The 57,671-nt window shown below is 50.4% G+C and carries 39 protein-coding genes and 1 tRNA gene (1 of these 40 running past the window's edge); 29 read left to right on the forward strand and 11 right to left on the reverse strand.

The window, feature by feature from the left end:
• A partial coding sequence (locus KOI40_RS16335; protein ID WP_216098619.1) for a type I secretion C-terminal target domain-containing protein occupies positions 1–3,251 on the forward strand: 3,251 nt, incomplete at its 5' end.
• Between the two features lie 63 nt (positions 3,252–3,314).
• On the opposite strand, the gene KOI40_RS16340 is transcribed toward KOI40_RS16335, so the two are convergent.
• Positions 3,315–4,307: a YheT family hydrolase gene (locus KOI40_RS16340; protein ID WP_216098620.1), complete on the reverse strand. Its 993-nt coding sequence runs from the start codon at positions 4,305–4,307 to the stop codon at positions 3,315–3,317.
• A gap of 171 nt (positions 4,308–4,478) precedes the next feature.
• On the opposite strand from KOI40_RS16340, the gene KOI40_RS16345 reads away from it, so the two are divergent.
• From KOI40_RS16345 to KOI40_RS16380, 8 genes are all read left to right on the forward strand, one after another.
• Entirely contained in the window at positions 4,479–5,387 is a 909-nt protein-coding gene (locus KOI40_RS16345; RefSeq protein WP_216098621.1) for a M23 family metallopeptidase, read from the forward strand.
• A 32-nt stretch (positions 5,388–5,419) separates the two neighbouring features.
• Positions 5,420–5,629 carry a Trm112 family protein gene (locus KOI40_RS16350; RefSeq protein WP_233710345.1) on the forward strand — a complete coding sequence of 70 codons (210 nt, stop codon included), beginning with the start codon at positions 5,420–5,422 and terminating at the stop codon, positions 5,627–5,629.
• A gap of 23 nt (positions 5,630–5,652) precedes the next feature.
• A complete protein-coding gene (locus tag KOI40_RS16355) occupies positions 5,653–6,003 on the forward strand; it encodes a histidine triad nucleotide-binding protein (RefSeq protein WP_216098622.1) in 351 nt (116 codons plus the stop codon).
• 267 nt (positions 6,004–6,270) lie between these two features.
• Positions 6,271–7,287 (forward strand): SdiA-regulated domain-containing protein, encoded by a 1,017-nt coding sequence (locus tag KOI40_RS16360; RefSeq protein ID WP_216098623.1) that lies wholly within the window; start codon positions 6,271–6,273, stop codon positions 7,285–7,287.
• Positions 7,288–7,399: 112 nt separating this feature from the next.
• Positions 7,400–10,024, forward strand: a complete 2,625-nt coding sequence (gene alaS, locus KOI40_RS16365; protein ID WP_216098624.1) for an alanine--tRNA ligase — start codon at positions 7,400–7,402, stop codon at positions 10,022–10,024.
• Between the two features lie 204 nt (positions 10,025–10,228).
• Complete coding sequence (locus tag KOI40_RS16370; protein WP_216098625.1) at positions 10,229–11,458, forward strand: aspartate kinase; 1,230 nt, start codon at positions 10,229–10,231, stop codon at positions 11,456–11,458.
• Positions 11,459–11,716: 258 nt separating this feature from the next.
• Positions 11,717–11,905, forward strand: coding sequence for a carbon storage regulator CsrA (csrA, locus tag KOI40_RS16375; RefSeq protein WP_216098626.1), 189 nt, complete (start codon positions 11,717–11,719; stop codon positions 11,903–11,905).
• A gap of 225 nt (positions 11,906–12,130) precedes the next feature.
• Positions 12,131–12,220, forward strand: a tRNA-Ser gene (locus KOI40_RS16380).
• A gap of 363 nt (positions 12,221–12,583) precedes the next feature.
• On the opposite strand, the gene KOI40_RS16385 is transcribed toward KOI40_RS16380, so the two are convergent.
• The 5 genes from KOI40_RS16385 to KOI40_RS16405 all read right to left on the reverse strand — a co-directional run bounded on the left by KOI40_RS16385 (position 12,584) and on the right by KOI40_RS16405 (position 20,302).
• A complete protein-coding gene (locus KOI40_RS16385; RefSeq protein WP_216098627.1) occupies positions 12,584–13,462 on the reverse strand; it encodes an LOG family protein in 879 nt (292 codons plus the stop codon).
• A 50-nt stretch (positions 13,463–13,512) separates the two neighbouring features.
• The gene (locus KOI40_RS16390) at positions 13,513–14,916 is read right to left on the reverse strand and encodes an MBL fold metallo-hydrolase RNA specificity domain-containing protein (protein WP_216098628.1); all 1,404 of its coding nucleotides are present in this window, start codon (positions 14,914–14,916) and stop codon (positions 13,513–13,515) included.
• Positions 14,917–14,927: 11 nt separating this feature from the next.
• Positions 14,928–16,658 carry a Na/Pi cotransporter family protein gene (locus KOI40_RS16395; RefSeq protein ID WP_233710346.1) on the reverse strand — a complete coding sequence of 577 codons (1,731 nt, stop codon included), beginning with the start codon at positions 16,656–16,658 and terminating at the stop codon, positions 14,928–14,930.
• Between the two features lie 90 nt (positions 16,659–16,748).
• A complete protein-coding gene (locus KOI40_RS16400) occupies positions 16,749–19,133 on the reverse strand; it encodes a phosphoketolase family protein (protein ID WP_216098630.1) in 2,385 nt (794 codons plus the stop codon).
• Positions 19,134–19,276: 143 nt separating this feature from the next.
• Entirely contained in the window at positions 19,277–20,302 is a 1,026-nt protein-coding gene (locus tag KOI40_RS16405) for a helix-turn-helix domain-containing protein (RefSeq protein WP_216098631.1), read from the reverse strand.
• 140 nt (positions 20,303–20,442) lie between these two features.
• Between KOI40_RS16405 and KOI40_RS16410 the strand changes: the two genes are divergently transcribed.
• From KOI40_RS16410 to KOI40_RS16445, 8 genes are all read left to right on the forward strand, one after another.
• Positions 20,443–21,207 carry an SDR family NAD(P)-dependent oxidoreductase gene (locus tag KOI40_RS16410; RefSeq protein WP_216098632.1) on the forward strand — a complete coding sequence of 255 codons (765 nt, stop codon included), beginning with the start codon at positions 20,443–20,445 and terminating at the stop codon, positions 21,205–21,207.
• A gap of 85 nt (positions 21,208–21,292) precedes the next feature.
• Positions 21,293–21,802 carry a 2,4'-dihydroxyacetophenone dioxygenase family protein gene (locus KOI40_RS16415; protein WP_216098633.1) on the forward strand — a complete coding sequence of 170 codons (510 nt, stop codon included), beginning with the start codon at positions 21,293–21,295 and terminating at the stop codon, positions 21,800–21,802.
• 99 nt (positions 21,803–21,901) lie between these two features.
• Positions 21,902–22,963 carry a zinc-binding dehydrogenase gene (locus KOI40_RS16420; RefSeq protein ID WP_216098634.1) on the forward strand — a complete coding sequence of 354 codons (1,062 nt, stop codon included), beginning with the start codon at positions 21,902–21,904 and terminating at the stop codon, positions 22,961–22,963.
• Positions 22,964–23,105: 142 nt separating this feature from the next.
• Positions 23,106–25,616 (forward strand): TonB-dependent receptor, encoded by a 2,511-nt coding sequence (locus KOI40_RS16425; protein WP_216098635.1) that lies wholly within the window; start codon positions 23,106–23,108, stop codon positions 25,614–25,616.
• Between the two features lie 146 nt (positions 25,617–25,762).
• A complete protein-coding gene (locus KOI40_RS16430; RefSeq protein ID WP_216098636.1) occupies positions 25,763–26,500 on the forward strand; it encodes an SDR family NAD(P)-dependent oxidoreductase in 738 nt (245 codons plus the stop codon).
• 141 nt (positions 26,501–26,641) lie between these two features.
• Positions 26,642–29,968, forward strand: coding sequence for an efflux RND transporter permease subunit (locus KOI40_RS16435; protein ID WP_216098637.1), 3,327 nt, complete (start codon positions 26,642–26,644; stop codon positions 29,966–29,968).
• Positions 29,965–31,023: an efflux RND transporter periplasmic adaptor subunit gene (locus KOI40_RS16440; RefSeq protein WP_216098638.1), complete on the forward strand. Its 1,059-nt coding sequence runs from the start codon at positions 29,965–29,967 to the stop codon at positions 31,021–31,023. The genes KOI40_RS16435 and KOI40_RS16440 overlap by 4 nt, the downstream gene beginning before the upstream one ends.
• An 86-nt stretch (positions 31,024–31,109) precedes the next feature.
• Positions 31,110–31,751 carry a Tll0287-like domain-containing protein gene (locus KOI40_RS16445; RefSeq protein WP_216098639.1) on the forward strand — a complete coding sequence of 214 codons (642 nt, stop codon included), beginning with the start codon at positions 31,110–31,112 and terminating at the stop codon, positions 31,749–31,751.
• Positions 31,752–31,898: 147 nt separating this feature from the next.
• Here KOI40_RS16445 and KOI40_RS16450 read toward each other — a convergent pair whose 3' ends face one another.
• Positions 31,899–33,482 carry an amidohydrolase gene (locus KOI40_RS16450; RefSeq protein ID WP_216098640.1) on the reverse strand — a complete coding sequence of 528 codons (1,584 nt, stop codon included), beginning with the start codon at positions 33,480–33,482 and terminating at the stop codon, positions 31,899–31,901.
• A gap of 259 nt (positions 33,483–33,741) precedes the next feature.
• Positions 33,742–36,027 (reverse strand): TonB-dependent receptor, encoded by a 2,286-nt coding sequence (locus KOI40_RS16455; protein ID WP_216098641.1) that lies wholly within the window; start codon positions 36,025–36,027, stop codon positions 33,742–33,744.
• A 451-nt stretch (positions 36,028–36,478) separates the two neighbouring features.
• Between KOI40_RS16455 and KOI40_RS16460 the strand changes: the two genes are divergently transcribed.
• The gene (locus KOI40_RS16460) at positions 36,479–37,783 is read left to right on the forward strand and encodes an efflux RND transporter periplasmic adaptor subunit (protein WP_216098642.1); all 1,305 of its coding nucleotides are present in this window, start codon (positions 36,479–36,481) and stop codon (positions 37,781–37,783) included.
• Complete coding sequence (locus tag KOI40_RS16465) at positions 37,780–40,986, forward strand: efflux RND transporter permease subunit (protein WP_216098643.1); 3,207 nt, start codon at positions 37,780–37,782, stop codon at positions 40,984–40,986. The genes KOI40_RS16460 and KOI40_RS16465 overlap by 4 nt, the downstream gene beginning before the upstream one ends.
• On the opposite strand, the gene KOI40_RS16470 is transcribed toward KOI40_RS16465, so the two are convergent.
• Together KOI40_RS16470 and KOI40_RS16475 are read right to left on the reverse strand one after the other, a co-directional pair.
• Positions 40,978–42,027, reverse strand: coding sequence for a CobW family GTP-binding protein (locus tag KOI40_RS16470; protein WP_216098644.1), 1,050 nt, complete (start codon positions 42,025–42,027; stop codon positions 40,978–40,980). The two genes, KOI40_RS16465 and KOI40_RS16470, sit on opposite strands and share 9 nt — an antisense overlap.
• A gap of 4 nt (positions 42,028–42,031) precedes the next feature.
• Complete coding sequence (locus KOI40_RS16475) at positions 42,032–42,919, reverse strand: LysR substrate-binding domain-containing protein (protein ID WP_216098645.1); 888 nt, start codon at positions 42,917–42,919, stop codon at positions 42,032–42,034.
• A gap of 187 nt (positions 42,920–43,106) precedes the next feature.
• Between KOI40_RS16475 and KOI40_RS16480 the strand changes: the two genes are divergently transcribed.
• From KOI40_RS16480 to pgi, 4 genes are all read left to right on the forward strand, one after another.
• Positions 43,107–44,213: an S-(hydroxymethyl)glutathione dehydrogenase/class III alcohol dehydrogenase gene (locus KOI40_RS16480; protein ID WP_216098646.1), complete on the forward strand. Its 1,107-nt coding sequence runs from the start codon at positions 43,107–43,109 to the stop codon at positions 44,211–44,213.
• Between the two features lie 23 nt (positions 44,214–44,236).
• Entirely contained in the window at positions 44,237–45,079 is an 843-nt protein-coding gene (fghA, locus tag KOI40_RS16485; RefSeq protein WP_216098647.1) for an S-formylglutathione hydrolase, read from the forward strand.
• A gap of 94 nt (positions 45,080–45,173) precedes the next feature.
• The gene (panP, locus tag KOI40_RS16490) at positions 45,174–46,847 is read left to right on the forward strand and encodes a pyridoxal-dependent aspartate 1-decarboxylase PanP (protein WP_216098648.1); all 1,674 of its coding nucleotides are present in this window, start codon (positions 45,174–45,176) and stop codon (positions 46,845–46,847) included.
• A 233-nt stretch (positions 46,848–47,080) separates the two neighbouring features.
• Positions 47,081–48,721 (forward strand): glucose-6-phosphate isomerase, encoded by a 1,641-nt coding sequence (pgi, locus tag KOI40_RS16495; protein WP_216098649.1) that lies wholly within the window; start codon positions 47,081–47,083, stop codon positions 48,719–48,721.
• A 328-nt stretch (positions 48,722–49,049) separates the two neighbouring features.
• Here the strand turns inward: pgi and hexR are convergent, their stop codons facing one another.
• A complete protein-coding gene (gene hexR / locus KOI40_RS16500) occupies positions 49,050–49,895 on the reverse strand; it encodes a transcriptional regulator HexR (RefSeq protein WP_216098650.1) in 846 nt (281 codons plus the stop codon).
• 421 nt (positions 49,896–50,316) lie between these two features.
• Between hexR and zwf the strand changes: the two genes are divergently transcribed.
• The 6 genes from zwf to pyk form a co-directional block, all read left to right on the forward strand.
• Positions 50,317–51,807: a glucose-6-phosphate dehydrogenase gene (zwf, locus tag KOI40_RS16505; RefSeq protein ID WP_216098651.1), complete on the forward strand. Its 1,491-nt coding sequence runs from the start codon at positions 50,317–50,319 to the stop codon at positions 51,805–51,807.
• A 12-nt stretch (positions 51,808–51,819) separates the two neighbouring features.
• A complete protein-coding gene (gene pgl / locus KOI40_RS16510) occupies positions 51,820–52,524 on the forward strand; it encodes a 6-phosphogluconolactonase (RefSeq protein WP_216098652.1) in 705 nt (234 codons plus the stop codon).
• A gap of 47 nt (positions 52,525–52,571) precedes the next feature.
• A complete protein-coding gene (gene edd / locus KOI40_RS16515) occupies positions 52,572–54,422 on the forward strand; it encodes a phosphogluconate dehydratase (protein ID WP_304504242.1) in 1,851 nt (616 codons plus the stop codon).
• A 55-nt stretch (positions 54,423–54,477) separates the two neighbouring features.
• The gene (locus KOI40_RS16520) at positions 54,478–55,107 is read left to right on the forward strand and encodes a bifunctional 4-hydroxy-2-oxoglutarate aldolase/2-dehydro-3-deoxy-phosphogluconate aldolase (RefSeq protein WP_216098653.1); all 630 of its coding nucleotides are present in this window, start codon (positions 54,478–54,480) and stop codon (positions 55,105–55,107) included.
• A 179-nt stretch (positions 55,108–55,286) separates the two neighbouring features.
• Complete coding sequence (gap, locus tag KOI40_RS16525; RefSeq protein ID WP_216098654.1) at positions 55,287–56,297, forward strand: type I glyceraldehyde-3-phosphate dehydrogenase; 1,011 nt, start codon at positions 55,287–55,289, stop codon at positions 56,295–56,297.
• 254 nt (positions 56,298–56,551) lie between these two features.
• Positions 56,552–57,671, forward strand: the 5' portion of a protein-coding gene (pyk, locus tag KOI40_RS16530; protein WP_216098655.1) for a pyruvate kinase. It continues 326 nt past the right edge of the window; only the first 1,120 of its 1,446 coding nucleotides appear in the window; the start codon lies at positions 56,552–56,554; its stop codon lies off the right edge, out of view.

Raw genomic sequence — 57,671 nt, forward strand, 5'->3', positions numbered from 1 at the left:
GGACGTATACGGTTGCGAATGCCGACGTTCAGTACCTGGGCGAAGGTGATACGAAAGAAGAAACCTTCACTGTGTTGTCAGCGGACGGCACGGCGCACGACATCGTTGTGACCATCACGGGCACCAATGATGCCCCAACAATCACCAACTCATCCATCCAAACCGATGAGGATATTATTCGCCTCTTCAGTGCGTCAGATTTTCCGTTCAGCGATGTCGATGGTGACTCACTTCAATCTATTACCATCACAGCTATACCTTCTAGCGGTGAATTACAGGTGTTTGATGGTACTGATTGGAACACAATTGCTTCTAATACGGTTGTGACTGCTGATCAGCTAATCGCAGGTGAGTTTCGTTATGTACCGGAGTTGAATGTACCCGAAGCTACGGATTCAGGTGCGAATGCTGCAAGCTTCACCTATACCTTGTCTGACGGGGTCTTGGACAGTACCGAAGCAACCATGCAGATTAATATAATCCCTGTGGCTGATACTCCAATCTTGCAGATAGGCACTACAGCCGTTGGTGACCAGGCTGGTCAGGATAATAGTTATCAGCCACCAGTAGGCAATGGTCTGTTTTTGTCAGTTTACAACAATCTGCCTCGTGATGATTTTCATGATGCCAGTGCTATTGAAACTGAGTTGACTTCTTATTATACACCGTCTTCAGTGACTACTGTTTCAGCTTTAGGGAGTGGAAATACTTCCTCAGAAGCAGTATCTGTCGACCTGTATGATGCATTGACGTTGAAAGGTCTCATTTATCTTGAGGCTGGGCACTCTTATGTATTTAGTGGCTATCAGGACGATACCTTCCACATTGAGCTGGGAGGAACAACGTTAGAGTCCATTGATTACAACAACTGGGATGATTACACCAGTGATGGTTTTGTACCGACGGAGAGTGGTTACTATACACTTGAAGTTTATGCTTATAACGGGGCAGGTGAGGGGTACGCCAGTGTACTCTTATCCGATTCGGGAGGGGCTCCACAATCGCTTTCCGAATATTCAACTTACACCGATCTTAATGCCCTCGAATCTGCAGGTGGTCAACATAGTGCTTATGTCGATAATGCAGGCGACGGGGGTTATTACCCAGCAAGATTGGCTGAAGGACTGGAAGGCTCCGCAATTCATTTGCCGAATATTGACGCGAGTCTGACTGACACCGATGGTTCCGAGCTCTTGTCTGTAGCCATTTCTGCAATTCCTGTGGGGGCGATCCTGTCTGATGGTATGAATAGTTTCACTGCGACAGCTGAATCCTCCTCGGTGGATGTTACAGACTGGGATTTAAATAATCTGACAATCGTTGCCTATATCGACTCACCAGCAGAGAGTTTTGATCTGAATGTGTCAGTAACTGCGACAGAGCGAGAGAATGGCAGCACAGCACAGTCTGCGGGTTCTATTACCGTCAGTGTTATTGAAGCAGAAGTAAGTCGAGCACCTTCAAGTAGCGATCAAACCATTGAAATTCAAGAGGACGAAGCATACACGCTCACATTAAGTGATTTTGCGTTCAATGATCAGGATGGAGATAACTTAGTCAGTGTCATTGTTGATGTTCCAAGTACTTCTCTTGATTCGGGCGAGCTGTATCTTAATGGTGTGAAACTGACTTCACAAACTACGGTCTCAGCAGAAGATATTGCTGCTGGATTGCTGGTGTATCAACCAGCTACTGATGTCAGTGATACTCCAGATAGTTATTTTACCTACAGTTTGGTCGATGATGGTTCGACAGCGAATGGTGGTGTTGTACAGTCTTCGGATTACACCATGAGTTTCGATATTCAGCCTGTTGCCGATACGATTCCTGGTAGCGCAGTTGTTGTGTCGATTGGTGAGCCAGTCGTTAGTATATTGGATCTCACGGGCACTGACGGAGGAACGTTGCAAGGTAAGGGTGAGTACGGTTTCCCTAATGGTGTAACCCTGTCGACTTTCGGCAACGGAATATTTACTTACAATTCAGGTGCTGGTCTGGGGGTAGATTCAGCTACAGATTCCAACTTTAGAATTGAGACAGCTGAAGAAATTGGCATTAGTTTCCCTACGGGTATGCAAGCTGTTTCGATGAGGCTTAAAAATGTGGGGGATGATACACCTCGCATAGGAGCTATTTTGGAACTTTCAGATCTGGCGGAAGACACCACTGTCTCTGGTCAGGTGATATCGGTTAATGGGACTACGGTTTTAGACTCTAATCTGCAGGTTCAATTGCAGTTCACTATGGCGGGTGGAGCAACCCAAACTCTCACGGCAAATCTAACTGGCGGCGGTAGCTGGATCGTAGATTACTCAAGCATCTCTCTGGCTAATGTCACTGAAGCCAAAGTGATTACTTATGTTGATGGTAATCTGTTTAGTAATGGTGGCGATACTATCAGCTTGACTTATGATTCAGATATTTCTTCTGTCATTTTTGGAAATTCTGGTACCGGCAATGGTTACCAAATCTCTTATGTGTCATTTGACGTCGATGCTCAAGGTTCTCCTACTTATACATATCCGATAGATTTGTATGCACCCATCCAGGATGTGGTTGGTGTTGAAGAAGCTGTCAGTGAGTTGATGCTGGGAGGTTTTCCTGACGATATAACCGTCTTGTCATTGACGGTTGTTGACGAGAATGGTGCTTATACAGAAATCTCTCCTGACGAACAGGGTAATTATGACCTGACTTCATTTTCCGATTTGTTGGAAACAGATACATCATCTCTGGTGGATAAAATTTATCTCACAACGGACGAACCCTTGGCAGATGATTTCAGCCCTAATTTTGAGGTGACAGTGGTTGATGGAAGTAGCTATTCCAAGACTATTGTTGGGGGTACAGAAGGCAGTACTTTCCTGGGAACTGATGGTGATGATGTTATCTATGGCGGCTTGGGTAGTGACACCATGACTGGCGAAGGCGGTCAGGATACCTTTAGCTGGCAAGTACAGGATGCTGGCGCCATAGATACCATCACGGATTTCCAGGCTGGTGTCGGCGGTGATGTCCTCAACTTTGCTGACTTACTTCAAGGCGAAGATGATTCTCCCGCAACTCTGGATAACTACCTGGACTTCAGTTTTGACAGCAACACCGGCAATACCACAATCACTGTGGACGTCGATGGTGCTGGAGCCGGAACCGACACGCAAAGTGTGATTCTCGAGGGGGTTGAATATAGCGGTGCTGATCAACAGATTATCCAGCAGCTCCTTAATGATGGAAATCTGATAGTGGATTGATCCCTTGCTCCAAAGGGATACCGCAAGGACTCATAAGGCGTCGGGACTTTCACTCTCGACGCCTTATTTTTTTGGCTGAAACAAACTGACCAGACGATCATCTATCCAGCTCTGCATTTTAAAGTTTTTCAGAAAGGCACAGTGAGAGCCGTAGCGGGTCACCTCAACGTGTAGATGATCACTCAATGGCGTCCTCGGAACCATATTGACCCGAACAATCGGGTCGTCTTCGCTGGTAATTATGGTGGTCGGCGTGGTGAGTTTACCCAGCCTTTCTTCTCGCAAATGGTAGGCGTCAAAGTAAGTTTCACAATCGTTGAAAGGGGTGTAAACAGGGATGAAGAACTCATTCATCTCTTTCAGGTTGGACACTTGTTTTAAGCGGTCAATGTAATCGTATTCTGGAAAATGTTTGGTCTTTTTCAGCAGGGATTGCTTCCATTTGCGCACAAAATACTTCTCATAGAGCGGAAAACCCGAGCTTAAATTGTTCATGGTGTCGTGTGGACAAATGACGGGACAGATCGCAACTGTACGATCGATGCGATAAGCGTGCTCTGTTTGGGCTATGGTTGTGCGAAGGGCAAAGTTGCCACCCAGAGAGAATCCCGCAAGATAGTAGTGCTTATGGGGGTATTTTTGCTGCAAGTCAGCTATTGCCCCGGTAATGTCCGAGAGGCGTGTTGAGTTAAACAGCTCCCTGTTGAGGTGGTGTGTATCGCCATGGTCGCGGAAGTTCAGTCGAAACACCGCGTGGCCTTGATCAAACAGGGTTTTGGCCCCTGATAAGATGTATGACGAATCGCTGCTTCCCTCCCATCCATGCAAAAAAATCACCAGAGAATCGGCCTTGTCCTGAGGATTGTAAAACCCCTGCAGGCGGGCATTGTTCTCGCCTTGCAGAATGACAGGCTGCGAGTCTTTTTGCAGCTCCCTTGTTTGCTGATTGACCAGCCACTTGCGCAAGCCTACGCTGGAGGCAATGTTTTGAATGTGGCGGTTGCGTAGCCCTAATGGCGGTGTAAAAGGCATGGATGAATCAGGTAAATCGGTCATATAGAATGCTTTTGGGCTGTGATCGTCATCTACTGGATGACAGTCGTTTCAGAACGGTTGCCCGGGCTATGTTACGCTGGCTTTTTACTTGAAAACAGTGATTGATGTAAAACAATTGCTATCTGATTATGAATGAGTGCGCGACCTGGAGTCAGCACTTTGGGAGGTAGTATGAAGCTTGCGGTTTGGAAACGCTGGTTGTGCAGGGTGGTTGCAGGGGGGGTGTTAGTCTTGCCTGTGAGCGCTTATGCTAATGTGAGCAAGCCTGTGATTGATGGAGTTTGGGCGCAGGGTTCTATACTTCGTGGGCAGCTGGCCAGGGGTGACAGCCTGTACTTCCTGGATCGTCAGGTGCCTGTCAGTTCTGATGGTTATTTTGTGCTGGGGTTGGGGCGAGACTTTCCGGAAACTGCCACATTGACGGTCAAAACTGCTGCAGGTGACTCAACGGACTTTCAGTATCCGGTACAGCCGCGGGAGTACAAGATACAGCGGGTTGAAGGTGTTCCGGCCAAGACGGTGAATCCTGATCCCAAATATCTGGCCCGTATACGGGAGGAGGGGGCTCAAGTCGCTGTTGCACGAAAAGTGAACAGTGATTTGCAGCACTACCGACAGGCTTTTCAGTGGCCCTTGGTGGGCCGTATCTCTGGAGTCTATGGCAGTCAGAGATTTTATAACGGTGAGCCGCGACGGCCTCACTATGGTGTGGATGTAGCTGCGCCGACGGGGACTGTGGTTCGTGCTCCCGCAGATGGTATTGTGACGTTGTCGCATAAAGGTATGTTCTTTTCCGGTGGGACTCTGATAGTCGATCACGGGCAAGGCTTGTCATCCACGTTTATGCATCTGAGCAAACTGTTAGTAGAAGACGGTCAGGAAGTCAGGCAAGGCGATAAAATTGCTGAGGTTGGAGCCACAGGGCGCGCCACGGGCCCCCATCTGGATTGGCGTATGAATTGGTTTGATCAACGGGTCGACCCAACATTTCTGGTGCCACCGATGAGTGAGGTTTTGGCGGAAGACCGAGCAGCAGCCAATCAAGACAAAAGCGCAGACAAGACCAAACAGGTTCAGTAAGATAGGCGCCTGTAATAGTCAGGTACAGAGTTATGATAGATAAAAAGCTGTTGAGTTTATTGGTGTGCCCGGTCAGCAAAGCCCCGGTTGAATATGACAAGGACAAGCAAGAGCTGGTCTGCTGGGCCAGTGGTCTCGCATACCCGATTCGTGACGGTATCCCTGTGATGCTGGAAGGTGAGGCCCGTCAGATCAGTCTGGAAGAGAAAGAAGCCCACCAAGCCAGTAACCCCGCCAGCTGAAGTAAGCATTAAGGAGTGAATCAATGTCGGACGTCTCTATTTTTACCCGTATTATTAATGGCGAAATTCCAGCAGATAAAGTCTATGAAGACGATGATTGCATCTGTATCAAGGATATTTCCCCGAAGGCTCCCGTGCACCTGTTGCTGATTCCTCGCAAACCGATTCCTCGTCTGGTAGATGCTACGGCAGAAGATCAGGCGCTTCTGGGGGCGTTAATGGTCAAGGCTGGCGAGATAGCCAAAGAAAACGGAGTCGGTGATGCTTTCCGCCTGATCGTTAATAATGGTGAAGAAGCCGGTCAGACCGTTTTCCACCTTCATTTGCATATTCTCGGTGGTAAGTCCTTTACTGAGGCTCAGCTGGGTTTCTAGCGCTCAAATTGCTCGCTTTTTCCTCACGCCTTTGGCGTAGAATTCCATTTGATTTTGAGGCTTTTGCCTGATGTAAAGGCCTCTTTTCACAAAACGGTAATTCCTTCATTGCTTGTTGAATGTTGTGCCGACTGGTTAGCAAATTCAGGCGTCAGATTCTACAGGTGCTGTGTGAATTGCTGTTGGTCACATAACCGTAAACATTGGTTCCATATACTGCCCTCGCAAATCCCAATATATACATCCAATATATAACGAGTGCAGCACATGACAGCAGTGACGATCAGTCGCTGGCAAAGGACAGCCTGGCAAGCACGACGGCTAGTGACAGCCTACAACAATAATTTATCCCTTTTCCAAAAGTATCTGACTACTTTGGCCGCCGCAGTATTTCTCGTGAGTGGCTGGTGGGCTGTTTCTTCCTGGAGCAGTCTTTTTGCAGAGGCCTATCAAGGTAAAACCCTTGCGTTGGCTGACTATCGTCTCGTGGGGGAACCGATAGAGTTGCAAATAATGACCTATAACGCCTCAGGTTTAACCTATAACAGGGATACGGATTCTCTGTTTGCGGTAGCCAACAATCCTCCTTATGTGGTTGAAATGGATAAGCAGGGGCAGGAATTGAGAAAGATACCTCTGGAAGGCTTTGACGATACCGAAGGGATGGTTTTTCTGGGTAATGGGCGTTATGCCATTATTGAAGAGGATCACCGGAGTGTGGTGATTGTCGGCATCGATGCTGAGACAACCACATTGAACCGGGCTAACGGACGAAGTGTCTCTTTTCCTCTCACTCAAAAGAACAACAAGGGCTTTGAGGGGGTTGCCTATAACGCCGCAGATCAAAGCCTGTATGTCGTGAATGAACGTCAGCCTCGTGAAATCTACCGGATTGCGGGTGCGGTCGATCCTGATGCGCTGAGTTTTTCCATCACCACCCCCTGGTCTATGGAAGATAATTCTCTGGGCAACAGCGATCTCTCAGGTTTGCACTTCGATCAGGGAACAGGCCACCTGCTCGTGCTCAGTGATGAGTCCAAGGCGTTAACCGAAACAACCACTGACGGCAGAAAGGTTTCCCGTTTGTCGTTGTCTGATTCCGGAGCCGGTTTTGGGGAAAGTGTTCCTCAGGCTGAAGGGGTTACGATGGACGACGATGGTATGCTTTATATCCTCAGTGAACCCAACCTTCTCTACCGTCTCGCGCCTCCCCAAGCGCCTGTGGCGGCCAAAAGCTCCGAAAATCCTGTGTCCGCGAGCAAAAATCAAGCAAAATCCGGGTAAAAAGTCTCCTCGGGACTCGGTGTTTTGGCTGGCTTCTTATATACTTAGGCGCTTTTAAATCGGGCAAGGGCATAGGCTCTTGTCCAACGGCCAGCCATCGGATCGAGAGTTTATGAAGAGCGCAGAAATACGCGACGCCTATTTGCAGTTTTTCCAGAGCAAAGGACACGAGATCGTCCCCAGCAGCTCGCTGGTACCGGGCAATGACCCCACCTTATTATTTACCAACGCCGGAATGGTGCAGTTTAAAGACGTTTTTCTGGGCGATGACAAGCGCAGCTACAGTCGCGCCACCAGCTCCCAGCGCTGTGTGCGTGCCGGTGGCAAGCATAACGACCTGGAAAACGTGGGCTACACCGCGCGTCACCACACCTTCTTTGAAATGCTGGGTAATTTCAGCTTCGGCGATTATTTCAAGCAGGATGCGATTCATTACGCCTGGGAATTTCTGACGTCGTCCGATTGGCTCAATATCTCTGCAGATAAACTGACAGTTACCGTTTACGAAGAAGATGACGAAGCCTACGGTATCTGGAAAGACCAGATCGGTGTTCCACAGGAGCGTATTATCCGCATTGGCGATAAAGGCGGCCGTTACCAGTCTGATAACTTCTGGGCGATGGGTGATACCGGTCCTTGTGGCCCATGTACTGAAATCTTTTATGACCACGGTGAAGAGATCTGGGGTGGTCCTCCAGGTTCTCCAGAGGAAGATGGCGATCGTTTCATCGAAATCTGGAACGTGGTTTTCATGCAGTACAACCGCAGTGCCAATGGCGATATGGCGCCACTGCCCAAACCGTCCGTCGACACAGGGATGGGACTGGAGCGCATTGCCGCTGTGATGCAGCATGTTCATTCCAACTATGAAATCGATCTGTTTCAGGCCCTGCTGAAAGATGCGGCCGAGAAAACAGGTACCCAGGATCTTGAGAATAAGTCTCTGCGTGTGATTGCCGATCACATCCGTTCCTGTTCGTTCCTGATTGCTGATGGTGTTCTCCCTTCCAACGAAGGGCGCGGGTATGTACTGCGTCGTATTATTCGTCGTGCAATTCGTCATGGACACAAACTGGGGCAAAAAGAAGCGTTTTTCCACAAGTTGGTGGCCGGTCTGGCTATCCAGATGGGTGATGCCTACCCAGAGCTGAATGCCCTGCAAGCCCAGATTGAAAAGGTCCTGTTGGCCGAAGAACAGCAATTCGAGAAAACTCTCGATAAAGGTATGGCCGTACTGGAAGAGGCTCTGAAAGAGCTGAAAGGCAAGGTCGTACCTGGCGATGTACTGTTTACGCTTTACGATACCTATGGATTTCCACTGGATCTCACGGCTGATATCGCCCGCGAGCGTGACCTGACGGTGGATGAGGAAGGTTACGAAGCCGCTATGGCTGAACAGCGTGCCCGTGCCCGTGCCGCTGGTGCCTTTAAAGTGGACTACACCGCTGGCCTTAAGCTGGAAGGCGAAACTGAGTTTACTGGCTACGATGCGGTTGCCGGTGAAAGCACCATCACCGCGCTTTATAAAGACGGTGAAGAGGTCAGCTCTCTGGCGGAAGGTGAAGAGGGCGTGATCCTGCTGGATCGCACGCCGTTTTATGCCGAGTCAGGCGGTCAGGTGGGTGATACCGGTTATTTGACTGCCCAGGCAGGCCGTTTTGAAGTTCGTGACTGTACCAAGCAGGGCAGTCATCACCTGCATGTAGGCGTAATCTTGCAGGGTTCCCTCAACAAAGGGGATACAGTGGATACAGCTGTGGATCAGGACGTTCGTCAAGCGACCGCTTTGAATCACTCTGCGACTCACCTGATGCATGCCGCCTTGCGTGAAATCCTTGGTGAGCACGTCACTCAGAAAGGCTCCCTGGTCGATTCAGAGCGCCTGCGTTTCGACTTCTCTCATTTTGAGGCATTGAAGCCTGAAGAAATCAAAGCCATTGAAGCGCGGGTTAACCAGCTGATTCTGGCCAATACCGCGGTTGAAACAGAACTGTGTGATATGGACGCCGCCCAGGAAAAAGGCGCCATGGCCCTGTTTGGTGAAAAATACGGCGATGAAGTCCGTGTTTTGTCCATGGGTGACGGTTTCTCTGTTGAATTGTGTGGCGGTACTCACGTTCAGCGTACCGGTGATATCGGTCAGATGCGTATTGTCTCCGAATCCGGGGTTGCCTCGGGCGTGCGTCGTATTGAAGCCATTACCGGCAAGAAAGCCCTGAAACTGTTTGATGATACCGAAGCGTTGGTATCTCAGGTCAGCCAGCTGGTTAAAGCCCGTCCGGAGACTCTGGGTGATAAGGTCAGTCAACTGGTGACTCAGAACCGTCAGCTGGAAAAAGAGTTGGAGCAACTGAAGGCCAAACTGGCTTCTGCGGCCAGTGGTGATTTGGTCTCCCAGGCCATAGAGGTTGCTGGTGTGAAGGTGTTGGCAAGCCAGATCGACGGTGCTGACATGAAGGCGCTGGACAGCAGCGTGGCACAACTTAAAGACAAACTGGGCAGTTCTGTGGTTCTTTTGGCCAGCCCTGCCGGCGAGAAAATTAACCTGATTGCCGGTGTTTCTGCCGATCTTCAGGATAAGGTCTCTGCCGGAAATCTGATCAAATTCTTCGCTCCACTGGTCGGAGGTAAAGGTGGCGGCAAACCGGATAAGGCCAAAGGGGCCGGAACCGATATCGCCGCATTACCTGAAGCTCTGAAGTCAGTAGAAAACTGGGTAAAAGAGCAGTTGGGGTAAGTGTTAGGTGGGTAACTGATTCTCACTGGCATTTTGGCCAAAAAAGATACTCAAAAGCAGCCGCAATTGTTTAACTTTCAGGCCAAAGTAGTGTTTAATTGGCGCCCGTTTTGTTATGGCTCTTATTTGATCAATTGATGGTCCAGTTAGCGACCTGTGCTGATCAATAAATAAGAGCCCCTGTTACGTTGATGCAGGTTGTCGATGAGCTTATTTGTACAAAAATACGGTGGTACTTCGGTCGGCACGGTTGAGCGGATTGAGTCGGTCGCTGAAAAAGTGATCAAATTCCGTGAGCAAGGCCATGATATGGTCGTTGTGGTCTCCGCAATGAGTGGTGAAACCAATCGTCTGATTGGTCTTGCGAATCAGATTCAGGAGAACCCGGACTCCCGCGAGATGGATGTGCTGGTTTCCACCGGTGAGCAGGTAACGATTGCGTTACTGTGTATGGCGCTGAAAAAGCGCGGTTATGACGCTCGCTCCTATACTGGGACTCAGGTGAAAATTCTGACAGATAGTGCCCACACCAAGGCACGAATTCAGGATATTGATGTCTCAAATATGAGGGCAGATCTGGATGCTGGCCGCGTGGTTGTTGTAGCTGGTTTTCAGGGCGTTGATGAGCATGGCAACATCACGACTCTGGGGCGGGGCGGCTCTGACACCACGGGTGTTGCACTGGCAGCCGCTCTGAAAGCGGACGAGTGTCAGATCTATACCGATGTTGATGGCGTATACACAACAGATCCCAGGGTTTGTGAGGGTGCTCGTCGACTCGATAAGATTACGTTTGAAGAAATGTTGGAAATGGCGAGTCAGGGCTCTAAAGTTCTGCAAATCCGCGCCGTTGAATTTGCGGGCAAATACAATGTTCCGCTACGTGTATTGCACAGTTTCCAGGATGGTCCTGGAACCTTGATTACCCTCGATGAGGACTTTTCCGATATGGAGCAGCCTGTAGTATCCGGTATTGCTTTTAACCGTGATGAAGCAAAAGTAACAGTTGCTGGTGTTCCCGATACCCCGGGAGTTGCCGCTCGTATTTTGGCCCCAATTGGTGCGGCTAACATCGAGATCGATGTTATCGTTCAAAACGCATCAGCGGATGGTACAACCGACATTACTTTCACCGTGCATCGTAACGATCTGGAGAAAGCAAAAACAGTCTTAGGAAAAGTGTGTGCGGATGTAAATGCCCGGGAAGTTATCGCTGACGATAAGATCGCCAAGGTCTCCATCGTTGGTGTGGGTATGCGTTCTCACGCAGGTGTCGCATCAAAAATGTTTGATGCGTTGGCAGAAGACAATATCAATATTCAGATGATTACCACATCTGAAATTAAAATTGCTGTCATTATCGACGAACGCTATTTGGAACTGGCCGTACGCAGCTTGCATAAGGCCTTTGGACTGGAAGCGATCGAAAATTAAGCTTTACTAAAAAGAATCTAATGGTTCGGGATGGCTATTGAGCCAATCAGACACAAAACCATCATAATTTATGATGTTTTGTGCTCTGAAGTGCCATTGTTGATTTTCTTTTTGGCAAAGCTGGACAATACTTACACGAACAGTGATATCGCTACATTTACAATACAAGAAGCGGTAAGGGCTAGGGTAAGACACCGACAACGGTATCACCGGTGATATTGTCCGTTGTTTTCACAGGATGCTTGAAGGAGATTTACCATGTTGATTTTGACCCGCCGTATTGGCGAGACATTAATGGTCGGAGATGAGGTAACCGTTACAGTACTGGGTGTTAAAGGCAACCAGGTACGTATCGGCGTTAATGCCCCTAAAGAAATCGCAGTGCACCGCGAAGAGATCTATCAGCGTATACAGCGTGAAAAAGAAGATCAGGAGCAGCACGACTGAGTCCTCTTGCAATGTATACACGAAAAAGCCCGTTCTGATACGGGCTTTTTCGTATCTGCCGGTTGATGCCTGAGGCTGATCAACATGTGTACAAGGCGGGTGGGGTTTGCCCAGGCGTTTGTCTGTTTCCAAATTATTTGATTCCAAGTCTTTGATTCTCTGGCGAATATGGTATTATGCCGGCCGTGTTGCTGATGAGCCCACAGCTCATCAAACAAGCAGCCTGGAGAAGTGGCCGAGTGGCTGAAGGCGTGCCCCTGCTAAGGGTATATATCGGAAACGGTATCGAGGGTTCGAATCCCTCCTTCTCCGCCATTTAATAAAAAAGGGCCTACCCGTAAGGGTAGGCCCTTTTTTATTAACCGAAGGAAAGAGAAATTTAACAATGACCCCGGTTCGATAAATCGCACTGCGATTTAGACGCCGCAGGCGCCCCGAAGGGGGGATTAACAGCCCCAAGGCTGTTAATCATCAATCCCGACCATGTTTCTCAGATCTTTCTTTTGAAAGGGTAGGCCCTTTTTTATTAACCGAAGGAAAGAGAGGTTTAACAATACCCCGGTTCGATAAATCGCACTGCGATTTAGACGCCGCAGGCGCCCCGAAGTGGGGATTAACAGCCCCAAGGCTGTTAATCATCAATCCTGACACTAAGCCAATTGGCGGGCTCTGGAAGGGCTAATCTGAAAACCAGTGCTTTTCCAGAATATCCCAGGCCTGCTCGGCATTATCCACCAGATGAAAGAGTTCGAGGTCCTGTTCGTCGATGGCTCCCTGTTCAACTAAAAATTCAAAATTGATTAGTTGAGTCCAGTATTCGCGCCCCATTAAAATGACGGGTACCGGTTGGATTTTATGAGTCTGAATCAAAGTCAGGGTGTCAAAGAGTTCATCCAGCGTACCAAAGCCACCGGGGCAGCTGATTAATGCTCTGGCTCGCTTTAAAAAGTGCATTTTCCGTATGGCAAAATAGTGAAACTGGAAGCACAGTCCGGGTGTGACATAGGGGTTTGGTTTTTGCTCATAGGGCAGCACAATATTCAGGCCTATACTTTTGCCGCCGGCATCTGCAGCTCCCCGGTTGGCAGCTTCCATAATACCTGGGCCTCCGCCGGTTACGATCACAAAGTCCTTTCCGCCACAGGCCTGTGACGCCTGCGTGATCTGATGTGAAAGCTTTCTGGCTTCGTCATAAAATTGACTGTTTTTCAATCTGTTTTGGGCAATTCGGTGTTTCTTGATCAGTTGAGGATTATCAGGCTCCAATGACAATGTTTGTTCGGCTTCTTTAAGTTGTAGCTGTGACTCATGATGTTCCTGAAAGCGTGCTCCGCCAAAAATGACTGCGGTGGAATTGATATCCAGTTCTTCCTGTATCAAATCAGGTTTCAACCACTCCAGTTGCAGACGCACTGCCCGTAGATCATCCCGGTGGAGAAAGTCCGGATCACTGTAAGCCAGACGGTAGGAGTTACTGTGGGGCGGTGTGCGTTCAGCCGCCACAGCGTCGTCTGCTGCACTGGGGAAAATACAGCTCGTTGGTTTGGGGTCTTTCATAATGTTTGGATTACCCGGAAATTGGAAAAAATAGGGGGTGACTGACGGGATTAGAGCTCAATGGTCTGATTGAGCACAGGTATTTCTGCGTTCCAGCCGTGTTTGCTCAGTGCCGATTGTAATGCGGATTTGGCTTCTTGTTCTCCATGAACCAGATATAGCTTTGGTTGTTTCGGTTTTAGGGAACTCAGCCAATTGATCAGTTGGGATTGACTGGCATGGGCAGAAAACCCACCCATCGTATGAATTGAAGCCTTCACCGCGATCTCTTCACCGCCGATTTTATAGGTACTGGCACCATCGACCAAGGCCCGGCCAGGTGTGCCTATAGCCTGGAAGCCGACAAAAATAACGTGAGACTGCTTTCTCCACAGGTTATGTTTTAAATGGTGTCTGATACGTCCGCCATTACACATGCCGCTGCCAGCGATAATGATTGCGCCGCTCTCAATTTTGTTAAGCTGCATGGATTCTGCGGTCGTGGTGGAATATCGCAGTATGGGTAAAAATGTATGCAGGCTACTTTGACTGGCTTGATGCTTGATCAGCGCTTTGTCTTCGGTGTTGTAGACGTCCTGATAGCGGTGATAAATTTCTGTCACTGCGATCGCCATAGGGCTGTCAAGATAGACAACCTGATGCTTTAACTTGCCCTTCTGGTAGAGTTCGCCCAGGCGAAAGATGATTTCCTGAGTTCGTCCAACCGCGAATGAGGGAATTAAAATATTGCCTCCATTGCTCGATGCATTTTCTATGACTGTTTCAAACTCTTCCAGAGTATCTTCCATCGTACGGTGTTCTCGGTCCCCGTAAGTGGATTCCATCAAAACGATGTCAGCGTCACTTACTGATTGAGGGTCACGTAACAAGGCAGCCTGTGAGTTACCCAGATCCCCTGAAAATACCAGCTTTTTCTTCTCACCTGATTGAGAGATAAATACTTCTACAATGGACGAGCCGAGAATGTGCCCTGCATCGAGAAAGTTGATCTCAACACCGTCTGCAATCTCAAATCTTTGATTATAGGGTTTCCCTTTGCAAAAGGTTAACGTCTCCGCGACATCTTCTTGTGTGTACAATGGAGAGATATCTTCTTTACCTGCTCTCCGCCGATGTTTGTTTTCCCATTCGGCATCTCTTTCCTGCAGCGAGGCAGCATCATTAAGCAGGACGTCAATTAATTCCTGAGTGGGATAAGTCATGTAAATGGGGCCGGTATAACCTTGTGCTATCAGCAGAGGCAGCCGTCCGGAATGATCCAGGTGGGCGTGGGACAACACAACAGCATCTATCCCCACAGGTGCGAAGGGAAGGGGTTTAAGGTTGGCTTCCTCTTCCTGTCTGCGTCCCTGAAATAATCCGCAATCGAGGAGTATGCATGTGTCGTTGACTGTTAAAAGATACGACGAGCCGGTGACGCCTTCAACTGCGCCCAAAAAAGTTAATGTGGCCATTTTTCCTCCTGTTATTTTGCTTCTTCAAGACTGCGAGTTTCATGAGTATCACCGTCGTCATGCGCAAGGCTGTCAATACTGGAAGACAGGTCTTCGATTGCGGTCAGATGTTGGTGCGTGGTTCCCGAATCACGGTACAAACGGCGCAAGTTGTTGGTTGCTTTGCGCCACTGCTTGCTGATTGTCAGCAAGTTTTCAGATCTCTCGATCAACTCAAGCATTTTATCAATGGATATGTGATTCTGGGTTCCGGCTAAAAGCAACCGTGCTTTGGTCTCGTTGTGTAATGTGTGTACTTTTTTAAATTCAATGGTGATGTTGTCAGACGCATGATCTTCTTCAGCCTGATCCGGGTTACCGTTTTGATAGGGTGTTTCTCCATCTGGGAGATAGTCCTGCTGAATATAGTGAGATGCAGCTTTCAGGAATGTTTCCATATTGGTTTTTACTTCCTGATCTTCCAGATCCATTTGTAATGTGCGCAAATCAGGGAGTCCTGCGGACAGTGTGGTACAGGATAACAGGTACTGGTTAATCCTCAGGAGGGTGGCTAGTTGAGAAATGGTTTCGTCGGACAGTGAACGTCGTTCCAGACTCACCGTAAAACGAGCAACCTCGGCCAGAAGGCTTTGTATGTTATTGATTTCGGCATGGTGATCCTGATCTGTCATCGGCGTTGACGAGAGAGCCTGGGCAATGAGCGCCTGGACACGTCGGCTGACATCAATCAATTCCAAAGTGATGGCATTTACCGCCAGAACAGGGGTTTTGGCGATAGATTTATCCAGGTATTTTGGAAGCATTTGTTTCTGTTGTCGGCTGATAAAGCGGCGCTCCAAAAAATCGGCCAGGCGATTATTAAGGGGGTAAACCATGATGACGCCAATCACATTGAATGCAGTATGAAATAACGCGAGAGTCACGCTCGGTATCGTCGATAACCCCAGGAAGTGGCTTAGCCCTTTAATAACTAAAAACATCAGGGGCAGGATGAAAAGCGCAACTACTCCTGTTCCCACATTGAAAATCACTTGAGCGAGGGCCACGCGTTTTGCGTGAGAGGTGGCGCCTATTGTCGCAATAGCTGCTGTTGACGTGGTGCCCACATTAGCGCCAATGATCATCGCTGCTGCCGCGTAAAGACCCACGATGCCGGACGTTGCCGCGGTAATGGTTAAAGCTATGGAGGCACTGGAGGATTGTGTGAGTACGGTCAGGGCAATTCCGATGAGCAGGAACATGGCGATGCCTGATAAGCCCTCAGCGGTAAATTGTGAGATATCAAAGGTTAAGATTATTCCTTCAAATGCGGCTTTTAAAACGTCAATTCCTATAAAAAATAACCCGAATCCCACAATGGCCAAACCAAAGGATGCGGCCTGCCCATCTTGCCGAATGAGTTTGATCAACATGCCAATGCCGATCAGGGGTAAGGCGAAAGCGGGTATATTCAGGTTAAAGCCCAAAATGGCTACCAGCCAGGCAGTTATGGTCGTTCCGATATTAGACCCGTAAATAATACCCAGGGCCTGGCGCATATTGAGCAGGCCGGCATTAACGAAGCCTATTGCCGCAACGGTAACAGCGCTGGAAGATTGCACAATTGCCGTCATGAAGAAGCCAGACGCAATTCCTTTCAAAGGGGTATTGGTCCAGTTTGCCAGTATTGTCCTAAGGGATTTACCGGCGGCTTGTTTCAGCCCATCGGTAATCATACTGACGGCTAATAAAAAAAGCCCCAAACCGCCAAGTGCTGCTCCCAGAGTTGTAATGGTGTCACTCACAGGTGACCTCGGACCTGTCTGGAAAGGTGTAAATCATGGATGGTTATATCACTCATGTGTCCAAACCCAGTTATCTTCTTCCGGCAAATCAACACCATATTGATGAGCGTACTGCTGACACTCCAGTTGACGATCACGGAAAGCCTGTTTTGCATGAGAGCCGCGAATCTGTAGGTGAGGGACCCTGTCTATGACTTCAATTGCCAGGCTGAAGCGGTCGATTTCATTCACAATAGCGAGTTCCAGTGGCGTGTTGATGTTGCCGTGTTCCCGGTAGCCCCTGACGTGCAAATTGCGATGATTGGTTCTGCGGTAGGCCAGTCTGTGGATGAGCCAGGGGTAGCCGTGAAAATTAAAAATGATGGGTTTATCCCGGGTGAACAAACCATCAAAATCCTGATCCGAGAGTCCGTGCTCATGTTCGGGATCAAGGCGCAGCAAATCCACCACATTGACAAAACGCACCTTTAAATCCGGAAAGTGTCTGCGTAGCAAGTCAGTCGCGGCCAGAGCTTCTTTGGTGGGGATATCACCGCATCCTACGATCACCACGTCGGGTTCCTTTCCCTCATCGTTACTGGCCCAGGTCCAAATTCCCAATCCTTTGGTGCAGTGTTTTATGGCATCGTCCATCGGTAAATATTGAATGTGTTCCTGTTTATCACAGACCATGACATTGATGTAGTTGTGACTGCGTAAACAATGGTCGGCGGTGGAAAGCAAACAATTAACATCGGGTGGCAGATAGATACGGGTCACAGAAGGACTTTTATTCACCACCAGATCGAGAAAGCCGGGATCCTGATGCGTAAAGCCATTGTGATCCTGTCGCCAGACAGTAGATGTAATCAGTAGATTGAGTGAGGCAATGGGTAATCGCCAGGGCAATTGTTTGGCTATGGCCAGCCACTTGGCGTGCTGGTTAAACATGGAATCAATGACGTGGACGAAAGCTTCATAGGTTGCGAAGAAACCGTGACGTCCGGTTAACAGATAGCCTTCCAGCCAGCCTTCCAGAGTATGTTCCGATAGCATTTCCAATACCCGTCCATCTCGGGACAGTTGCCCACCATTTTCATCTTCAGGCAAATACTCTGCCAGCCATAATTTTTTACTGACATCAAAGATGGCATCCAGTTTGTTTGAGGTGGTCTCATCGGGTCCGAAAACGCGAAAATTCTCAGGATTCTTGAGCATGATGTCCCGCAGCATTGCGCCGAGAGGTTTTGTATTGAATGCCCGGCTCCTGGCGGGTTGCGAAACATTAGCAGAGTAATTCTTAAAGTCAGGAATTCTGAGTTCACGTTTTAAGAAACCACCATTGGTGTGTGGGCTCGCGCTCATCCGTTTTGGCCCGCTAGGTGCGGCATCCCTGATGTGGGGTTGTAACCGGCCTTCAGAATCAAACAGATCTTGCGGGCAATAACTTCGCAACCAGTTTTCCAGCATCTGGAACTGTTCATCACTCTGGTGAACACCGGGTAAAGGCACTTGGTGAGCCCGCCAAAACCCTTCAATTTTGTTGCCGGCAAGGACTTCAGGGCCAGTCCATCCTTTGGGTGAGCGCAGAATAATCATTGGCCAGATGATGCGTTGGGCTATGCCGCTGCTGCGTGCCTGTTGCTGTTGTGCTCGTATGTCTTTCAGGCAGGCCTCCAGAGTGGTGGCCATTGCCTCATGCATGGCTTGTGCTTCGTGGCCTTCTACAAAATAGGGTTTCCAGCCGTACCCGCGAAAGAGAGAAGCCAGCTCGTCGTGTGGAATTCGGGAAAGAAGGGTGGGGTTATTGATCTTGTAACCGTTCAGGTGAAGTACTGGCAGCACGGCCCCGTCACGCAAAGGGTTGAGGAATTTATTGGAGTGCCAGGCAGTCGCCAGTGGACCGGTTTCCGCTTCACCGTCACCGACAACAACGGTGACGATCAAGTCTGGGTTGTCAAAAGCGGCTCCAAAGGCGTGGGAGAGGCTGTAGCCCAGCTCGCCGCCTTCATGTATCGAACCGGGCAGTTCGGGTGTGCAGTGACTGCCGATACCACCGGGAAAGGAGAAGCGCCTGAACAGGTGGCTCATCCCCTCAGCGTCCTGGCTGACCTCCGGATAGATTTCGGAGTAAGTCCCTTCAAGGTACACTGGAGCTAATACACCGGGGGCGCCATGCCCTGGGCCTGCCAGAAATATAGCGTCAATATCAAACTGATTGATAAGCCGATTCATATGGGTGTAGATAAATGACAACCCGGGGCTGGACCCCCAGTGGCCTAAAAGCCGTTGTTTAAGGTCAGATTTTTCCAGTGGGCGGTTGAGTAATGGATTGTCACGCAGGTAAATCATACCTGCGGCTAGGTAATTACAGGCTCGCCAGAAGGCGTCGATTTGAGAAAGCTCTGATTCGTTCAGAGTCTTGTCTGTCTTTGCTGGATGGTCATCCGTCATGAATTACCCACTGCTCATTATTTAAGCCGCCCCTTCGAATAGTGGCGCGGAGGATTAAACGTAATGAGATGAGTATAGACCTATTGGTGAGATTGCCGGGCTGGTAACAGGCCTGGTGTTGAGGCAAGAGAGGTGATCTGGCGTTATTCGTTACCGATAGCAGCAGATCGCTTTTCTCTCTCGGCTTTCTGCCACTCTCTGGGTGATTTTCCCAGCCAGCGTTTGAAGTGTCGGCTAAAGACGGCGACTTCGGAATAGCCGAGTTGAAGGGCGAGATCAGTGATGTTTACCGAGTTGTAGCGCAAATGCTGCTCGGCAACATCCTGTCGGGTGGCTTGTAATATCTCCCGATAAGAGGTGCCCAGTTGTTTGAGTTTGGTTTGCAGCGTGCGAGGGTGCATGTTCAGTGTCGCTGCGACCTGCTCAACACTGCAATCTCCGCTGGGGAGGAGGCGGCCAATGACGTCCTTGATCTGGTTTTCCAGGTTGTCTGGATAGCGGTTCTGCAAGTGGTGCAAATATTCAACGAAGTGTTTATTTAGGGCTGCCTGGTCCTGATGATTCCGTCCCTCCAATTTAATCTTGGGTAATTGCAGGCCATTGAAGGGTTGGTTGAATTTAATGTGCTGAAAATTCAACTTCTGAAGCTGGCTCAGGTCATCAGGTTCTGGCTGCATGAAGTGCAAGATAAAAGAAAATTGATCGGTATTGATGAGGTCGGCAACAAAGATCGCCATTTGAGCGACACTCAATTGCATCAATTGGTGAATGCCCTGGGAACTGGTGAGATTAATGACCAGGGATAGCCGGATGGAATCCCCGTGGGGTTGTGGCTCCAGCCTTACCCCTGAGGCATGCAGATAAAGGTACTGATTTGCGGCGTTCAGAGCTTCGCCAACAGTGGATTCCCGTGACACCAAAACCGGCAAGTCACCCAGAACATTGGAGTTTTGACGCTGTGCCAGTAGTAAGCCAAAGAATGGCGCATGACAACGTCTTGCACAGAGTTCCATTAGCTCAGCTACCCTATTATAAGCAATATAGGTGTTGGGGTTTCTGAACTGCGACTGGCGTAAACCCAGGGATTCAATCAGCTCGATGGGGTTTTCACCCAGATCGTGAATCAGCTTCTCTATGCCATCTACAGCACCACTTCTCACTAAATACATGGCTTTGATCCTGATAAGTGATAAGTTGACTCGCAAAATATCAACTTATCTTCGTAAAAAGTCAAGTCCTATGGGGTGGAGGTGACTATAGTTTGCTCAATCTAAATAAATATAAATAGTGATCGAGAGAGAGGTCTACTATGCGCCTGCAAGAGAAAGTCGCTGTCATCACCGGTGCCTGTGGCGGTATTGGCCACGCTATAGTTTCAAAACTGGTTGCCGAAGGGGCGCGTGTCCTTGCAGCCGATTTATCTCAGGAAGGTTTGTCCAGGCTTCAGGAAGAGTTTGGCGACTCTGTGGCTACCTGTATTGTCAATGTGACTGATTACGATCAGGTTGCAGGGATGATCCAGCAAGCCTGTGATCACTTTGGCCGTCTGGATATCGTCATAAACAACGCGGGCATCGGCAGTGCCAAGATGCTGATTGATCACGATCCCGTTGCCGATTTTGACGGTGTGACTGCGGTAAACCAGAAAGGTGTTTACTACGGCATACTTGCTGCGGCCAAGAAATTCAAACAGCTCGGAACCCCAGGCGTTATTCTCAACACCTCTTCTGTCTACGGAAAAATGGCTTCCGAAATGACGTTTACCTACAACGTCAGTAAAGCTGCTGTAGACATGATGACCAAAAACGCTGCATTGGAATTGGCGCCTCTGAATGTTCGCGTCTGTGCCATTGCTCCAGGGCGGGTAGACACTCCATTGCTGCGTCAATATGAAGCGTTGGGACTGTGGGAGCACATCCGTCGTGAACAAATGCGTGAAACCTTTACCCAGCCTGAAGAAATTGCCAATGTCGCTGCCTTTTTGGTGAGTGACGAAGCCAACTGCATCAATGGTTGTACTGTGGATGCCGGAGATGGTTTCACCAATTTCAAATACCCCTTACTGCAACGATAAAAACTGAACCGGGTCGCGGTCGATCGATGTTATAGCGACTGGGCTCACTATCCTTAGCGATAACCTGTAAAAGAGAGAAATAATCATGGCATTACCTGACGTTATTAATCACCAGGATTTACTGTTAACTCTGAATACCAATGAAGAGCCTATAGTGAAAGAGGCTTTACCAGGTGTGGATGTCTGGCCACTGTTCCTGGATCCAGAAAATGGTATATGGGTCATTCGTGCAAAATTTAAACCCGGCGTGACTTTGCCAAAGCATTTCCACACTGGTGTGGTGCATTTCTACACCACCGCTGGTCGTTGGAATTATCTGGAGTATCCTGATCAGCCTCAAACAGCAGGTTCTTACCTGTACGAGCCAGGCGGTTCAATCCATACCTTCCATTGTCCGGAAGACTCCGAAGAAGGTGCCGATGGTTTTATGGTAATTACCGGTTGTAATGTGAACTTTGATGAAGATGGCAACTTCATGAACATCATGGATGCAGGCTGGATTGAACAGGTTGTTGTGGAAGTCGCCAAAGCACAAGGTATCGACAAGCTGCGCTATATCAAGCCTAAAGCCGGCGCTGGAATGTCAATCGACTGAAAATAGTTGACGCCGTCTAATACGGCATAATCACATTACATAAATCCTTTAGAGAGCGGTATTGCCCGATCATGCGGGTAATACCGAAGGTAAAGAATAATGACTCAGATGAATTCTCTGGTAATGAGAGATGGTGGAATCCATCTTGAAACTGCCGATATCCCTGTGCCTGCTTCGGGTCAGGTGTTAGTCAAAAGCCTGGCTTGTGGAATCTGCGGGTCCGATTTACATTTAACCCGTCATTACAAAGAAATCTTTGCCTTTTACCAAAAGCTCGGCCTGATGAGTAGCCAACAGGATGAGCACACTGAAGTGATGTTGGGGCATGAGTATTGCGCAGAGATCGTCAGTTATGGCCCTGATACACAACAAAGCTTGCCCGTTGGCAGCAAAGTAACTTCAATACCTTTTCTGGTATCACAGAATAACGCCGGTATTGGTGTGACTCCTGGGCTTTCAGGTGCTTATTCAGAGTACTTCATCATGGATGAGGTTCTGTTGCTGCCTGTTCCTGACCATGTACCAGCTGAGGCAGCGGCTTTGACTGAGCCTTTGGCGGTTGGTCTGCATGCTGTAAATCGAAGTGAGATTCAGGCGGAAGATGTGGCTCTGGTCACCGGTTGTGGTCCTATTGGCTTGGCAGTGATTTCTGCTTTACACCGGCGTGGTATCAAAAACATCGTAGCATCCGACATGCAGGCAGATAAGCTGGAAAAAGCCAAAGTGTTCGGCGCCCAGCATGTTGTAAATCCTAAAGATCAGGACGAAATGCAGCTGGCTGCCAGCGTTGCCGGTGAGCGTAAAGTCTTCATTTTTGAATGCATTGGTGTACCTCGCATTATCAAAGACTTTATCGAGCGATGCCCGCCAAAATCAACACTGGTTGTTACAGGTATTCACACGTCTGAATCATCCGTTAACTACGCCTACGCGACCGTTAAGGAACTTGATCTTAAATTCACTTATTACTATACGCCAGAAGAGTTTGCAGAATGTCTGCAGGCCATCGCTGATGGTCATGTTGAGTGGCAGTCTCTGTTGACCGGAAAGGTTGGTATAGATGGTGTTGGCAAGGCGTTTGATCTTTTGGCAGCCGGTAGTGATCAAACCAAGATTGTCATTGAACCTTGGCGTCAAGGTGATTTGGAAATCCTGAATTAATTCCCTGATTTAATCCCATAACTCCTAATCTTAAAGCCCGCTAAGGGCTTTAACGGGTTTTTTCGTCCTGTGATTAGGCTCAGAGATAGAAGTAACTAAAAAAGCAAAATAATTGCTAATAAAATAAGTGTGAGGAAGAGAGATGAAAACCGTCAAGATGTCCTTGTTGAGTGCTGTGATTGCTGGTGTGGCAGGAAATTCCGGTGCGGCACTGGCAAATAATTTAGCCCTGGAAGAAGTGGTTGTTACCGCACAAAAGCGTACACAAAGTCTTCAGGATGTCCCCATTTCTGTCAGCGCAATGTCCGCTGAAAAAATGGCCAACTCTGGTGTCAATAATTTTGAAGATGTCTCCGCGTATGTGCCCAACTTCTCGGTGACAGAAAGTGCAGTTGGTGATCGAATCAGCATCCGAGGGATCGCTTCAGGTGAGCAGGCGGGTTTTGAGCAGTCTGTCGGTACATTTGTAGACGGTGTCTACCGTGGCCGTGGTGTCCAGATTCGTAATGCCTTTATGGATGTCGAGATGGTAGAGGTTCTGCGCGGTCCTCAGGGAACCCTGTTCGGAAAAAACACCATCGCAGGTGCATTGAACATCCATTCAGCAAAACCAACCGATGAGTTCGAGGCTGAGATTTCAGCGGGTTACAATGTTGATTTTGATGAAACCGATATCGAAGCGTATGTTTCTGGTCCTTTGACTGATACATTGCGGGCTCGTCTGGCGGTTATGGATCGCAAGATGGACGAAGGTTGGGTTGATAACCTTTACTACGACAAAGAAGGCCCATTGAAAGATGAACAGGCAGCTCGGGTAACTCTGGAATGGGATGTCAGTGACTTTACTCTGTTGACCTTCCGTTACGAAGATTATCGTTTCGATGATGGTGCTATGGGCTTTACCATGAAAGAAGCGGGTCCTCTGGAAGCGCTCGGTTCATTCAACAGCCGTGATGAATCCTTTATTGGTAATTCAGGACCTGTGATGGACTTTGGTTCGGACAGCGTTATGGAAGGCGATAGCCAGGAAGCTTCCATTACTGTCGAAACCCAATTCGAAGCCGGTACCTTGACGGGAATTCTGGCACACTCTCAGTATCAGTATGATCGTTTCCTGGATGCCGACTTTTCCGGTGTGAACGGCTTACGTTTTGATGATACTGAAGATTTCAAACAAAACAGTCTGGAAGTACGCTTTGCGTCTGAAGCCGGCGGCAGTTTCGAATACATTACCGGGTTGTTTTATCAACAGCAGGATATGACCGTTGATGGTTTGTCCTACTTTAACCTGCCTGCACTGCAAGGCATCCTGAATGCAGGCTGCCAGGCTAATTTGGGGGCTGCATACGGCAGTGCTTATGTGGCTAATGACGCAGTTCAGACCGCCATTAACACTTCTGCCTTTGGTAATGCTGCTCTGGCCAATACCTGTGCACAGGCTGCAGCGTTTGACGGCGTAGGTACTGGTGTCAATCGTTACGCCAAGTTGGATCAGGATACTGAAACCCTGGCGTTGTTTGCACAGGGTACCTGGAATCTCTCTGATACGGTTCGACTGACTCTTGGCGTTCGTTATACGGAAGAAGAGAAAGAAGCTGAGCAACTGGTTTACGCAGCGGATTTCGGCAGCCGTAATACCAATCAATCCTCCGATCCTTTAGTGACTGCTCTTGCGCAAACCGTGGGTGAGTTCACAGCTCACAGCTATACCTCGGATGATCCAGGCATGACTCGGGATGAGAAAAGCTTTACCTGGTCTTCTAATATCCAATGGGATGTTAATGAAAGCGTGATGGCTTATGCGACGGCTTCTACTGGGTACAAGTCTGGCGGTTTTAACTCGTTTTACATGGGGCAATCGGGTGGTGTGGGTGCAAACTCAAATGATGTGAGCTTCGATGAAGAAGAAGTATTAACCTTCGAGGTGGGCGCCAAGATGACCATGCTGGATGGTGCAGCAGAAGTGAATGTGGCTGTTTTCCATACCCAGTTTGATGATCTCCAGGCTTCTATCTTCAGTGGCGGTACTACCTTTGAAGTACAGAATGCTGCTAAAGCCACTTCTCAGGGTATTGAGATTGATGGTCGTTGGCGCGCCACAGAGAAACTGACGGTTTCAGGTTCTCTGGGATGGATCGACTTTGAGTACGATGATTTTGCGAATCAGGCTTGTTACAACAGCCAGTTCCTCGAAGCGCGTCAAAGTGCCTTCGATGCTGCCGCTACCGACGCCGAGAAAGCTTTAATTGCACTGACTTACAACAATGGCAGTTGTGCTGCTCAGGCGGTTAACGATCTGGAAGGTAAAACGTCTTCTCATACTCCCAAGTTGTCAGCTTCCATGAGCTTCAACTATCTGGAGCAATTTGGTGATTACGAGTTGGTTTCAAATCTTGACCTGAACTACATGGACGAAGTCTATCGTCAGGACGACCTTGATCCAATTTCTCTGGATGACTCCAATGTCAAGGTCAATGCTTCCCTGACCTTTGGTCCTCAGTCTGGCCTTTGGGATGTGTCATTGATCGGCAAAAATCTAACAGATGAAGAAACCTTTACTTATATCAACGATGTGCCTTTGTTTAACGGCTCTCATGATATAAGCCCTAATGCTCCGCGCTCGGTAACTGTGAGAGGCCGTTTGCGGTTCTAAGTTTGTGACACTCTCCGTCAGTTCTAACGCTATTTAGGGGCCTTTTGGCCCCTTTTTTTGTTTAGCGAATTAGCTTGTAGGGTGCTGTATCATGATTCGGTTAATTGATCTGACGAAACTTCTACAGGACTCACAGGAATATTCATATGTCTAAAGTGGCGATAATTACAGGTGCAAGCTCTGGAATTGGTGCAGCAGCTGCGAAATCCTTTCATGCGCAGGGATACAGTGTCGTATTGGCCGGCCGGGACGCAGACAGACTCAACGATGTGGCGAAGAGTCTGATTGGTGCTGTCACTTGGACCGGGGATATAACGGCAAGCGAGGCCTGTGATCAGCTGGTCGCATTTGCTCTCTCTCAATTCGGCCGTTTGGATGTTCTGATTAACTGCGCAGGTGTGATTCATCGTTATACGGCAGAAGAAACTACAGATGATCAGTGGCATAACACGATGGGGGTCAATCTTAACGCCCCGTTTTTTCTATCCAGAGCTGCAATTCCTCATATGAAACAAGAGGGCGGAGTGATCTTGAATATTGCGTCTGATTGGGGATTGCAAGGAGGGCAGTTGGCGGCAGCCTACTGTGCCAGTAAGGGAGGGCTTGTGTTAATGACCAGGGCCATGGCCCTTGACCACGCAAAAGACAAAATCCGTATTAATGCCATTTGCCCCGGTGATGTCGACACGCCGATGTTGAAGATAGAGTCTCAGCAGCGTGGTATCGACTATGACAGCGCCATGATTGAAAACAACGCCGACAGCCCAACGGGGCGTATTACTCTGCCCGATGAGGTTGCCGCGTTATGCGTGTATTTAGCCTCTGATGTCGCAGCACAGATTACGGGAACCGCTATTCCAATTGATGGTGGAAATACGGCTTAAACGATAAAAGCCTCTGGCCAGTTATTCTGTGCTTGGCTGGCTGGTTCTGTGTTTTAGACTTTGAGCAGAAGGGGGGCCTGATTTGTGTCTTCTCCTTGTGTGAATTATGCTTTTTTTCATTACTCCTAAAAGTCAGGCGTTATGAAATCCCAATCCCCGTTGGAATCATTGGTTCGCTACAGCCTTTCCGGTGGCATGCCGCTGATGCTGTTGCTGCTGTCATTGGTGCTGGGTGCCCTGGCACTGACGTTTACGCCGCGGGAAGAGGAGCCCCAGATTGTGGTGCCGATGGTGGATGTGCTGGTGGAGGCGCCGGGGTTGTCCGCCGCCCAGGTGGAACGCCAGGTAACCATTCCGTTGGAAAAACTGCTGGCGCAGATTCCGGGCGTTGAGAATGTTTACTCCACCACCATGACCGGTCGAACCACGGCGACATTGCGTTTCTACGTGGGGGAGGATCGGGAAACCTCACTGCTCAACACCTACAATAAACTCTATTCCAACCAGCATCGGGTGCCGGCGGTGGTGAGCCGCTGGCAGGTGAGCCCGGTGGAAGTGGATGATGTGCCAATCCTGCTGTTGGCCTTGTGGAGCAGTGATCCGGATCGAACCAGTGATTACGAGCTGCGGCGGGTGGCGGATGAAGTATCCACCTTCCTGCAGTCGGTGCCTGATACCAGTGAAGTCAATGTTGTGGGCGGGCGTCCGCGCACGATTCGCATCCTGCCCGATCCGGAAAGTCTGGCAGCTCGTTCCAGCACAGTGGGCGATATTCTCAATGCCTTGCAGGTGTCCAACCTGCTGCAATCAGCGGGCAATTGGACGCTCGGTAACAAGAGCCTGCAACTGGAGAGCGGCGACTTTATCCGCTCGGTCGATGAACTGCGCCAATCGGTGATCAATGTGGTGGATGGTCAGCCGGTGCTGCTGCGGGAGGTGGCCGAGATCATCGATGGGCCGGCCGAGCCCGACAGCTATACCTGGATCGACTTTGCCGAACCCTTTCACGCCGGCAGACCCGGCTTGCCGATGGTGACACTTTCTGTGGCCAAACAGCGGGGCAGTAATGCGGTCCGTGTCGCCAAGGATATCCATGCCATGATGGCGCGTTTGCACGCGGACATTCTGCCCTCCGACATCCATCTGGAAGTCATCCGCGATTACGGCGAAACCGCCAATGACAAGGTCAACAACCTTGCCCAGAGCCTCGCCTTTGCGGTGTTTACCGTGGTGGTGTTTATTGCGGTGTTTCTTGGCTGGCGCCCGGCGCTGGTGGTGGGTATCGCTGTGCCCATCAGCTACGGCGTCACCCTGGCGCTGGACATGGCCTTTGGCTACACCATCAACCGCGTCACCCTGTTTGCCCTGATCCTCTCGCTTGGATTGCTGGTGGATGACCCCATCACCGGCGTGGATAACATTGAGCGCTTTATGCGCGAACGCACGGGCTCGCTGAAAGAAAAAATCGTCGCCGCCATCAGTGAAATTCGTACGCCACTGGTCATGTCGACACTCACCATTGTGCTGGCGTTTATTCCACTGGCGTTTATCACCGGCATGATGGGCCCCTACATGGCGCCGATGGCGTTCAATGTGCCGGTGAGTGTGATCACCAGCACGGTGGTGGCGTTTGTGGTCACGCCCTGGCTGGCGATGAAGCTGCTGTCCGGCGCTTCGCCGAAGGATGAGGAGGCGGCCGGAGGGCTGGCGGCGTTTTATCGGCGTGTTATGTCACCGATCCTGATGAGTCGTGGCCGGGCCAAGATGTTGTTGTGGCTGGTGGCGGCCTTGTTTGTCTTTGCTGCGCTGTTGCCGCTGCTGCGGCTGGTGCCACTGAAGCTGCTGCCATTCGACAACAAAAACGAACTGCAGGTAGTCATTGATATGCCGGAAGGTGCCACTCTGGAGCAGACCGCAGCCATGGCGGTTGACGTCTCTGCCCGTGTGCGCCAGCTCAACGAAGTGAAAGCGGTGGCGGCCTATGTGGGGGTGCCATCGCCGATGGACTTTAATGGCATGGTGCGACATTACTACCAGCGCCAGGCGCCGAACATGGCCGACCTGCGGGTGACTCTGGTGGACAAGACGGAACGCCAGCACCAGTCCCACAGTGTGGTGTTGCGGCTGCGTGAACACCTGGCTGCCCTGTCGACGGAAGGCGTTTCCATTAAGGTGGTGGAAGTGCCGCCCGGGCCGCCGGTATTAAGCACCCTGGTGGTGGAAGTCTACGGTACGGAGTTAACCCCTTATACGGCACTGCAGGATGCTGCCGGCACTGTGATGGCGCGACTCGAACGCGAGCCGTTTGTGGTGGAAGTGGACAGTACGGTGGAGGCTGAACATGAGCGGCTGCGTTTCTTAACGGATAAACAGAAAGCGGCCTTGTCCGGCATTGCGACGGCGGACATCAACCAGGCGTTGTTGATGGCCAATGTCGGCGTCGGCGCCGGCTTCCTGCAATTGCCACAGGAAGCGAAACCCTTGCCGCTGGAGGTGCGTTTGCCCGAGGAACAGCGCACCTCTGTGCACGACCTGCAGCGCCTGCAGGTGCGCGGCCAGCCCGGCATCGTCAAGCAGAGCAGTCACAGTGGCCTCGACATTGCGCCGCAACCGCTGGTGGCTTTGGGGGAATTGGGCACGTTCCAATCGTTGCCCGCTGACCAGACCATTCAGCGCAAAGACCTGAAGCCGGTGGTCTACGTCATGACCGAATTGTCCGGCCGCACACCGGCTGAAGTGATCGCTGATGTGAATGTGGATTTGCGACAGCCGCTGCTTGAAGGCGCTGACACGCCTGAGATCAGTGACTGGCAGGGACGTACCTTTTTCAGCACCTTGTTTGGCAAGGGCGCCGGAGATGGCTGGCAACTGCCCGAGGACATTCGCATTGGCTGGACCGGCGAGGGTGAATGGCAAATCACCGTGGATGTGTTTCGCGATATGGGGCTGGCCTTCCTGTTTGCGCTGGTGGGCATCTTTTTTGTGTTGAAGCTGCAGACTTCTTCCACCAGTCTGGCGCTGATCATCATGTCGGCCATTCCGCTGACCATCATCGGCATCATGCCCGGCTTCTGGTTGCTCAACCAGATCGGTGAGCGGCAGGTGGCCGGTGCGCCGGACCCGGTGTTGTTCACGGCCACGGCCATGATCGGCATGATTGCCCTGGCCGGTATCGTGGTGCGTAATTCGTTGATCCTGGTGGAGTTTATCTCCCAGGAACGTGAGCAGGGGGCGTCGATTCACGACGCCTTGCTGCGAGCCGGGGCGATTCGCCTGCGGCCGATTCTGCTCACCGCTGGCACCACGTTGCTGGGTAATCTGGTGATTACACTGGACCCGGTATTCAGTGGCCTGGCGCTGGCGATTATTTTTGGCATTGTGGCTTCTACTTTATTCACCTTACTGGTCGTGCCGGTGGTTTACCTGCTGGTGTTCGACAAGGCGGCCCCCTTGAGGACTGACGCATGAACTCCCTGACCCGATGGCTGGTTCCTTTGCTGGCAATCCTGCTGCTGCTGTTGATGGTAGCGTGGATGGCCGGAGTGTTTGACGACGTGATTGAGCCGGGGTTGCAGCCGCCGGCGGTGACGGCAACGGAAGAGGGTGTGCCGGTGGAGGAGCAAGAGGTCGAGTTATTCGAAGCGGTGCCGGCCTCGGTAGAAGCCAAGCAGGCCACGCTGATTTCGTCTCGCTTGCTGGCTCGCATTGTCAAAGTCCATGTTCGCGCCGGGGATCCCGTGGAGGAGGGGCAGTTACTGGTCGAGCTGGAACAGGGCGATCTGCAATCGCGAGTTTCACAAGCCAGGGCTAATGTGCAGTCAGTCAGCGCCCGCCTCACCGAAGCCCAGCAAGCCCTGACGCGGGCCAAAACCCTGCGCGAACGGGGTCTTCTGGCGCAGGCAGATCTGGATAAGGCCCAGGCCAACCACGACACCCTGGTCGCGGGTTTGGACAGTGCTCAGCAAGGGTTAGAAGAAGCGCAAACCGCCCTCGGCTATGCCCAGGTGCGCGCGCCCATCCAGGGACGTATTGTCGATCGCTTTGCCGAGCCCGGTGATACCGTCCAGCCGGGAACGAAACTTCTGTCACTCTATAACCCCAACTCCCTGCGGGTGGAAGCGAATGTTCGTGAAGCATTGGCTTTATCTCTGAAACTGGGCCAAAAGCTTAATGTAACCATTCCTGCGCTCAACATGGAGTTGAAGGCAGTCATTGAGGAGCTGGTACCAGCTGGCAATCCTGGCTCCCGCAGTTTTTTGGTGAAATGCCGACTGGAGCAGGGCGTTGATCTTCTGCCCGGGATGTATGCCCGTCTGCAAGTGCCAGCCGGCGAAGCTGACATTCTGCTGGTGCCTGCCGAGCGTGTAGCTCATGTAGGACAACTGGATTTGGTGTGGGTGGCTGGACAACAAGGTATTGAGCGTCGTTATGTCAGATTGGGTAAAGCGTATCCCCAAGGGAAAGTGGAAGTCCTGTCTGGCTTAATGCCCGGCGAGCAAGTATTGTCTGTACCAGCTCAGTGAAATCATGAATGAGAGTTTTCAATCAAATGCCAGTGGGACAGTCTTGTAGAGCAGAGTTTGGCTGGGAATATATGAGAGGTTTTACCGTGTTGAAGCAGAGCGAAGTGGAATCAAGTAAAAGGTTGAGCAATTACTCCCGATGTCAGTGGATGGTGTTGTTTATGGTGCTTTTGGGGCCAGCGGTTGGGGCTGATCAAACAGATTTAGCGGTTGATCAACAGATGACCTCTTTACAGCTTCAGGCCCGATCAACGGCGATGTCACTGGGTAGCGAGCTGAAGTCAAAATTGCAACAAGCCATTGCCAAAGATGGCTTGGCCCATGCGGTGGAATTTTGTCATCTCAATGCTCAGGGTTTAACTCGGCAGCAGGCCATTACTCTGAGCACTAAGGTTTCACGCACCAGTTTAAAAGTACGAAACCCGGCCAATACGGCGGATGTATGGCAGCAGTCAGTGCTTGAAGATTTTGCTGATCAACAGCAGCAAGGTATTCCGATCTCAGCTATGGAGTTCGGTGAAATCTCTGAACAGGACGGTGACAGTATCTATCGCTTCATGAAAGCCATTCCGACACAGGGATTGTGCCTTGGTTGTCATGGTGACTCGATTGCTCCGGAGGTCGCAACCCGTATCCAACAGTTTTATCCTGATGACCAGGCTACCGGGTTTCAGGTTGGGGATATTCGTGGGGCTTTTTATGTAGAGATCAATTTATCTCGTGATTGAACTTTTTTTCTTGATAGTAAGTACAGGACTTTAACGCTTCGAATGTGTTTTTAGTAAGCCTTGAACCTGATTGGCCCAAGACTTACTTTGTGCTGTTTTCATCTCCTGCAAGAAGTATTTAGATGTTTTCTTTATAGGCTGGTGCGTCTATTTATCGTCTCGATCATAAATCTTGACACCACCGACGTAGGTTTGATCGACTTTAATATCGCGGATGGTCAGTGGATCGACGAGAGGGCTGCGATCCAATACCACGAGATCTGCCAGTTTTCCTTTCTCTAATGAGCCCAGGTCTTTCTCCCGGAAGATCTGCCAGGCCGCGTCAATGGTGGTAGCTCTGAGCGCCTGCATGGGTGAAATTCGCTGCTCTTCCCCAATCACTTCACCACTACTGGACAGACGGTTGACGGTGCTCCAGAGCATTTGCATGGGATCCATGGGAACCACCGGGGTATCCAGATGGACACTGAATCGAAGATCCCTTTCCAGAGCGGAGTGGGTTGGGCTCATACGCATGGCTCGGTCCGGACCCATAAAGATATCCCTGTGTCGATCACCCCAGTAATAGGTATGAGCGGTGAAAAAGCTTGGGGTGATACCCAGTTGCTTCATCTCATCCAACTGATCTTCCCGCGCCATTTGTGAGTGAATCAGAATCAGGCGGGGGTCTGATAGAGGATGGTTTTTTTGTGCTTCACCAAAGGCGTAGATAATGTCATCGATAGAGGCATCACCGTTCCCGTGAATGGCCATTTGTATGCCAGCCTTATTGAAACGGGTTGCCCAGTCTGCCAGTTTCTCACGGGGGAGGGTGGGATATCCTCGATACTCTTCGTCACCGCGAAATGGGGTGTGGTATGGGTGGCTCAGGTAGCCGGTAAAGCCCTGAATACTGCCGTCGGCAATGATTTTGACGGTGCGGGTACGCACCCGATCTGAATTGTAATCATCCAGATCCAGTTCTCCAGAGAGGATCTGCTCCCCCAGTTTATCGTACAGTGGCCACAGTTCCAGGCGCAGGGGAATCAAGCCAAGTTGAGAAGCCCCATACAATCCTTGCAACATGGTGCCGTCTACTGCGCCGCTTTGGGCGGTGGTAACCCCTTTGCTTGCATACCCATTCCCCGCGGTAGTGAGTATGTCGTAGAACTCTGATGGCGAAATATCCAAAGTTAAAAAACTGAGTGCCTGACCAGCAGTTTCTTCAAGCAGGCCGGTCAGCTCTCCATGTTCATCTTTTACGATGACGCCACCCTCTGGGTCTGGCGTATTTCGATCATAGCCAGCTATTTCCAGAGCCAGGCTGTTTGCCACTCCCATATGGCCGGAAACATGTGTGATATAGATCGGGTGATCTGTGGAGACTGCATCCAGCTCCTGACGGGTTGGGTGACGGCGTTCCGCTAATAATGTGTCGTCGTATCCAAAACCGGTGATCCACTCACCGTGGTCCTTGTCCTTAACTCGTTGCAAGAGACGTTCCTGCAGCTCGGCAATATTGTGGACATTACCTACCGGCGGGCTGGTCAGGTCGGCGCTGATGACTGAAATGCCGGATCCCGGAAAATGGCCGTGTGCATCAATAATGCCGGGTATTAGTGTTCTTCCCTGCAGATCATGGACAACAGTATCGTCGTTAATGTGAGGCTGTATATCGCTATTGGAGCCTACCGCTACAATACGATCATCCCGAATGGCAATGGCTTCAGCAATGGAGTTATTGTTATCCATGGTCAGAACTTGACCATTAATGAAAACCTGACTGTGAGGTGGCTTTTCAGGCTGTATAAACCAGTACACAGCGAGGAAAGTAATTGCCAGAAGAATGAGTAAACTTATCAGGATTTTAAACACTGTCTTCATTAGCTATTTCCTTATGAAGGCTGAGGAGAGGGAATGTTAGCTGTGCCCTAAAAAAAAGGCCTATCAGAGATAGGCCAATCACTCTCCATCAGGAGAACTAGACAACTATGGTATTGTAAACGTTTGTTTAAAAGTTAGTCCAGGTCACAGTCACACCGTAGGTACGGGGCATGGCCGGAACGTGAATAAAACCAAATGGAGGGGCCTGGTAATTATGGCTGTAATACTCTTCTCCGGTCAGATTGTTCACCCAGCCCGCAATTTCCCATTTCTCATCGGCAGAGGTGTAGGCCAGACGGGTATTGAATACACGGTATTCAGGAATGGCTGCAGACTCATAGTTGGCTGTATCTTGATAGGCTTTTTCCTTGTGGATGTATTCCAAACGGGCATCCATGAATCCGCCAAAAGGCATTTCTTTTTCGTAAGAGGTGACCAGAGTGTAGGCATTGCGCGGAGCATTCCGCAGGGCATTGCCTTCATCTTGTTTTAAATTACCTTCCAGTTCTACGTACTCGGTATCCAGGTAGGCATAGGTCCCTGCCAATTGCAGACTGTCGGTTAATGCAAAGGTTGCTTCCAGTTCGATACCTTCAGATACGGCTTTACCCGCATTTTTGGTAACGAGAGGAGGGATAGCACAACCGCCACAATCAAACTGTTGCAACACTTGCAGATCTTCGTAATCGGTTTTGAATATGGCACCGTTCAAGCGAAGACGATCGTCCATCAGCATGGATTTGAAACCGATTTCCATATTGAGTGCGTTTTCTTCGTTGAAGGCTTCATCGAGTGCAGAGCCCAAAGCTGATGCGTAGTTAAAACCACCGCTTTTAAAACCGGTGGCGGCACTGGCGTAGACCATTGTGCTGTCACCAATATGGTAGTTAGCTACGATTTTATAAGTTGGCGAACGCCAGGTTTTTTCTTGGCTGCCGGTGGTCAAGTCGCTGGAAACCGGTGGCAAAGCCGGGTTTTCTGTTGCGATCAAGGTGCCAATGTTGGTGTATTCTTTGGTTTCTTCGGTGTAACGCAGTCCCAGAGTCAGATCTAACTTGTCAGTAATAGAGTAGGTTGCTTGACCAAAAATAGCTGTGCTGGTTGTGTCGTTATACTGATCAGCCAAATCGTTAGCGGGGTTATAGGCGAGAGCTTGAACGGGGCCAACAACATTAATTAAGAAGGAGGGGGCATCGATCAACGTGCCTTCGCCACGGTGAACGCTTTCCTGATTGTAGTAGACACCTGCCTGCCAGTTTAACTTGTCGGTATCACCACTCAAGCGAAGTTCCTGGCTGATTAAGCGTGAATTCTCATCGGCATATGAGGTAAACCCCAAACCAGCAAAAAGACCGAGTTGACCAACGGACATTGGGCCATACTCTTTAAAAATATCCGCGTCAATTCCGCCCATACCAACATTGTAAAAAGCTGATTTGGATTCCTGATAGGCCGTCAAGGATGTCAGTGTCGCCCAGGGAAGATCCCAGTCGATCTGCAGTGAGGCACCCTGTGAATCCATTTCGGTATAGCCTTCATTGGATGAGTAATTCTCATAGAAATCTGCGTATGGCAAGCCGTCGGCATGCGCTGCGGCCAGGGTTGCCCCGATAATGGCTAAATCGGGCTCCATGGATTCTGCAGAAAGAGAAGCTGCACCTGAACGACGGTCGGTACCATAGTTCACAGTAAGCAGAGCTTCGAGAGAGTCTGTGGGGGTCCACAAGAGTTGGCCTCGCAGGCTGCTGCTATCCAAATCCCCCTGTTCGAAATTGGAATCAATAACGCTTTCTATGTAGCCGTCGCGCTGTTTTTCGTTAAAACTCACTTTACCGGCCAGCGTGTCAGTCAAACCACCGGAAATCATACCTCGATAGTTTTTCAGACCGTAGTTACCCGCATTCAATTCGAGACCAGCTTCAAATTCTTCTGAAGGTCTTTTGGTGGTGATATTAATTGCACCAGCAATAGCATTCTTGCCCCAGAGAGTACCCTGTGGACCACGCAGGACTTCAATACTTTGGATGTCATACAGTTCTGTAGCACTACCGGCACTACGGTTCACATAGACACCATCAATAAACATGGCTACAGACTGTTCACCACTGGCAGCACCGTCACCGTTGGAGCCAATCCCGCGAATGTACAGTTGAGGTTGAGTTGGATTGAACTCACCCATGCTGAAACCCGGGGTCCGAGCAGCAATACCTTCAACACCGGTAATACCAGCTTTCTTGATCATGTCCGCACTCATCGCTGTTACTGCGATAGGCACATCTTGCATATCCTGTGCTCGTTTCTGTGCGGTTACGACGATTTCTTCCAGCACGGCACCAAATGAGTGAAGTGGCGTGGCGACAGAGGCCAGTACGATAGCCGTAGCGAGTGGGTTGGTACGAAGTCTTTTAATCATGGTGACGACCCTTACTGTTGTTTAAAGTTGTTAATACATATCTCTGAGTCAGGGTTCGATCTCTTTGGATCGTTTAGTCTTTCTTGCTCTGGTTTGTAAATTATTGGAATTTGGCAAGGATGAAAAAGACCAGTTTTTGCCAGTTGTGCAGACCAGCGAATTGCTGCACCACTTTGGAGTGGTTGCTTAATAGTTTGCCTGTTTTTGGTGCTGTGTATTGATGTTTTGGAGCGGATATAAGGGTGCCATGGTCCAGTGTCTATCCGGATTTTTATAGCCAGTGATAATTTTTGTTTGGTCTAGAAAACTGGTCTGTATAAATGGCGTGTTATGGCACGATCAGAAAGTGTTTCATTTCTGTATTTTAAAACTCTCTAGTTCAATTACGAAAAATCGTTTTTTATACGGCCAATACATTCAGTGTTGTTTGGTTGCCACAAGGAGGCAGAAGTTGTCTGTTCAGATGTTCGATGAAGTACTAAAGGGTAGTCGCAATAAAAAAGTTGCCCCGGTTCTGATTTTCTTTTTGTCGAGCTTTGTCGCTTTCGGGTTGGTGGCCACTGAGCCCGAGCTTACTTCCAAACCCGTTAAGAAAATCCTGCCTGTGGTTAAGGTTAAAACTGTTAAACCATCTCGTGAAACTTTGAAAGTCTATTCAGAAGGTGTCTTGTCACCCAGTGCCGAGTCTACTCTGGTGCCTGAAGTTGATGGTCGTGTGGTGTGGGTGAATCCGGCATTTAAGGCTGGGGGACACTTTATGGCTGGAGACATTTTGTTTCGGATTGACCGTGCTGATTACCAGACTGATTATGAGAACGCTCAGGCTCGCCTGGATAAAGCGTTGGTGGAGTTTAAGTTTGCCGAATCCGAGTTCCAACGAGGCAATACGCTCAAGAAGAAAAAGCTACTAAGTGAATCGCAATTTGATGAGGTCGCTCGGCAGTTTGAGTTGTTCTCAGCAGAGGCCAGACTTGCCAGGCTGACACTGGAGCAGGCGCAACGCAATCTGGATCGAACTGTCATTAAAGCGCCGTACAGAGGAAGAGTCCGAAGTGAAAAAGTGGAATTTGGGCAGTTCATCCGCCGTGGAGATGTGGTTGCAGAAATTTATGCTGACCAGATGATAAAGGTTCGTCTCCCCATCCCTAATCGTCAGATGGCTTTTATGGCTAGCTCGGGCCAGATGGCGATGCAGAGCGATAATTTCCAACAAGTTCGAACAGCTGCAGGCAGTTCAACTACAAATAATGGCCGTGCATGGTCAGCTCTGCCATTGGTGAATTTCTCTGTGGAGTACGCTGGTACATTCCATCAATGGCAGGGACGATTGGTGCGCCATGAAGCTGAGTTGGATTCGCAGTCGCGCATGGTTTACGGGATTGCTGAGATGACACAGGAGGAATTGCCGGACGGCTTGCCTATGGGATTGTTTGTGAAGGCAGAGATTGAGGGACGATCACTGGACGATCTGGTTCATTTACACCGTGGCGCAATCCGTAATGGTTCTGAAGTGGTTGTAGTAGATGAGGGTAATCGGCTAAGAGTTCGCCCGGTCACGGTGCTGCGTCACCAAGGGGATGAGGCAATTATCTCTTCCGGACTGATGGATGGGGATCGGGTTTGTGTATCACCTATCAGTATTGTGGTCGATGGCATGCAAGTAGAGGCACTGGACGAAGCAGGTGCCCCGGTCGAAATGGTTACAGAGGTTATTTCTGACCGGAAAGCGACATTATCCCACGGAGATATCCTGTGAAAGGTGTAATTGCCTGGTTTGTAGATAATCGAGTAGCTGCCAACTTATTGATGTGGCTGATGATTGTAGGTGGCCTTTTGATTTTTCCGACTCTTCACCGGGAAGAGTTTCCGAACATGGACATGGATATTATCAATGTTGAGGTTGTTTACCCAATGGCCAGTGCTGACGAAGTGGAAGAAAGTATCTGTATCAAGTTGGAGGAGGCGGTTTCTGGCACACAGGGTGTGAAAAAGCTGCGTACCACTGCAGTTGAGGGTAAGTGTACTCTCAGCGCTGAGTTACTGACCGGTGCTGACAAGACACAGGTGCTCCGGGATTTCAAAAACGACATTGATAAGCTGGATAGTCTTCCGGAAGACGCGGAGCTACCGATTGTATCCGAGAATACCCGAGTATTGGCAGTGCTGCAGGTGGTTATATCCGGTGATATTGATGAGCACTCCATGAAAAACATTGGTGAGCGAATCAAAGATGATATTGCAGATTTACCTGAAGTCAGTCAGGTCAATCTGGTTTATCAAAAGCCGGAAGAAGTTTCTCTTGAAGTTTCTGAAATCAATTTGCGTCGTCATGGACTGACGCTAGACCAGGTCGCAGCCAGCATCCGGGAGAGTTCGCTAAATCTTCCCGGCGGGATGGTTAAAACCCTTGATGGCCACGTGTTGTTAAAAACTGATGCCAAAGCCTATTGGGAAAAGGACTTCGCCAACATTATTGTCCTTGCCAAAAGGGATGGCACACGTGTACGTCTCGGGGATATTGCGCATGTCGTCGATGGGTTTGAAGATAAGGAAATGGCTGCAAAATTTGATGGTGAGCCAGCCATGATTGTCGACGTACGGCGCATAGGGAAAGAGGATATTATTGAAGTTTCGGATGCCGTAAAACAGTATCTGCATGACGCTCAAAGCTGGATCCCGGCAGGTGTCAACATCACGTTGTGGCAAGACGAATCAGAAGATCTGCGCGGACGGATGCAGGCACTGAGCGATAATGCGGTCAGCGGTATGGCCCTGGTGTTTATCGTGCTGGTCTTATTTATGCGTCTGAACTTGGCGATCTGGGTTTCTGCTGGCATTCCTATCGCTTTGCTGGGCACATTGTTGATGTTCCCCGTGTTTGATGTTTCCATCTCTACGGTGTCGACTCTGGCGATTATTTTGGTGCTGGGAATTGTGGTTGATGATGCCGTGGTGGTGGGAGAGAGAGTCTATGCCTATCAACAGTTAGGAGCTTCTCCCAGGGATGCGGCTATTGCTGGCGCGCAAGAAGTTTCCATACCGGTAATCTTTGGCGTGTTGACGACCATTGCTACGTTTATACCTATGCTGAGTGTGACCGGACCTCTGGGAGCTATGGTGGCGCCCATTGGTCTTGTGTCCATTCTTGCGCTGGTTTTTTCGCTGATTGAGTCACAGCTGGTGTTGCCTTCTCATCTGGCCAGTCATCCTGCCAATAAGCCCAGTCGCTTTGTCTGGCTGAACCGGTTACAGGAGAAAGTTGATCATTTGGTGGCAGGGAATCTGAAGACGTTTGTCGATCAGTACTATCAGCCATTTTTGAAAAAGGTGATCGCGTGGCGTTATACCACGCTGAGTGTGGCCGTGGGCGTGTGCATTGTTACCATAGGCATGATGGCGGGAGGGCGTATTTCCGCTCAGTTTTTCCCACCTATGCCCGGTGAGCGTTTGTATGCGAGCGTGACTTTGCCGCAGGGCATTTCACTGGTGGAGACAGAAAAAGCCATTGCTCAATTGGAGGCTTCTGCTGAGCAGCTGACTCAGGAACTGGATTCGCAGCGGGGCCCGGATGAACTGGAATCCCGAGTGAGACACACCTTTGTGTCCATGGGGAAGGAAATCATTAAAGGCAGTACATCGGAAGGGAATTGGATAGGCGGTCACTATATTGACATGGCCATTGAGCTTAACTTACCACAAGATTATTCCGGTACGTCTACTTCAGAATTTGCCAGTCGCTGGCGTGAGCTCAATGGTGCTATTCCTAATGCCGTCAAGCAGACCTTCGATGCCAATGCGCTGGAAGCGGGCAATGCCATTGAGTTACAGATTCGCGGAAAGCACCTGGATGATCTGAAGGGGGCAGCGGCTGAAATCAAGGAATACCTTTATGCAACTGCCGGGGTTTTTGACATTTACGACAGCTTTGAGGGCGGCAAGCAAGAGGTGTCGCTAAAGTTGTTGCCGCAGGCCAGAAATCTTGGACTCACCACCAGAGATCTGGCCAGGCAGGTGCGTCAGGCTTTCTACGGTGAAGAAGTACAGCGTATTCAGCGCGGTGATGACGAGGTCAAAGTTTTTGTTCGTTATCCAGAAGCGGAGCGCAGGAGTCTGGGTAATCTTGAGCAAATGCGAATTCGCACCAGTGATGGTGTGGAAGTGCCTTTCAGCAGCGTTGCACAAGTGGTATCCCAGCGAGGTGTTTCCAGAATTCAGCGGGTCGATGGCCGACGGGTCATTTCGGTCATTGCGGATGTGGATCGCTCTCAAATTGCTCCGGATTTTGTACTAAATACAATGGCAACGTCTTTATTTCCCGAGTTGGAACGTCGCTGGCCCGGTATTGAGATCAATCTTGCGGGCGAGGCCGAAAGTCAGGGCGATGCCTTTGCCAGTCTTGGGCTGATGTGTCTGATTGCGTTGTTTGCAGTATACGGTTTGCTGGCGATTCCATTGAAATCTTACACGCAGCCATTGATCGTGATGTCAGTGGTGCCGTTTGGCGCCATCGGAGCCATCTGGGGGCATGTGATGATGGGGGAAACCTTCGTGTTCTTTTCCATCATCGGTGTGGTCGCTCTTGCCGGTGTGGTGGTTAACGCTTCTCTGGTATTGGTTGATAAGGCCAATCGTTTGCGTATAGAAGGTTTGGGCATGGAGGAGGCGCTGATTGAGGCAGCTTGTGAGCGTTTCAAACCGATTATCCTCACCTCGGCTACCACTTTTATTGGCTTGCTGCCGCTGATGTCTTCTTCAGAGTGGTCAACCAAACTCTTTGTCCCCATATCCATTTCTCTGGGGTGCGGGGTTTTGTTCAGCACGTTTATTTCTTTGCTATTGGTTCCGGCTCTGTACCGAATGCTCGATGATCGTCATTTGTTTGGGCGCTGGTTTGGCAGACAGCTGCGCAGGGTATTTTCTGTTGGCGCCGGACAGGAGGGAGGTGCCAGCCTACGATGAGGCTGGCGTACGGCATTCAATCAGTTGTTGCTCTACCGAATCCCAATCGACGGATTCGGTGTGGATCATCTCCAGTCGACTTTCCTCGGCAGCCGGAATCTCTTCCGAGGAAACCGTTGTACGCATTCGATTGATCAGTAACCAGTGAGCGTCAGTGTGAATGACGCCTTTGATTCTCGGAATGTCGGAGGACTCAACCCAGGCAAGCAGTTTAGCTTCATTAAACAGCCAGTCGGCAGGAAAGCGCCAGCCGCAACTGTGACCAAAGTCGGTGTTGTTTTCGAACCGGGTGAGTTGATCGACGGGTTCGTTAAGGGCAGGGGTTGTCTCTTCTGTGATTGCAGAAACGGGAGGCCGCAAGCCCAAGTGTTGTCGAACGGCAGCATCGGGATTCTGTGCATGATGCGGGTGCGTCAGCCATTGCCAGTCGAGTTGGCCATGGGCAACGGTTGAGAACCGAAGGGGGCGCCCCTGTGTCTGTCGGTTGTGTTCTTCTGCGGCGCAGAAGGCTTCGAACGCTTTTAACTGATCTTCAGTCGCAGTATCCGCTTTGCTCAGTACCAGATGGTCGGCCAGCTCAACCTGACTTTGAAACGCGGGAAGTTGGGTAAACTGATCGTCGGTAATGCTCCAGGGATCGATCACGCACACGACGGTTTGCATATCGAGAAGGGTTTGGTATTCAGCACCGGAAAATTGCTTGATGACCTGCTGTGGATGAGCCAAACCGGTGGGTTCAATCAATATACGATCAGGCTGATGACTGCGAATCAATTGGTTTAAGGCCACCTTCGATGGCAATCCGACCGCACAGCACATGCAGCCACCGGGCACTTCTTTAACCGCGATGCCTTCTATTTCGGAGCCATCGGCTGCCAGCAGCGCACCGTCAATTCCGATCTCGCCAAACTCGTTCACCAATACCGCCCACTTTTCACTGGCGGGTTTGGTTTTTAACAGGTGCCGAATGGCAGTGGTTTTCCCTGCGCCGAGAAAGCCGGTAATGATATTGGTGGGGATGTTACTCAGAATTTTTTTCATAGCATCACAAGTATTGTATTTCGCGGAAGTGATTGACTAGATACTCAACAAACAGCCGAACTTTCGGTGACAAGTGCCGATTGCCGGGATAGACCGCCCAGACGGCCGTGTCCGTGGGTTGGTATTCAACCATGACCGGGATCAGCCGCCCGGCAGCAATATCTTCATGGACATAAAATTCGGGTAACTGCGTGAGACCCAGTCCGGCTTTGGCCGCTGCCAGAAGAGCATGCCCGTTGTTGCTGTGCCAGTCTCCGTCTATTTTCAGATCCACGTGGTGGCCGTTTTTTTCCCGGAATCGCCAAGTGGAGACTGAGCCTACCAGACAGTTATGCTTTTTCAGACCGTGTATGGTTTCCGGATGGCCATAGCGATCCAGATAATCCCGACTGCCGCAGATAATCAATTGCCGGGCTGCAATCCGCCGTGCAATCAGGGAAGAGTCTTTGAGGACTCCGGCTCGAATGGCGAGATCATATCCCTCGTCCACCAGATCTACCTGACGGCTGGTAAAGTCCAGATGAATCTGAATATGAGGATGGAGCTTCATGAATGCGGCAGCCGCCGGTGCAATATAGCGTTCACCAAAGGCGCCCGCTACGGTCATGCGCAAGGTGCCGCGGGGCCTTTCCTGCTGATCCAGCACTGCCTTTTCAGCTTCTTCCAGTTGAGTCAGCACGTTCTTACAGCGTTCGTAATAGGCCTGCCCGGTCTCAGTCAGTGACAGCCGGCGGGTAGTACGCTTCATCAATTGCACACCCAGCCGGTTTTCCAGCTGGCTGATTTGTCGGCTGACGTGTGATTTGGACAGACCAAGGGTGTTGGCAGCAGCTGAAAAACTGCCGCTGTCGACGACATTAACGAATATTTCTGTGGAGGCCCAGCGGTTCATGGGCGCAGTATAAAGTGTTTATTGTTGCTGTGCATAAACAATCCTTTGATGTTTATGTGGCTAATTACTTTTAAGGGAACAATGTATAGTGTTTGCCATTCTGATTAATCCGTATCGATAATCACCGACATGGGGTGGAATCGATACTATTCTCTATCAATCAATGGTCACATCAGGAGTTCAGATCATGAAAACACGTGCAGCAGTCGCCTTTGGGGCGGGTAAACCTTTGGAAGTGGTGGATGTTGATCTTCAGGGGCCACAGGCCGGCGAAGTGATGATCGAGCTGAAAGCCACCGGGATCTGCCATACTGACGCTTTTACTCTGTCTGGCGATGACCCTGAAGGGGAGTTTCCGGCGATTCTGGGCCACGAGGGCGCGGGTATCGTAGTGGAAGTCGGTGCAGGTGTAACGTCTGTGAAACCCGGTGATACGGTCATTCCGCTGTACACGCCGGAGTGTCGGGGTTGTGAATATTGTCTGAATCCTAAAACCAATCTCTGTCAGGCCATTCGTACTACCCAGGGCCAGGGTCTGATGCCAGATGGCACCAGCCGTTTCTCTCTGGATGGCAAGCCCATCAAGCATTACATGGGGTGTTCAACATTTGCCAATCACACGGTCTTGCCCGAAATCGCCGTCGCCAAGATTCGTGAAGACGCACCATTCGACAAGGTTTGTTATATCGGCTGTGGTGTAACCACCGGTATTGGCGCCGTAGTATTTGACGCGAAAGTTGAGCCAGGTTCCAACGTTGTGGTGTTTGGCTTGGGTGGTATCGGTCTGAACGTAATCCAGGGTGCCAGACTGGCTGGCGCCAACCAGATCATTGGTGTTGATATCAATCCGTCCAAAGTGGCATTGGCGAAAAAGTTCGGCATGACCGATTTCCTCAATCCGAAGGACGTGCCCGATGTCGTTGAGGCGCTGGTCGAAATGACCAAAGGCGGCGCGGACTACAGCTTCGAGTGTATCGGTAATGTGACCACCATGCGTCAGGCGCTGGAGTGCTGTCACAAAGGTTGGGGCGAATCCATCATCATTGGCGTGGCCGGAGCTGGTCAGGAAATTTCCACGCGACCATTCCAGCTGGTTACCGGTCGGGTTTGGCGCGGTTCTGCCTTTGGTGGTGCCCGTGGTCGTACCGATGTCCCCAAAATTGTTGACTGGTATATGGATGGCAAGATCAACATTGACGATCTGATCACCCACACCATGTCGCTAGACGACATCAACAAGGGCTTTGATCTGATGCACGCTGGCGAGAGCATTCGCTCTGTTGTTCTTTACTAAGATTGTTTTGTTAAGGAGCACCTATGGAACAGCTTGCTGAAAATAAATGCTTTGGTGGTCGCCAGCTGCAATTCAATCATGCCTCGTCGGCACTCAATTGCACCATGCGCTTTTCGATTTTCCTGCCGCCTCAGGCTGACAGCGGAAAAGTGCCGGTTCTGTACTGGTTGTCGGGCCTGACCTGCACGGATGAAAACTTCGTGCAGAAAGCGGGTGCCCAGCGTATTGCGGCTGAATTGGGGGTGGCCATTGTGGCCCCCGATACCAGCCCGCGGGGCGAGGGCGTTGCGGACGATCCTGAGGGCGCTTATGACTTCGGTCTGGGGGCTGGATTTTATTTGAATGCTACCCAGGCGCCCTGGAGCGAACACTACCGGATGTACGATTACATCAGCAGCGAGTTGCCAGACCTGATCGAGGCTTCGTTTCCGGTGGATGGACAACGTGCAGGGATATTTGGGCACTCGATGGGTGGTCATGGGGCGTTGACGATCGCCCTGAAAAACCCACAGCGTTTCCGGTCTGTCTCGGCGTTTGCACCCATTGTGGCGCCAACCCAGTGCCCTTGGGGTGAAAAAGCCCTGAGCGGTTATCTCGGAGATGACCGGGAGCAGTGGAAAGCATACGATGCCTGCGAGCTGGTTCGCTCCGTAGAGACTAAACCCAGGGCTCTGCTAGTGGATCAGGGTGAGGCCGATAACTTCCTGGCCGAACAGTTGAAGCCTGAGTTGTTGCAGCAGGCTTGTGAGCAGGCGGGTGTACCACTGACATTGAGAATGCAGCCGGGTTATGACCACAGCTACTTTTTCATTGCCAGTTTTATCGAAGATCACCTGCGTTTCCACGTCGCGCAGCTGGCTGAATAAAGCGGGTTAAAAATCAACCCGTTTTGAAAATTGTGGGGTTGCGGACATTCCGTCAGCCCCATATTATGCACCCCCTTACATGGAGTGGTGCCCTATGAGTGCAGGCGATAAACCTCAAGATGTTCCCGCTTACCCAGTGCTGAATATTGGTACTGATGGTGTGGCAGAGGCAAATCTGGAAAGTCTGCAGCGCATTTTTACCATTCCTGAATCCAGCGAATCGACCCTTGCTCAAATCGATGCGGCCATCTCCAGCAATCTGGATGGTTTCCTGCACGAGCACATTGTCGCTGTCGAAAAACCCCTGTCTGAAATTGAAACCGAGTTTGCCTCGGCGAACATTCCAGAGCAGCCGTTCTACGTTTCAACCTACACAGATTTTATCCTCAAGCAGCTGGTGTCCCAATCGGTGCATACATCGTCCCCGGGATTCGTGGGGCATATGACCTCAGCACTGCCTTACTTTATGTTGCCATTGGCAAAGATCGTCACGGCACTGAATCAAAACCTGGTGAAAGTAGAGACTTCCAAAGCGTTTACGCCCATGGAACGACAGGTACTGGGGATGCTGCACCGTTTGATTTTTTCTGAGAGTGACACGTTTTACGATCAGTGGTTGCATCACGCGGGCCATGCGCTGGGGGCGTTCTGTTCAGGTGGGACGGTGGCCAATATCACTGCGTTGTGGGCAGCCCGCAATCACCGGCTGGGAGAGCAAAACATTGCCCGTGAAGGGCTGTATGGTGCATTACAGTCTGCGGGACTCAAGGGGTTGGCGGTATTGATATCCCGCCGGGGCCATTACTCCCTTGCCAAAGCCGTGGATCTTTTGGGGCTTGGTCGCAACCAGTTGGTCGCCATCGATACGGATGAGCACTACCGGGTCGATGTCGAGGCCATGCGCCATAAAGCCCGACAGCTGGAGGCCGAAGGCATCGGCGTACTCAGTATTGTGGGGCTGGCCGGTGCGACGGAGACTGGCAGTGTGGATGATTTACAGGCACTGGCCGACCTGTCAGAGGAGTTGAGGTGTCACTTCCATGTGGACGCGGCATGGGGTGGGGCGACCCTGTTTTCCGATACCCATCGCTCCTTGCTCGCAGGCATCGAGCGGGCTGACTCGGTGACCATTGATGCCCACAAGCAATTTTACGTGCCGATGGGGGCGGGCATGGTGCTGTTCAAGGATCCTGAGCGCCTGTCCAGTATTGAACATCACGCGGAGTACATCATTCGTCAGGGGTCGAAAGATCTCGGCAGTCATACACTGGAAGGCTCTCGTCCCGGTATGGCGTTACTGGTTCACGCTGGCCTTAATATTATTGGCCGCAAGGGCTATGAGTTACTGATTGATCAGGGGCTTGAGCGGGCCAGGTACTTTGCTTCTCTGATTGAGCAGCATCCCGATTTTGAGCTGGTGGTCGCTCCGACATTAAACATCCTGGGATACAGGTATAACCCTGAATGGCTGCAGTCCGCGATGCCCGGGCTGTCGGCTGAAGTCCGAAGCGAGGTTAATGAGTTGCTCGATCAGGTAACTCAGCTGATTCAAAAATCCCAGCGAGCAGCCGGCAAGACTTTTGTGTCCCGCACGCGGGTTGATGTGAGTCGGTACCAGGGGCAGGTGGTGACGGTGTTCCGCGTGGTTCTGGCTAATCCACTGACAACTGAGGCTGTACTGGATTCAGTCCTGGAAGAGCAGTTGGAACTGGTGACCTTGCCAGAGCTGTCCTGGATCATTGGCCGGATTCAAAGTCTCATCGGCTGACGCGTTTCAGCTCTTTGCTTGTTGAGTTTTCACCCTTTTTATGGCGTCAGTCTGCAGATTCCTGCCGCACCAATATTTAATTTAATTAAATTTATGGTTGTTTTTTATCAATTTATCAATGTATTATTTAACTCAATTAAATTGTATTGAATTCGCTTGAGTTGGTGAATTGGATTTAGGCAGGAAGTTAGCAGCGTATGTTTGACCCGATGGAGAGGCCTTCGCAGGAGGCAATGTTAGAGGCGTGGGAGGCACTCGCACATATCGGCCATGAGCAAGGGAATCTCGATATCCGGGCGCAATTTGAATCTGATCCGGAACGGCTGGCGCGTTTCAGTCGGCAGGCGGCGGGTTTGACTCTGGATTTCTCTCGCCATTCTGTAACTCCTGAGTCGTGGCGGGGTTTGTTGGCGCTGGCAGCGGCAGCAAAGCTTCCTCAGGCGATACAGCAGATGTTGGCTGGCGAGCCAATCAATCATACGGAAGGCAGAAAGGTACTTCATTGCGCTTTGCGTGGTGGGGCTAACAAGTCTCTGGCTGAAAATGAGCTGGTAGAGAGCGCTCGTCAACGAATGGCCGGGCTGGTTTGCTCAGTGATGACAGGCGAGCGCACAGGTTACAGCGGTGAAGCGTTTACCGATGTGGTCAATATCGGTATTGGTGGCTCAGATCTGGGGCCGGCCATGGTGAGTGAGGCTCTGACGCCTTACCAACAGCGTCTTAATCTGCACTTTGTTTCCAATGTCGATCCCTCTCATCTGGTGAATACCTTGAAGGGACTGAATCCGGCGACAACCTTGTTTGTTGTCGCTTCCAAGACTTTTACCACACTTGAGACCTTGTCGAATGCCCGAGCGGCTCAGGCCTGGTTACAGGCCGCTGCCGGGGCTGACTGCACTTTGTCAGATCATTTTGTTGCGGTGTCTTCCAATGTGGCCAAGGCCGAAGAGTTTGGGATTCACCAGGAATCCATTTATCCCATGTGGGATTGGGTGGGCGGCCGTTACTCGCTGTGGTCGGCCATCGGTTTACCCATTGCGCTGGCCGTCGGGTGGGACAATTTTGAGTCTCTGTGTGAAGGGGCTTCGGCGATGGATCAGCATTTTTCATCGGCTTCTGCAGGCGACAATTTACCGGTTATTTTGGCGTTGCTGGAAATATGGTCGGTCAATGTTTTGGGGGCTCAGAGTCATGCAGTTCTGCCTTACGATCAGAATTTGTCCCAGTTACCGGCTTTTCTGCAGCAGTTGACCATGGAGAGCAATGGCAAACGCGTAGACCGGGATGGGCACAGCCTGGAAAGAGCGTCTTGTCCGGTTGTATGGGGGGCGGCGGGAACCAATGGTCAGCACTCATTTCATCAATTGTTGCATCAGGGGACGCAACCTGTGCCGGTTGATTTTATTGTCCCGATGCAAAGCCATAACCCTCTGGCGGATCAGCACACGCATCTGGTTACCAATTGCATGGCGCAGGCAAGGGCACTGCTGTACGGCAAATCGCTGGAGCAGGCCACTCAAGAATTGCGTGATGCCGGTTATTCAGAGGATGAGGTGGTCGCTCTTGCACCGCACAAGGTCCTGCCCGGTAACCGCCCGAGTCTGACCATCTCTTACGACAAAACAACACCCTATACCCTGGGAGCGTTGTTGGCGCTCTACGAGCATAAGGTCTTTGTCTCCAGTGTGATCTGGCAGTTGAATGCGTTTGACCAGTGGGGGGTTGAGCTGGGTAAGCAAATTGGTGTGGAAATCTATCGGGAAATTGAGCAGCGTCGTAAAGGGGAGAGGGGGGCATCCTTCGATCCATCAACGGAAGCTTTGTTGGCTCAACTTCTGAACAGTACGAACAACGAAGTTGTGGAAGGTTTTTAACGGTTTTTGAAAACAGTGTTCTTGTCTCTGCACTTTTACTTTATGTAAAAATGTGGCTTATGGCGCTTCAAATGGAGCGCCTTTTTTTTGTTTGGCGCGTTTTCGCTTTCCGTGGTATGTCTTTTTTCAACAGATCTATGGGGCGGTTGTGTTGCTTTCAGGGAACAGGGATGCAGTGGGGATGATCGCCTGATGACAGCAAGGGGTCGGATCACATAATGCGCAGTACCTGTTGCAGGGGGTGGTAAAGCCGCCCGGTGGTAAGTGCCCATGACGCAATCGTTCAAATCTCGTTGTCTGGCCAGAGTGTTGAGCGGATTCTGATGCTTTATTTACGTTCTGCCTTGGTGTGATCCAGGCTTTCCTTGATTTTCTTCAGGTGTTCATCAATACCGGGGCTGCGCTTCAGCGCGAGACCGGTTGCCAGAATATCCACAATCGTCAAAATCATGATTCGTGTGGTCATGGGAACATAAATGGTGGTGTCTTCCAGCTCGCTACCTGAGGTGATGACGATATCGCAGGCGGCAGCCAGAGGGGAGTTGGGTTCTGTGATGGCGATGACCTTGGCTCCGCTTTGCTTGGCGGTGTGCGCGGTCTCTATAGTAGCGTGGGTACGTCCCGTAAACGAAATAAACAGAATGACACTGTCTTCATTCGCCGCCGCTGCAGCCATACGTTGTTTCAGGTTATCTTCATAGGCAATTGTGGGGGTGCCCAGGCGAAACAGTTTGTGTTGGGCGTCTTGGGCGATGGATGAACAGCCGCCCATGCCAAATATCTCAATTCTTTTCGCCTTATCGAGGGCGTCGACAGCGGCCTCGATGGTGCTGATATCCAGTTCTTTGCGCAGATATTCCAGGGCTCCCTGATTGGCGCTGATCAATTTGTTAACGTAAGTATCCGCGTCGTCATCAACGGATACAGAGCGAGTAACATAGGAGGTGTTTTTGGCCAGGCTTTGAGCCAGTTGCACTTTGAATTCAGGGAATCCTTTGCATCCCAAACCACGACAGAGCCGTGAAATCATTGGGTCGCTGACCTGAGCCTTGCGGGCAATCTCAGCGGTGGTAGCGTGAACAGCGGCTTCCGGGTCTGCGAGAATAACTTCTGCAATACGGCGTTCGGACTTACTCAGGTTTTCTAGCTCGTGTCTGAGATGCGTCAATATCATGGTTATCCCTACAGATATTCGGAAAAGCAGTTATTCGAAATGGCTATGGAAGCCTTTCAATAAAAGTGCAACTTTAACAGCAACCGTTTTCCAGGCGAACTGTTTTGTTGGCGCCTATTTAACATTAGAATTTAATTTAATTAAATAAAATGCATTGTTAGGTGTCATTTATAGGGGTATAATTTAACTCAATTAAATTCAGGCTTCCAGTTAAAAAGAGGTGTTCCTGATTCTATATTCATAGAAGGGAGTGTTTACCTGGTTCTGGAGGAGTGTTTCGAGTGTGTGATTTCTGGTTTGGTTCGCAGATTGCATTACTTGTTCAGAATAACGGTGGCTGGAATAGCAAAGTGACCTTTGATGGTGCAGATAATAGTGCAAATAACAGGATGGAAGCCAGAAGTAGCGGGGAGAAAAACGTATGACGCACGACTTTGATATGGTCATTTTTGGTGGTTTGGGCGATTTGTCATTGCGCAAGCTGTTGCCCGCACTGTATCGCTCTGAAGTGTCCGGACATTTTCCGGAGGGGGCGAGAATTTTCCTGGTGTCGCGCAGAGTGGAATCCCGTGAACAGGAGTTGACCCGTATTCACGAATGGTTATCCACACAGTTGAAGTCTGGCGAGTCTCCAGCATCCCATTGGCAAGTGTTTGAAGAACGTTTGCACTTGTGCGCATTGGACGTCACGGAAAACGGCGAAGGCTGGGCACAACTGGAACAGCCTTTATCCGATATCCCCGAGGGACAAGCGCCAAGGGATCGGGTGTTTTATCTGGCTATGCCTCCCAGCCTCTATGGCACCATCTGTGAGCAGTTGAGTGCCCGTAATCTGATTCATGAGGCGTCACGGGTGGTACTGGAAAAACCGCTGGGTTATGACAGAAACACAGCAAACGACATTAATACACAGGTGGGTAAATACTTTCCGGAAAACAGTATTTTCCGTATCGATCACTATCTGGGTAAAGAGACGGTTCAAAACCTGTTGGCGTTACGCTTTGCCAATATCATGTTTGAGCCCTTGTGGAACGGCAATTACATTGATCATGTTCAGATCAGCTTATCGGAAGAGGTAGGGCTGGAAGGGCGTACCGCGTTTTACGATCAGGCCGGCGCCATGCGCGACATGATTCAGAACCACTTGTTGCAGTTGCTCTGTCTGGTGGCCATGGAACCTCCGCATAAATTACAGGCCGACAACATTCGTACAGAAAAACTCAAGGTGCTTCAGGCTCTGCGTCCCTTAACCGGTTACGAGGTACAGAGCCACACAGTCAGAGGCCAGTACGTTGAAGGCATGATGCATGGTAAAGAAGTGCCGGGCTATCTGGATGAGCTGGGTAAAGACAGTCAGACAGAAACGTTTGTGGCCATTAAGGCACACATCGATAACTGGCGCTGGAGTGGGGTGCCGTTTTACTTCCGCACTGGCAAGCGGTTACGTCAACGCTGTGCCGAGATTGTCATCCAGTTCAAATCACTGACTCACAATGTGTTTGACGGAACTTCGACACATCTTGCGGCCAACCGTCTGGTTATCCGTCTTCAGCCCGATGAAGGCATTGAAATGACGGTAATGGCCAAAGAGTTGAATCATCTGGACATGCGCTTGCAGCAGGTGCCCCTCAATCTTAACTTTGCCGAAACTTTCAGCAATTTCTACAGTGATGCTTATCAGCGTTTGCTATTGAATGTTATCGATAACGACCTGAGTCTGTTTGCCCATCGTGACGAGGCCGATCTGGCCTGGGCCTGGGTCGATCCGATCATCAATGCATGGAACACCTCTGGAACACCTGTGCAGACCTATGAAGCTGGCAGCTGGGGGCCGGATGCCTCGGCAGCACTTTTGCACAGCGACCGACGTGCCTGGCACAACAACGGCGGCAGCAAGCGCAGCAAGAAATAACGCGGATTGAATATGATTAATGAACATCGCTTTGAATCACGAGAAACACTGCTGCAAGCCTTGTATGGTGAAGTGCTGACTTGCCTGGCAACGGATCTTCAGCAGTCTGGACAGGCTACCGCGTTGTTGTCGGGTGGTTCGACACCGGGTCCTTTGTATGAGCGTTTATCTCAGGCAGAACTGGACTGGACAAATGTTTACGTCGCCTTGGTGGATGAGCGCTGGGTAGAGCCGGATCATGCGGCCAGTAATGAAAAGCTGTTACGGCAGACGCTAATGCAACATAACGCTGCAGAGTGTCAGTTTACTGGTATGAAAAATGCTGCAAATACTCCGTTCGAAGGGCAATCCATCTGCAATGCGCACTATGGTCAATTACCGACACCCTACAGTGTCTGTTTGTTGGGAATGGGGGGCGATGGCCACACGGCTTCATTATTCCCTCATGCTGAGGGATTGGCTGAAGCACTGAATTCCCAACAAACTTGTGCTGGAATTCTGGCGAAGCGTTCAGAAGTTACCGGCGAAAATCTGCAGCGTATGACCATGACGCCACATGCTTTGCTCAATTCCCGAAAAATCGTGTTGTTGATCACCGGTGAGGACAAATGGGATGTTTATCGTCGAGCCTGTAAAAGTGACGATATTTCTTCCACGCCCGTAAGTGTGTTTTTGCAGCAGACTGACGTAGATATTGATGTGTATTGGGCGCCATAAGGTACCTGACTGCATTATCCGTCGATTAATTTAAGAGGTGTATTCCAATGGCCAAACTGCATGAAGTCTTGCAGCAGGTAACAGACACAATCATTGAGCGCAGCCACTCAAGTCGCAGTGCTTACCTGAAACGTGTTGATGCAGCGGTTCAAAAAGGCCCTCATCGCGGACAGTTGGCCTGTGGCAATCTGGCTCACGGGTTTGCGGCTTGTTCAGCGGAAGAAAAAGCCGATCTTACTGCCGATGTGAAATCCAATATTGCGATTGTATCGGCCTATAACGATATGTTGTCGGCGCACCAGCCCTTCAAGCACGCGCCGGATCTGATCAAAGACGCTATCTCTGAAGCCGGCGGTGTAGCGCAGTTCGCGGGTGGTGTGCCAGCGATGTGTGATGGTGTGACTCAGGGCCAGCCCGGCATGGAGTTGTCGCTGTTCAGTCGCGATGTGATCGCCATGTCAACGGCGGTTTCGCTCAGTCACAATATGTTTGATGGCGCCCTGTATCTTGGTGTGTGTGACAAGATTGTACCGGGCCTGTTAATTGGTGCTCTGACATTTGGTCATCTCCCGGCAGTGTTTGTTCCGGCAGGTCCAATGACGACCGGCATGTCGAACAAGGAAAAGGTTCGTATTCGTCAACTTTACGCAGAGGGCAAAATTGGTCGTAAAGAGCTGTTGGACGCTGAATCCAAGTCTTACCATGGCCCCGGTACCTGCACATTTTACGGCACTGCAAACAGCAATCAGATGATGGTTGAAATCATGGGGCTGCACTTGCCCGGCAGTTCGTTTATTAATCCCTATACTCCGCTGCGTGATGAATTGACGAAAGCGGCGGCCAGACAGGTTCTTAAATTTACCGCTCAGGGTGAAGATTTCCGTCCAGTCGGCCATGTCATCAATGAGAAGGCAATCGTCAATGCCATCGTGGGGCTGTTGGCTACTGGCGGCTCCACGAACCATACCATTCACCTGATTGCCATTGCCCGGGCTGCGGGTATTAAAATTAACTGGGATGATTTTGATGCACTGTCAAAAGTCATTCCGTTGATGACTCGTATCTATCCCAATGGTCAGGCGGATATCAATCACTTCCAGGCCGCTGGAGGCATGGGGGTCCTGATCGATAAGTTGTTGCAGGCCGGGTTGTTGCACGAAGATATTATTACCGTCGGCGACGACCGGGGATTGCAATACTACAACCGCGAGCCTGTGTTACGTGATGGTGCACTGGTGTGGCAGGATTCTCCTGCAGAGCCCCTGGATCGTGATGTGCTGCGGGGCAGTGATGAACCTTTTGATACTACGGGTGGCCTGCATCTTCTGAAAGGCAATCTGGGCCGAGGTGTGATCAAGGTGTCAGCGGTTCAGCCAGAGCACCGAGTGGTAGAGGCTCCGGCCATTGTATTTGACGACCAGAATGACATTGTGGCTGCCTTCAAAGCCGGCAAGCTGGAGAAAGATTTTGTGGCCGTGTTGCGCTATCAAGGGCCAAAAGCCAACGGGATGCCTGAGTTACACAAGTTGACACCTCCTTTGGGAGTTTTACAGGATCGAGGATTCAAAGTGGCGTTAGTAACGGATGGACGCATGTCCGGTGCATCAGGAAAGGTTCCTGCTGCCATTCATCTGACTCCAGAATGTGCTGCTGGCGGGCCTTTGGCCAAAGTACAGACCGGAGACATCATTCGTCTGGATGCCAATGCCGGCACTTTAGAGGTGGTCCTGGATCGGCAAGTGCTGGACAGCCGTATTGCGTTGGCTTCTTCAGAGGGGAGTCATCACTTTGGTATGGGGCGTGAGTTATTTGGCGGGTTCCGGCATCAAGCCTCTTCCTCTGAGCAGGGTGCCTGCACTCTGTTTAGTGAGTTCGATGCAGAAGACAGCAGTATGTAAGTGAATAATTGATAAGACAGTTAATTGAAAATACTCGACAAGAGAATGGAAGTTTATGGCAGTAACCATTAAAGAAATTATGGAAACATCCCCGGTTGTTCCGGTGATGGTGATAGAAAATCTGGAAGATGCTGTCCCGCTGGCGAAGGCTTTGGTGCACGGAGGGTTGAAGGTGCTGGAAATCACATTGCGCACGGCACCTGCACTGGAAGCCATTGCCGCCATCAAAGAATCAGTACCTGATGCGATCGTGGGAGCCGGGACGATCATTAATACGGAGACCTTACAGGCTTCGCTGGATGCCGGGGCCGAATTTATTGTGACTCCAGGCTCGACACCGGCCATTATTGATGCCGCTCAAGCTTCAGGCGTGCCTATATTACCGGGGGTGAATACACCCAGTGAAGCCATGGTATTGCTGGAAAAAGGTATCACTGCGATGAAGTTTTTCCCAGCGGAGGCGGCGGGTGGTATTCCCATGCTGAAATCCATTGCCGGTCCTTTGCCTCAAATTACTTTTTGCCCAACAGGCGGCGTAAACCCTAAAAATGCACCAGATTATCTGGCTTTGCCAAATGTAGCCTGTGTTGGAGGATCCTGGATGGCTCCAACAGACATGGTCAAGGCCAAAAAGTGGGAAGAGATCAAACAGCTGGCGTCGGAAGCAGCTGCACTTAAGCAGTAACGAAATCGCATTTAACAACTGGCTGCGTCAAGACAGCTTTTAAATTACAAGAGCCGGTGTAACGGCTCACCCTAGGTTGCCTGGGCAGTATTCATCGATCACTAAATGTCGGTGAAGTTGCCCGACAACAGTCCAAGGTGCAAGAGACAAGTACTGTTAACTGGAATAGGGTGATTATTATGACAATTCGTGTAGCAATTAATGGGTACGGCCGTATAGGTCGCAATGTATTACGGGCACTGTATGAGTCTGGCTATCGCCAGCAGATTCAGATCGTGGCCATCAATGATTTGGGTGATACTGAGTTCAATGCGCATCTCACCCGTTACGATTCCATTCATGGACGCTTCCCCGGTGAGGTCAGTGTGGATAACCACTCGCTGGTGGTGAATGGTGATACCATTCAGACATTCAGTGAGCGCGATCCTCACAACCTGCCATGGAAGAGTCTGGCGGTAGATGTGGTGTATGAGTGTACGGGGTTCTTTACCAGTCGCGACAAAGCCGCTGCGCACATTGAGGCAGGTGCCAAAAAAGTCATCATCTCGGCACCGGCATCGGGCGTGGATGCGACGGTGGTTTACGGTGTGAACGATAAGGTTCTGACTTCGGCGAGTCAGATTATTTCTAATGCTTCCTGTACCACTAATTGCCTGGCGCCTGTGGCTAAAGTGCTCAATGATGCGATAGGCATCGAACAGGGAGCTATGACTACGATTCACTCCTACACCAATGATCAAAAACTGCACGATGTCTATCACAGTGACATCTATCGTGCCCGTTCAGCCACACAATCGATGATTCCCACCAAGACCGGTGCGGCATCCGCAGTAGGGCTGGTTCTGCCTGAGTTGGCAGGTAAGTTGGACGGTATGGCGGTTCGTATTCCTACGGCCAATGTGTCACTGGTGGATTTTCACTTTATCGCCAAGCGGGAAACATCAGTAGAAGAGATTAATGACACGATTAAAGAGGCAGCCTCGCAAGCTCCATTGAAAGGAATTCTGGCGTACAACACTGAGCCTCTGGTGTCAGTAGACTTTAATCATCAGTCTGCATCTTCGAGCTTTGACGCCACCCAAACCCGGGTGAATGGGAAAATGGTCAAAGTGATGGCCTGGTACGACAATGAGTGGGGTTTTTCCAATCGGCTGTTGGACAACACACTGGCATTAATGCAGGCTAGTTAGGTGTGTTTTGTCATGATTGTGCGTAGCCTGTAATCATCGTGAGTTTCAGAGGGTTGCGCATGGATATGGCGAAATGCACACGGTTTTGATGTTATAGCTAGCGATAAAAAGCAAACCTGATGAATCGCAGGAAGGCAAACATTTGAATGCCGGTGCAGGCAAATAGTTATTAGATCTATATTTGTATTCACTCACAGCATCCGAACCATGTTGTGGCTGATTCGTTATTATCTCTGATTAGGTAAGGATTCATTTTGATTAGACGTACCAAGATAGTTGCCACCCTGGGGCCGGCAACAGATTCGCCTGAAGTATTGGAGAAGTTGATCCATGCCGGCGTGAACGTTGTGCGATTGAATTTTTCTCACGGTTCGCCAGAAGATCACAAGGCTCGTGCACGGATGGTCAGGGCGCTGGCCGATAAGTACCAGCGTACCGTAGCAGTACTTGGTGATCTGCAAGGGCCTAAAATTCGTGTGGCCCGATTTGCCGAAGGCGCCATTGAACTGTCTTTAGGCGACGATTTCTATCTGGATGCATCGCTTGACCGTGAAGCCGGTAACCATATGGAAGTGGGGATTGATTATCCCCAGCTCCCTGAGGATGTAGTTGCCGGTGATCGTTTATTGCTGGACGATGGCCGGGTTGTTCTTGAGGTCACCGGAGTGGAAGGCCCTCGCATTGCGACCAAGGTGGTGGTGGCGGGCAGGTTATCGAATAACAAGGGTATTAACCGTGAAGGCGGGGGCTTGTCAGCCGATGCATTGACCGAAAAGGATTTTCGCGATATTGAGCTGGCGGCCGAGCTGGAAGTTGATTACCTTGCCGTCTCGTTTGTCCGTTGTGGAGCCGATCTGCATAAAGCACGTGAGCTTTTGCATAAGGCCGGTGGCAGTGCAGGCCTGGTAGCCAAAGTTGAGCGAGCCGAAGCCGTGTTGCCAGAGGCTCTGGATGACATCATTCAGGCGTCGGATGCCGTAATGGTTGCCCGTGGTGATTTGGGTGTCGAAATTGGCGATGCTGCACTGGTGGCAGTGCAAAAACGAATGATTACTCGCGCCCAGGCTCTGAACAAACCGGTAATTACTGCTACCCAGATGATGGAGTCTATGATCGAAAGCCCGCTGCCGACCCGGGCAGAGGTTTTCGATGTGGCGAATGCTGTGCTGGATGGTACCGATGCGGTGATGTTGAGTGCCGAAACCGCAGCCGGCAGCTTTCCAGTGGAAGCCGTGGAAGCTATGGATCGTGTTATCCGGGGAGCGGAAAAACAACCCTCAGCCATGATTTCCAAGCATCGCTTGCACGAAAGTTTCGATAATATTGATGAGACCATTGCCCTGGCGGCAATGTATACGGCCAATCACCTGGAAG

The sequence above is a fragment of the Pseudomaricurvus albidus genome (assembly GCF_018863235.1).
Taxonomy (GTDB): domain Bacteria; phylum Pseudomonadota; class Gammaproteobacteria; order Pseudomonadales; family Cellvibrionaceae; genus Pseudomaricurvus; species Pseudomaricurvus albidus.

Excerpts from the sequence above, each read along its gene's own strand:
- KOI40_RS16340 (WP_216098620.1), bottom strand. The coding sequence starts at position 4,307 with ATGACCGATTTACCTGATTCATCCATGCCTTTTACACCGCCATTAGGG.
- KOI40_RS16345 (WP_216098621.1), top strand. The coding sequence starts at position 4,479 with ATGAAGCTTGCGGTTTGGAAACGCTGGTTGTGCAGGGTGGTTGCAGGG.
- KOI40_RS16350 (WP_233710345.1), top strand. The coding sequence starts at position 5,420 with ATGATAGATAAAAAGCTGTTGAGTTTATTGGTGTGCCCGGTCAGCAAA.
- KOI40_RS16355 (WP_216098622.1), top strand. The coding sequence starts at position 5,653 with ATGTCGGACGTCTCTATTTTTACCCGTATTATTAATGGCGAAATTCCA.
- KOI40_RS16360 (WP_216098623.1), top strand. The coding sequence starts at position 6,271 with ATGACAGCAGTGACGATCAGTCGCTGGCAAAGGACAGCCTGGCAAGCA.
- alaS (WP_216098624.1), top strand. The coding sequence starts at position 7,400 with ATGAAGAGCGCAGAAATACGCGACGCCTATTTGCAGTTTTTCCAGAGC.
- KOI40_RS16370 (WP_216098625.1), top strand. The coding sequence starts at position 10,229 with ATGAGCTTATTTGTACAAAAATACGGTGGTACTTCGGTCGGCACGGTT.
- csrA (WP_216098626.1), top strand. The coding sequence starts at position 11,717 with ATGTTGATTTTGACCCGCCGTATTGGCGAGACATTAATGGTCGGAGAT.
- KOI40_RS16385 (WP_216098627.1), bottom strand. The coding sequence starts at position 13,462 with ATGAAAGACCCCAAACCAACGAGCTGTATTTTCCCCAGTGCAGCAGAC.
- KOI40_RS16390 (WP_216098628.1), bottom strand. The coding sequence starts at position 14,916 with ATGGCCACATTAACTTTTTTGGGCGCAGTTGAAGGCGTCACCGGCTCG.
- KOI40_RS16400 (WP_216098630.1), bottom strand. The coding sequence starts at position 19,133 with ATGACGGATGACCATCCAGCAAAGACAGACAAGACTCTGAACGAATCA.
- KOI40_RS16405 (WP_216098631.1), bottom strand. The coding sequence starts at position 20,302 with ATGTATTTAGTGAGAAGTGGTGCTGTAGATGGCATAGAGAAGCTGATT.
- KOI40_RS16410 (WP_216098632.1), top strand. The coding sequence starts at position 20,443 with ATGCGCCTGCAAGAGAAAGTCGCTGTCATCACCGGTGCCTGTGGCGGT.
- KOI40_RS16415 (WP_216098633.1), top strand. The coding sequence starts at position 21,293 with ATGGCATTACCTGACGTTATTAATCACCAGGATTTACTGTTAACTCTG.
- KOI40_RS16420 (WP_216098634.1), top strand. The coding sequence starts at position 21,902 with ATGACTCAGATGAATTCTCTGGTAATGAGAGATGGTGGAATCCATCTT.
- KOI40_RS16425 (WP_216098635.1), top strand. The coding sequence starts at position 23,106 with ATGAAAACCGTCAAGATGTCCTTGTTGAGTGCTGTGATTGCTGGTGTG.
- KOI40_RS16430 (WP_216098636.1), top strand. The coding sequence starts at position 25,763 with ATGTCTAAAGTGGCGATAATTACAGGTGCAAGCTCTGGAATTGGTGCA.
- KOI40_RS16435 (WP_216098637.1), top strand. The coding sequence starts at position 26,642 with ATGAAATCCCAATCCCCGTTGGAATCATTGGTTCGCTACAGCCTTTCC.
- KOI40_RS16440 (WP_216098638.1), top strand. The coding sequence starts at position 29,965 with ATGAACTCCCTGACCCGATGGCTGGTTCCTTTGCTGGCAATCCTGCTG.
- KOI40_RS16450 (WP_216098640.1), bottom strand. The coding sequence starts at position 33,482 with ATGGATAACAATAACTCCATTGCTGAAGCCATTGCCATTCGGGATGAT.
- KOI40_RS16455 (WP_216098641.1), bottom strand. The coding sequence starts at position 36,027 with ATGATTAAAAGACTTCGTACCAACCCACTCGCTACGGCTATCGTACTG.
- KOI40_RS16470 (WP_216098644.1), bottom strand. The coding sequence starts at position 42,027 with ATGAAAAAAATTCTGAGTAACATCCCCACCAATATCATTACCGGCTTT.
- KOI40_RS16475 (WP_216098645.1), bottom strand. The coding sequence starts at position 42,919 with ATGAACCGCTGGGCCTCCACAGAAATATTCGTTAATGTCGTCGACAGC.
- KOI40_RS16480 (WP_216098646.1), top strand. The coding sequence starts at position 43,107 with ATGAAAACACGTGCAGCAGTCGCCTTTGGGGCGGGTAAACCTTTGGAA.
- fghA (WP_216098647.1), top strand. The coding sequence starts at position 44,237 with ATGGAACAGCTTGCTGAAAATAAATGCTTTGGTGGTCGCCAGCTGCAA.
- panP (WP_216098648.1), top strand. The coding sequence starts at position 45,174 with ATGAGTGCAGGCGATAAACCTCAAGATGTTCCCGCTTACCCAGTGCTG.
- pgi (WP_216098649.1), top strand. The coding sequence starts at position 47,081 with ATGTTAGAGGCGTGGGAGGCACTCGCACATATCGGCCATGAGCAAGGG.
- hexR (WP_216098650.1), bottom strand. The coding sequence starts at position 49,895 with ATGATATTGACGCATCTCAGACACGAGCTAGAAAACCTGAGTAAGTCC.
- zwf (WP_216098651.1), top strand. The coding sequence starts at position 50,317 with ATGACGCACGACTTTGATATGGTCATTTTTGGTGGTTTGGGCGATTTG.
- pgl (WP_216098652.1), top strand. The coding sequence starts at position 51,820 with ATGATTAATGAACATCGCTTTGAATCACGAGAAACACTGCTGCAAGCC.
- edd (WP_304504242.1), top strand. The coding sequence starts at position 52,572 with ATGGCCAAACTGCATGAAGTCTTGCAGCAGGTAACAGACACAATCATT.
- KOI40_RS16520 (WP_216098653.1), top strand. The coding sequence starts at position 54,478 with ATGGCAGTAACCATTAAAGAAATTATGGAAACATCCCCGGTTGTTCCG.
- gap (WP_216098654.1), top strand. The coding sequence starts at position 55,287 with ATGACAATTCGTGTAGCAATTAATGGGTACGGCCGTATAGGTCGCAAT.